We start from the raw sequence: 41,798 nt of genomic DNA on the forward strand, positions 1-41,798 counted from the left end.
GAGGCCGAAGGCCAGCGGGGTCCAGCCGGTCTGCGGACGCAGCTTCTCCTGGCCGACATAGTGGGCCCAGCCGCCGCCGCTCTGGCCGATGCAGCCGCACATGACCAGCATGTTGATCAGGCCGCGGTAGTTCATGTCCATGTGGTACCAGTGGTTCATCGCGGCACCGACGATGACCATGGAGCGGCCCCGGGTCTTGTCGGCGTTGTCGGCGAACTCACGGGCGATGCGGGCGACCTGCTCGGCGGGCACGCCGGTGATCTTCTCCTGCCAGGCCGGGGTGTAGGGGCGGACCTGATCGTAGGAGGTCGCACCGTCGTCTTCGCCCTCTTTACCGAAGCCACGGTCGATGCCGTAGTTGGCACACATCAGGTCGAACACGGTGACGGCCAGCACGCTGCTGCCGTCGGCCTTGGTGAGGCGCTTGGCGGGCAGGCTGTGGAACAGCAGCTCGTTGCCGGCCACGTGGTCGAAGTGCTCGTGGGCGATGCCTCCGAAGTAGGGGAAGGCGACCCGGGCCACATCATCGTGATGCTCGGCGAGCGTCAGCAGCGGCTTGATCTCGGCGCCCCCGGCATCACGCTCCTCGAGGTTCCACTTGCCCCGGTGCTCCTCCTTCTCGCCGCTCTCTTCACCGCTCTTTTCACCCCAACGGAAACCGATGGAGCCGTTGGGAACCACGAGGCGGTCGGACAATTCGTCCCACGCCACGGTCTTCCACTCGGGGTTGTTGTCCTGGCCCAGGTTGCCTTCGAAGTCGCTGGTGCGCAGCTGCTTGCCGGGCACGAAGCTGCCGTCCTCGCGCGCTTCCAGCTCGACCAGGAAGGGCATGTCGGAGTACTTGCGCACGTACTCGGTGAAGTAGGCGCTGGGCTTGTCGAGGTGGAACTCCTTGAGGATCACGTGGCCCATGGCCATGCCGAGCGCGGCGTCGGTGCCCTGCTTGACCGACAGCCACTCGTCGGTGAGCTTGGAGACCTCGGCGTAGTCCGGGGTGATGGAGACGGTCTTGGTGCCCTTGTAGCGCACCTCGGTGAAGAAGTGGGCGTCGGGGGTACGGGTCTGGGGCACGTTGGAGCCCCAGGCGATGATGTAGCCGGAGTTGTACCAGTCGGCCGACTCGGGCACGTCGGTCTGCTCGCCCCAGGTCTGGGGGCTCGCCGGCGGCAGGTCGCAGTACCAGTCGTAGAAGCTCATGCACACGCCGCCGATCAGCGACAGGTAGCGGCTGCCCGCGGCGTAGCTGACCATCGACATGGCGGGGATCGGCGAGAAGCCGATGATGCGGTCGGGGCCGTACTGCTTGGCGGTGTAGACGTTGGAGGCGGCAATCAGCTCGTTGAGCTCGTCCCAGTTGGCACGCACGAAGCCGCCCATGCCGCGGGCACGCTTGTACTGCTTGGTCTTGGCCGGGTCGGACACGATGGCGGCCCAGGCGTCGACCGGGTCGCCGTGCTCCTTGAGCGCCTCGCGCCACAGCTTGAGCAGCGGCTTGCGAATCAGCGGGTACTTGAGGCGGTTGGCGCTGTACATGTACCAGGAGTAGCTGGCGCCGCGCGGGCAGCCCCGCGGTTCATGGTTGGGCAGGTCCGGGCGAGTGCGCGGGTAGTCGGTCTGCTGGGTCTCCCAGGTGACCAGGCCGTTCTTGACGTAGATCTTCCAGCTGCACGAGCCGGTACAGTTCACGCCATGGGTGCTGCGCACGACCTTGTCGTGCTGCCAGCGTTGCCGGTAGCCGTCCTCCCAGCCACGGGACTCCTCGCGGCTCTCGCCATGCTCGTTGGCGAAAGGCTCGCGCGCCTTGCGGAAAAAATTCAGCCGATCTAAGAAGTGACTCATGGTCGATCTCCAGGCTCCTCGAAGAATGTGTGACCGCCCTGGGTCACCCGGCCTGCCGGAGTGGCGTCGGCGCCTGCCGGCAGGGCTCTTGAAGCGGATTCTGGGGGATCGAAACGCGGATTACTGCCCGGTTACCTCCATATACATCGCCTCTACCCCCAAGGGGATAGAGGGCCGGGCAGCGAGGGGATAGGCCGCCGTCAGGCGACCGCGCGGGGCGTCCTGGCATGATCGGCGAGCATCACCAGCATGCACACCACGAGCGAGCCGTAGAGGAACATGAAACCGGCGCTGCGGATGCCGATCCACTCGTTGCCGAGCACGAACACCATCGGCAGCAGCGCGGCGAAGAGCCCGCCCAGGGTCAGCGCCAGCCCGCCCACCAGCGCCATGTCGTCGCCGTGGTCGCGATGGATCAGCCGCATCAGGCTGCCCTTGCCGATGCCCATGACCAGGCCCATCGGCACCAGCAGGGTCATGAACCACCCCAGGGGGGCAGCGAAACGCAGGGTCAACTCGCCATGGACCCCCTGGATCTGCATGGTGAAGGGGGGATAGGAGAGCAGGAAGAGGCAGACCAGCACGAAGGCACTGACCCACCAGCGCAGGGCGCGGAAGTCGCGCCGGTCGGCGAGCGCCCCGCCGAGGATCTGCCCCAGCCCCACCGCCAGGGCGAACGGCAGCGCCCAGAGCGCGGCACTCTTGAGGGGCAACCCGTACTGGGCCACCAGATAGCTCGGCAGCCACAGGGCCAGCGCCACGAAGGCGCCGAAGAAGAAACTGTAGACGAAGGCGAGCCGCCATGGCCGCCAGCCGACCAGGCGCTCCCGCGCCCACCGCCAGCCACCGGCCACCGGTGCCGGTTCCGCGTCATCGAGGTCGAGCGCCGCGTCCCCCGACCGGTAGGCGATGCCGGTTCGGTCGTCGGCGAACAGCCACAGCAGCCCGGCCACCAGCAGTACCGGCAGCAGGTAGAGCTGCGGCGCCAGGCGCCAGCCGTAGGCCTGGCTGATCAGCGGCAGCAGCAGGTAACTCAGCCCGGCGCCGAGCATGCCGGCGCCGTAGAGCCCCAGGGCCAGGCCGGCGCGGTGCCGCGGCCCCTGGGTCGCCACGTAGACCAGGCCGGCGGCCAGCGACCCGGCCCCCAGCCCCAGGCCGGCACCGGCGAGCAGCAGCTCCAGGTAGTGGCTCGCCTGGCTGATCCACCACAGGAAGGGGCAGATCAGCAGCAGGCAGCCGAGCATCACCCGCCGCCCGCCGATCTTCACCGCCAGGCCCGCCATGGGCAGGCTGGCCAGGCCACCCACCAGCATCGGCACGGCCAGCAGGGCGGCGAAGGCGATCTCGCCGAAGCCGAGTGTGGCCTTGAGCTCCAGCCCGAGCACGGCGAACAGCGTCCAGCAAGCGAAGACCAGCGCGAAGGCCAGCGGCGACAGCAATACCACCACCAGCGAGCGGTAGCCGCCCTCGGCGTCGCGGACCGGGTCTTCCCGGAGGGGCATCATGGGATGGCAGGACTCCGCGGCTATGGATTGGGATCACTGGGGAAATTCTCGTGAGCCTCGCCCTGCCGGTCAAAAGGGCATGCGAGGTACACCTTTGAGGGGGGCAGGGACTACCTACTAGGGTATAATGGTGTTTTCACGACGCCTTCAGCCCGCCCCGATTCCGGAGGGCCCGCCTCACCGATGAAACTGCTGCAACGCTCCCTGGTGGCCCGCATCATCGCCTCGCTGCTGGCGATCAGCACCCTGGCCCTGATCAGCATCGTGGTCACCATGACCGTGGCCGGAGGCAGCCGCGGCGACGCTGCCGCCATCAACATGGCCGGCTCGCTGCGCATGAACACCTACCAGATCGTCGCCGCCCTGCAACGCTACCAACAGCAGCCGGACGCCGAGCATCGCGAGCAGGTGCGTGCCCTCGCGCAGCGCTTCAAGGCGCGCCTGACCAGCCCCCAGCTCACCGACGCCATGCCCGACGCGGACGACCATGCCCTGCAGGCTCAGTACCGGCTGCTGCTGGAGCGCTGGGACCGGGAGCTCGCGCCCCAGGTCGAGGCGGCGACCGCCGGGGCCCGGGTCGAGACCGACGAGCTCAGTGCCACCCTGGACGGCCTGGTGGGCGAGATCGACAGCCTGGTGACCCTGCTGGAGGAGAATACCGAGTCGAAGATCCGCCTGCTCAGCGTGCTGCAGATCCTCTTCCTGGGGCTGACCGCCGTGGTCGTGGCCATCGCCCTGTACGATATCCGCCACAACCTGGTGACGCCGCTGCGCCAGCTGATGGTGCTGGCCCGGGAGGCGGCACACCGCAACTTCGGTCATCGCACTCACCTCAAGGGCCACGACGAACTGGCGATGCTCGGGCGCACCCTCGACACCATGGCCGAGGAGCTCGGTGCCAGCTACGCCGAGCTGGAAGAGCGGGTCTCGCGCAAGAAGGCCGAGCTGGAGCGCAGCAACCGGGCCATGCAGGTCATGCACGACGGCAGCCGCCAGCTCTACGGCGGCGGCAACGACCTGTGCGCCAGCGCCGCCCCCATGCTGCGCCATCTCGAGCAACTGCTCGAGATCGGCCCGATCCGGCTGTCGCTCAACGACCCCGTCGACGACCGCCCCATCCCGATACTCGCCACCCACTCCGCCCGGCGGCCGGAGTACTGCCGCGACCACGACTGCCACGCCTGCCTGATCGACCCGCGGCCGCTGCGCCTGAGGGAAACCGAGCAGGGCGAGTGCCTGCTGCTGCCGGTGAGCGTCGGTGACGAGATGCTCGGCACCCTGGAGCTCTGGCACCCCAGGAACCAGCCGCTCTCGAGCAGCACCCGGCGCCTGCTGAACGCCCTCGCCGACCAGCTCGCCACCGCGATCTACCTGCAGCGGCGCATCGAGGAGCAGCAGCAGGTGTCGCTGATGAACGAGCGCACCATCATCGCCCGGGAGCTGCACGACTCCCTGGCCCAGTCGCTCTCCTACCTGAAGATGCAGGTGGCACGGCTCGAACGCATGCAGCAGAAGGCGATGCCCCGGGAGGCTCAGGCCTCGGTCTGCGACGAACTGCGCACCGGGCTCGACAGCGCCTACCGCCAGCTGCGTGAGCTGCTGACCACCTTCCGCCTCAAGCTCGAGGGCCCGGGCCTCCAGAGCGCCCTGCGCCAGACCACGACGGAGTTCGCCGAACGCATGCAGGCGCCCGTCGAGCTGGACTTCGACGTGCCGCCCCACCTGCTCAATCCCAACGAGGAGATCCACGTGCTGCAGGTGACACGCGAGGCCCTGGCCAACATCCACAAGCACGCCCAGGCCCACTGGGCGGGCGTCTCGGTACGCTTCGCGGAGGCCCGCCTCCGGGTGCGGATCGAGGACGACGGCATCGGCCTGGAGGATGACCGTTCGCCACCGATGCACTACGGCCTGGTAATCATGCGCGACCGGGCCGAGACCCTGGGCGGCGAGCTCAGGCTGCGCAATCGCCCCGCGGGGGGCACCCTCGTCGAGCTCGCCTTCACGCCCCAGACCGCCCGCCTGATCACCCAGCAGCCCGCCACGGACCTCGCCGCGACCGGCCCGGACGATCCGCTCCCGGCCACCGGCGATCGCGTCGCGCTCAAACCCACCGGCAACAGGGAATAAGTCACGATGCCTACGCCCGACCATGACACGCCCGCCAGCATCCTGATCATCGACGACCACCCGCTGCTGCGCCGGGGGGTCTCCCAGCTGCTCGAGCTCGAGGACGACCTCACGCTGGTCGGGGAGGCCGGCGAACCCGAGGAGGGTGTGCGCCTCGCCGCCGAGCTCGACCCCGACATGATCCTGCTCGATCTCAACATGCCGGGCATGAACGGCATCGAGACCTTGAAGCAGCTGCGCGAAAACGACTTTGCCGGGCGCATCGTGATGTTCACCGTCTCCGATCACGAGGAGGACGTGGTGGATGCCCTGCAGAGCGGCGCCGACGGCTACCTGCTCAAGGACATGGACCCCGACGAGATGGTCCGCCAGCTGCGCCAGGCCGCCCTGGGGCGCATGGTGATCAGCGAGAGCCTCACCGCCCTGCTCGCCGAGGCGCTGCGCAGCCAGCGCAACCGGCCGGCGGCACCGGACCTCCACAGCCTGACCCAGCGCGAGCGGGAGATCCTGCGCGAGCTCGCCGCCGGGCTCTCCAACAAGCTGATCGCCCGCAAGCTCGACATCACCGAAGGCACCGTCAAGGTCCACGTCAAGCACCTGCTGAAGAAGCTCAACCTGCGCTCGCGGGTGGAGGCGGCGGTATGGGCCGTGCAGGAGGGTATCGACCGTTAGGTAGGGGAGGTTCTGTGTGGATACCTCCAAAGACTTTCAGGCGCCGACCAGGCGCCTTTTTCTTGTTCCCCGCTTTTTCCAAACCACGAAAAAACAGAATCTTAGCGATATACCCCCGCTACCCCTCAAGAGGTATTCCACTGATTTTCAGGCATTTTTAGCCAGTTTCGCCCTCCCTGACCGCGGCGTATCTTGCGTCTCAAAGCCTCGCGCGTTGATCGGTGTCACGTCGTGGACCGCAAGCCGGGGCGCAACGGTAACCCAAGGGGGGAATCACCATGGCTAAATCGAGTGCCGATCTCGGCAAGTTCGATAGCGGTAGACCACGAAACGCCGATATCGACCACTGGGACGTCGAGAACGAGGAGTTCTGGGAGCGCGACGGCAAGAAGGTCGCCAACCGCAACCTGTGGATCTCCATCCCCAGCCTGCTGATGGGCTTCGCCGTCTGGCTGATGTGGGGCATGATCACCACCCAGATGCAGAATCTGGGCTTTCCGTTCTCGGTGAGCCAGCTGTTTACCCTGACCGCCCTGGCCGGCCTCTCCGGCGCGACCCTGCGGATTCCGGCCTCCTTCATGATCCGCATCGCCGGCGGACGCAACACCGTCTTCCTGACCACCGCCCTGTTGATGATACCGGCCTTCGGTACCGGTGTGGCGCTGATGAATCCCGAGACGCCGTTCTGGGTCTTCCAGGCCCTGGCGCTGCTCTCCGGCATCGGCGGCGGCAACTTCGCCGCCTCGATGAGCAACATCTCCACCTTCTTCCCCAGGAAGCAGCAGGGCTACGCCCTGGGCATGAACGCCGGGCTCGGCAACTTCGGCGTCACCACCATGCAGATCCTGATTCCGCTGGTGATGACGGTGGGCCTGTTCGGCGCCATCGCCGGCAGCCCCATGGAGCTCTCGAGCGCCAGCGGTACCCTGATCGGCCGCATCGAGGCGGGCACCGACACCTGGATCCAGAACGCCGGCTTCGTCTGGCTGCTGTTCCTGATCCCGCTGGCCTTCGCCAGCTGGTTCGGCATGAACAACCTGCGCCCCATTACCCCGGATCCCGGCACGCCCCTCCAGGCGTTCGGCAAGATCCTCGGCCTCTACGCCGTCGGCGCGGTGGCCAGTATCGTCGGCATGTTCGCCCTCGGCTTGCTCGGCATGTGGCTCGCCCTGCCGCTGACCATCGTGCTGACCCTGGTGCTGCTGCGCCTGATCCCCGGTGCCATCAAGCCCAACATCCAGAAGCAGTTCGCGATCTTCTCGAACAAGCACACCTGGTCGATGACGGTGCTCTACATCCTCACCTTCGGCTCCTTCATCGGCTTCTCCGCCGCCCTGCCGCTCTCCATCAACGTCATCTTCGGCAGCATGATGGAGGTGGCCGCCGACGGCAGCGTCTCTCGCATCGCCAACCCCGACGCCCCCAGCGCCCTGACCTGGGCCTGGATCGGCCCGTTCGTCGGCGCCCTGATCCGCCCCATCGGCGGCTGGATCTCCGACAAGGTCGGCGGCTCCATCGTCACCCAGATCATCTCGGTGGTGATGGTGGTAGCCTCGGCCGCCGCCGGCTGGGTAATGATGCAGGCCTACAACGCCACCGATCCGAACAGCTACTTCGCGCTCTTCATGATCCTCTTCGTGGTCCTGTTCGCCGCCAGCGGCATCGGTAACGGCTCCACCTTCCGCACCATCGGCGTGATCTTCGACCAGCACCAGAAGGGCCCGGTACTCGGCTGGACCTCGGCCGTGGCCGCCTACGGCGCCTTCATCGCCCCGCGGGTGATGGGCGAACAGATCCAGGCCGGTACCCCGGAACTCGCCATGTACGGCTTCGCGGTCTTCTACGCGCTCTGCCTGGTGATCAACTGGTGGTTCTACCTGCGCAAGAACGCCTACGTGAAGAATCCCTGATGCCGTCCCCCGTGCCCCGGAGAGGTCTCCGGGGCACGTCCCAACCTCACACAGCCTTCTCCAGAGGGATGTCATGAAGATCATGATCGCCTACGACGGCTCGCGTAACGCCAAGCTGGCCCTGGCGCAGACCGTCACCATGTTCCGCTGCAACGCCCCGACGCTGATCCTCGCCGGCGTGGCCGAGAACCCGCTGGACGCCACCGATGCCAACGAGACGCTGTTCCAGGAGGAGTACGACGAGCTCAGGGCGGCCCTCCAGGAGGGGCTCGACTTCGCCACCGGCGAGGGCTTCGACGCCGAACTGGTGATCGCCGAGGGTGACGCCCGCAAGATGCTGCTGCGTGCCACCCAGAAGCACCAGCCCGACCTGCTGGTGATCGCCCGCCACAGCCACAAGCCCGACGGCGGCATCATCGCCCAGTCACTGAGCTACTTCGTCGACGAACTCGACTACATGACCTTCGGCAGCGTCAGCTCCTTCCTGGCACGGCGCGTCGAGTGCCCACTGCTGATCTTCCCCAGCCCCTGAGACACCTACGCCACCACGGCCATCGGACACCTCGCTCGGGAACCAAGGATTACACGACCATGAAAGTCTCATCCGTCTTCAAGGTACGCAGCCCGGAGATCCGGGCCCTGCACCTGACCTGGATCGCCTTCTTCATCACCTTCTACGTCTGGTTCAACATGGCGCCGCTGGCGTCGAGCATGCTCAAGAGCGTCGACTGGCTGACCCGCGACGACATCCGCCTGTTCGCCATCACCAACGTGGCGCTGACCATTCCCGCGCGCATCATCGTCGGCATGGCGCTCGACCGCTTCGGCCCGCGCCGGGTGTTCGCGGTGCTGATGGTGACCATGTCGGTCCCGGCACTGGTGTTCGCCTTCGGCAACACCATGACCCAGCTACTGGTGTCGCGCCTGGTACTGAGCTCCATCGGCGCCAGCTTCGTGGTCGGCATTCACATGACCGCGCTGTGGTTCAAGCCCAAGGACATCGGCTTCGCCGAGGGCTTCTATGCTGGCTGGGGCAACTTCGGCTCCGCCGCCGCCGCCATGTCGCTGCCGACCATCGCCCTGACCATGTACGGCGGCGAGGACGGCTGGCGCTGGGCCATCGCCCAGAGCGCCATCGTGATGGCCGCCTACGGCGTCTACTACTGGTTCGCCATCACCGACGGCCCCGACGCCCGCGCACACCGCAAGCCGCGCAAGGCCGCCGCCATGGAGGTCAGTACCTGGGGCGACATGATCAAGCTGATCCTCTGGACCATCCCGCTGGTCGGCTGCCTGGGCATCCTGGTGTGGCGCATCGAGGACATGGGCTACCTCTCCACCACCGGGGCGCTGATCTGCTACCTGGTGATCGCCGCCATCGTGATCTACCAGGTCGTGCAGATCCTGCGGGTCAACGTGCCGATCCTGAAGAAGGGCGTGCCGGAGGACGACCGGTACCCGTTCAGCAGCGTCGCTGCCCTCAACAGCACCTACTTCGCCAACTTCGGAGCCGAGCTGGCGGTGGTCTCGATGCTGCCGATGTTCTTCGAGGAGACCTGGGGGCTGAACGCCGCCACCGCCGGCCTGATCGCCGCCTCGTTCGCCTTCGTCAACCTGGTGGCACGCCCCATGGGCGGCCTGGTCTCCGACCGCATGGGCAACCGCCGCTTCGTGATGCTCAGCTACATGTTCGGCATCGGCATCGGCTTCGTGCTGATGGGCATGCTCAACTCGAGCTGGCCGCTGGTGATCGCCATCGCCATCACCATCTTCACTTCCTTCTTCGTGCAGGGGGCGGAGGGGGCGACCTTCGGCATCATTCCCTCGATCAAGCGCCGCATCACCGGCCAGATCTCCGGCATGGCCGGCGCCTACGGCAACGTCGGGGCAGTGGTCTACCTGACCCTCTTCACCTTCGTCACCCCGACCCAGTTCTTCTACATCATCGCCTCCGGCGCCTTCCTCAGCTGGCTGATCTGTCTGGTCTGGCTGAAGGAGCCCGAGGGCGCCTTCGACGAGGAGTACCACATCTCCTCGGTGGACCGCATGATCGAGGAGCAGGAGGCGCTCAAGGTGCAGGCCGGCAACGCCTGATTGTCCGACCCGAAGGGCGATGGCCGGCTCACCGCCGGCCACCGGCCTTTGCTTCCCTCCACACTCCGACCACAGCGAGCTCGCCGAGACTTGATCCAGGCCAGGAAAATTCGCTGCATATCGCGCTATAGTAGCATCTTGAATACATCAATAGGCCGCCACCTCCGACGGAGATCGGCCGAGCGCCGGATGCGAGGTCACCATCATGTCCGCCACCCTTCCCCCTCCCGCCCCTGCCCTGGGCAGCAAGGCCGACCGCGGCCGCGGCGCGGCCATCGTCGTCTACATGCTCTTCCTGGGCAGCGTGCTGGCGGTAGTTACCGCGCCTATCGGCGTGCTGGTCGCCCATCTCAAGCGCCGCCATGCCGAGCCCTGGGTACAGAGCCACCTGCAATTCCAGATCCGCACCTTCTGGCTGGGCCTGCTGGGCGGCGGTCTGTTCGTCGTCACCTGGCAGCTGCTGGGGCTGGTGGGAGCTCCGGCCGTGGCGCCCTGGGCGCTGGGCTATGTCTACTTCACTGCCTGCCTGATCTGGATGGTGGCACGCTGTGGCGTGGGCATCAGCCGCCTGACGTCCAACCAGCCGGTGACCAACCCGCGTAGCCTGGCCTTCGGCGGCGCCCGGGTGACCCTGGCGGACAGATAAGCGAACGCGAATTGCCCAACCCCGGCTGGGGGCCGCTCTCGGCGCTCCCCGTCGATTCGCCCCTTATCGTTGCGCAAGAGGCAGCGAGAACGTGCCCCGCGCCGGGATGCCTGTTATAAGTGAAAGCGTAGGCAGCAATCATCATGCCATTCGGCAAGTGACTCACGCGGACATGGCGTCTGCGTCTGCTCAAAAGCGTCGCTGGGCGACGAACAGGTTATGGCTTCCCAACACCCCGTGGCACCTGGCCGCATCGTGGCCATCGGAGGAGCCGAGGACAGGACCTCCGATCTCGAGATCCTGAGACAGGTCTTTGCCCTGGCACCCGAGGGCTATGGCGAGGTCGCCGTCATCGCCACGGCAAGCAGCATCCCCAACGAGGTGCTGCCCGACTACGAAGCGGCCTTCTCTCGCCTGGGTGCCAGCCGCGTCCATTCCCTGGACATCCGCGACCGCCGCCAGGCGGCCGAGGCCGACACCGTGCGCCTGATCGAGCAGAGCGGCGTCATCTTCTTCACCGGCGGTGACCAGCTCCGCCTGACCAACGTGATGGGCGGCTCGGCGACCCTGAAGGCCATCCGCAACCGCTTGAAGGAGGGCGCGGTAGTGGCCGGGACCAGTGCCGGCGCGGCGGCCATGCCAGGCACCATGATCTACAACGGCGCTGCCGCCGATGCCCTGCGCAAGGGCGCCGTCAACATGACCTTCGGCCTCGGACTCGTCGAAGGCTTGATCATCGACAGCCACTTTCTCGAGCGCGGACGGTTCACGCGCCTGATGGAGGTCGGGGCGACCAACCCGGAGTACCTGGGGGTGGGGCTGGGCGAGGATGCCGCGGTGATCATTCATGCGAACCGGGTTCTCGAAGCCATCGGCCCGGGCCATGTCATCCTCATCGACAGCCGCGACCTGGCGAACTCGAACATTGCCGACCTGTCGATGGGGGAGGCGGTGGCCATCGAGCACCTGATTCTGCATGCGCTGGTCAGCGGTCACGGCTTCGATATCGAGGCGCGTCGCTATCTCGTCGCCGACGCGCTCGTCACCACGCTGGCAGATCTCCGATGACTATCCTCGAGCACCGGGCCCTGCGGGGCCCGAACTACTACAGCCGCTACCTGGCCATCTTCATGCGCCTGGACATCGGCGAACTCGAGGAACGGCCCAGCGATACCGTCCCCGGCATCGTCGAACGCCTCCTCGGGTTACTGCCCACCCTGCAGGAGCACCGTTGCTCGGTCGGCCGACCCGGCGGCTTCGTGGAGCGTCTGGAGCGAGGCACCTGGGCCGGTCACGTCGTCGAGCATGTGGCGATCGAGCTCCAGAACCTGATCGGCTTCTCGGTCGGCTACGGCAAGACCATCGACAGCTACGAGCCCGGGATCTACAACGTCGTCTACCGCTACCGGGACGAAGCCTGCGGCCTGGCGGCCGGGGTCGAGGCCGTCGAGCTGGTCACCCGGCTGTTCCAGGGAGACGATATCGACATGCCGGCGATCATCGCCCGCCTCAAGACAGTCCGCGACGCGCACATGCTGGGCCCCTCCACGGCCTCGATCGTGGCGGCCGCCGAGCGGCGTGGCATTCCCCACCTCCGCTTGAGTGACGAGAACAGCTACATCCAGTTGGGTCAAGGCCACCGCCAGCAGCGGATCCAGGCCACGGTGACCGGCCATACGGATCTGATCGGCTACGGCATCGCCGACGACAAGGCCTGGACGAAGCAGGTACTCGGCGATGCCGGCATTCCGGTTCCCCACGGCCGGGTCTGCGCCTCCGTCGATGAAGCCCTCGACGCCGCGCGCGACATCGGCTATCCCGTCGTGGTGAAACCGCTGATCGGCAACCACGGCCGCGGCGTGAGCACCAACATCGATGATGGCCAGGCCCTGCGCGAGGCCTTCGGCATCGCCTCCCACCGCAACCCCTCGGTGATCGTCGAGCAATACATCGAGGGCGAGGACCATCGTCTGCTGGTCATCGGCAGCAAGCTGGTAGCCGCCGCCAGGCGGCGACCGGCCCATGTGATCGGCGATGGGGTCGCCACGCTGCAGGCCCTGGTCGACAGGGAAAACCAGGACCCGCGTCGCGGCGTCGGGCACGAGAACCTGCTCACGCAGATACAGCTGGACGAGCAGTCGCAGCGGCTGATCGACCAGCAGAACCTGACCCTGCGCAGCGTGATTCCGAAGAACGAGATCGTCTATCTGAAGTCCACGGCGAATTTGAGCACCGGGGGCACGGCCACGGACGTGACCGACGACGTCCATCCGGAGGTACGCTACGCGGCGGAGCGAATCGCGCGCCTGATCGGGCTCGACATCATCGGCATCGACCTGCTGGCCGAGACCCTGACCCGGCCACTGGAGGAACAGTCCGCCGCGGTGGTCGAGGTCAATGCCGGGCCCGGTTTTCGCATGCACCTGTCGCCCACCCACGGCAACGGCCGCGATGTCGGCCAGCATGTGATCGACATGCTGTTCCCGGACAGCGAGACCGACGCCCGCATTCCCATCACTGCGGTGACCGGGACCAACGGCAAGACGACCACGGTGCGCCTGCTCTCGCATCTGCTGCGCCAGGCGGGACGCAACGTCGGCATGGCCTGTACCGGCGCCATCGAGATCGACAACCATGTCATCATGCGCGGCGACTACAGTGGCCCCCAGGCAGCGGCCATCGTGCTGCGCGAACCCACGGTCGAATACGCCGTGCTCGAAGTGGCCCGCGGCGGCATCATGCGCCGCGGCCTCGGGTTCGACGAGTGCGACGTGGGTGTGCTGCTCAATATCGCCAGCGACCACCTGGGTGAGCATGACATCCACACCCTCGACGAGCTGGCGCGCTGCAAGACCGTGGTGATCGACGCCGTGCGCCGTGGCGGTACGGCCGTGCTCAATGCCGATGACCCACGGGTGCTGGCCGGCCAGGAGTGGGCCCGGGGCGATATCATCTTCTTCACCCTGGACCCGGAGTCCCGCCCCATCCGCCGACATGTTCGCGATCACGGGGTGGCCTTCACGGTCCACGATGGGCGTATCGTGATGCGTCAGGGCCATGTCGAGGCCGAGGTGATCCCGGTGGTGGACGTGCCGATCACCTTCGAGGGGCACGCCCGCTTCAATGTCGCCAATGCCCTGGCCGCCAGCGCCGCGGCCTATGCCCTGGGGCTCTCCATCGCCGATATCCAGATGGGCCTGCGGACCTTCCATCCCACCCCCGGACAGAATCCCGGCCGCACCAACCTCATTGACGCCAACGGCATGAAGGTGCTGATCGACTACGGGCACAACGTGCCGGCGCTCGAAGCCCTCAGCGAGCTGGTGGGCTGTATCCCGGCGCGACGACGCCTCAGTGTGGCCAGCGCGCCCGGCAATCGCCGCGACGAGGACCTGTTCAGCCTGGGCACGCTGCTCGCCCGGATGCACGATGTCGTCTTCATCTACGAGACCGACGCCCGCGACCGTGCCATCGGCGAAGCCGCCGGCCTGTTGCGCGACGGTGCCGAGTCGATGGGGGCCTGCCGGGTCGAGATCGTCCTGGAGGAGCACCAGGCCGTCGACCGGGCCTTCGAGGAGGCCGGCGAAGGTGACCTGCTGGTGTTGCTGATCGACGATGTCGAGGGCACCATCGAGCGCCTGAAGGGCCGCCGCTTCTCGCCGCCGGCGTCGACTGACCCCACCGGCGAGCCGCCATGATGCCCCTCGATGCTCGGGACGCCCCCCTGCTGACCCTGCTGCGCGTCGGACGCATCTTCGCACCGGCGCCCCTCGAGGCCACCGATCTGCTGATCGCGGACGGCCGGATCGCGGCCCTGGGGCGCGACCTCGCCGTACCGGAAGGGTGGCCCGTGCGCCTGGTGGAGGCGCGCGACCTCACCGCCGTTCCCGCCTTTATCGACCAGCACGTGCATGTGACCGGTGGCGGCGGCGAAGGCGGCTGCGGTACCCGCTGCCCGGCGATCACCGCCCGGGAGATCGCCGCCATGGGTATCGGCACCGTGGTGGGGGTGCTGGGCACCGACGGCATCAGCCGCTCGCCGGCGGACCTGCTGGCCAAGGTGCGTGGGCTCAAGGCCGAGGGCATCGCGGCCTATATGTACACGGGGTCGTATCGCGTGCCGCCACCGACCCTCACCGGCGACGTGCAGCGCGACCTGGCCTGGATTCCCGAGGTCATCGGTCTGGGCGAGCTGGCGATCTCGGATCATCGCTCCAGCCAACCACGCCAGGACGAGATCGCGCGGCTGGTCAGCGAGGCACGCGTCGGTGGCATGCTGGCCGGCAAGCGCGGCATCTGCCACTTTCATGTCGGCGACGGACAGCGGGGGCTCGAGCCGCTGCGCCGGCTGCTCGGGGAGACCGAGATTCCCGCCGAGCAGGTGATCCCCACCCACGTGAACCGCCACCGCGCCCTGCTCGAGGAGGCCGCCGACTATGCGCTGGCCTTCGCCGCCAGCGTGGATGTGACCGCCTTCGACGACCCCGGGGAGGAGGGCCTCTCCGGCTTCGATGCAGTAACGCGGCTGCTCGCGCGCGGCGTGCCGGTAACCCGCATCACCATGAGCTCCGACTGCAACGGCAGCCTGCCCGAGTTCGATGCCCAGGGCGACTACATCGGCATGCGGGTGGCGCGCAACACCGCCCTGATCGCGGACTGGCAGCGCCTGGTACGCGAGGAGGTGCTGCCACTCGACCAGGCCCTGGGCCTGATCTCGGGCCATGTGGCCCGAGTGCTGGGGCTGCATGACCGCAAGGGCCGCCTGGCCGTCGGCCATGACGCCGACGTGACCCTGCTCGACGGCGACCTCCAGCCGCAACAAACCTTCGTGGCAGGGAGGTGTATCTACGCCAGGGACGTCCCGGCGTAGTACCGTGGATGCCTCAGTCTCGAGAGCCCTCATGGCCCGGCGGCAGGGTCGCCCGGGCCCAGCCTTCCAGGGCACGCCCCAGGCGCAGCAGCCCGTAGACCGCGAAGGGCACCAGCAGCATCAGCGCCACGCCCCAGTCGCGGTTGTTGATCAGCCACACCAGCGGCAGCACCACCGCCACGGCGGCCAGGCACCAGGCCATCAAGGCCAGCAGGAGTCGTGAACGGGGGGACATGGTGGGATACCTCCTCGACGGGCAATGGCTCAGGTGGCGATGATCTGGCGATAGATCCCCGGCAGCGCCAGGGAGAGGTGTTCGGGACGCTGCACGATGGCATAGCCGCCGCGGCCGAACAGGTGCGGGATGTAGCGCCCCGCCTGGCGGTCGATGGTCACCCCGAACACCCGCACCTCCTGGCGGCGCGCCTCGAGCACCGCCTTGCGGGTGTCCTCGATGCCGTAGCGTCCCTCGTAGTAGTCGTTGTCGTTGGGCTTGCCGTCGGTCAACAGCAGCAGCAGCCGGTGCCGGTTGGGGCGCTCGGCGAGCCGGCCGGCCAGGTGGCGGATCGCCGGCCCCATGCGGGTATAGGAGCCCGGCTTGAGCGCGGCGATGCGCCGCGCGACCCGGTCACCCATGGGTTCGTCGAAGTCCTTGAGGGTATTGACCCACACCTTGTGGCGACGCTGGGAGGTGAAGCTGTGGATGGCGTAGTCGTCGCCGCAACCCGCCAGGCCGTGGCCCAGCACCAGCAGCGCCTCCTTGGCCACGTCGAGCACCCGGCGATCCTCCAGCCAGGCCTCGGTGGAGAGCGAGACGTCCACCAGGATCGACACCGCCAGATCGCGGGCCTGGGTGCGGCTGTCCAGGTAGAGCCGGTCGCTGGCCTCGCCGGTGGCGACAAGGTCGCAGCGCGAGCGGATCACCGCATCCATGTCGAGCTCGCTACCGTCCAGCTGGCCGCGCAGGATCTCGCGACGCGGGCGCAGCGCCTCGAACTCGCGTCGCACCCGGCGGATACGACGCCGGGTGGCCTCGTCGGGCTCCCACGCCTCGCCCTCCTCGCTCTGCAGGTCGGTGTGCACCAGGCAGTGGTCGGGCAGATAGGCCTGCCTGCGGTGGTTCCACTCGGGATAGGTATGGCGCCCCTTCAGTCGGCCGCCGGCGACCTCGTCCGGGGCCAGGTCGAGGTCGAGCTTGAGCCGGGAGGCCGCCTTCTGGCGGTTGGGGCTGAGCACGATCTCGTCGATCTGGTCGGCGGCCTTCCTGGCCTCCTCGTCCTCCTCGTCGTCCACATGGCGGTTGAGGTTCACCATCTCGGCCCAGGAGAGCATCTTCTCCATGTTGTTGAGCATCAGCGGATCATCGCGGTCGGCCTGATCCTGCTCGCGGCGGTCGGCCTTGCGCTTGCCCTGGTCGTCCTCGGGCGAGTCGCCGGCACGCGCCATGTCTTCATCGTCGTCGACGGTGGCCTCGCGAGCCCCGTCGCGGGTCCCCAGGGCCACGGCCTGGCCCCACAGCGGCACCGGCAGCGGTGGGCGATAGCCGCGCGGGGCGCGGAACGCCTCGAGCGGAAAGTCCGACTCGCGGATAGCGCGCTGCATGGCCAGGGCCCAGTCTCCCTCGGGGTCGGGGGCGCCCAGCTCCGCGCACAGGGCGGTTTCCAGGGCCGCTTCGCGGGGCGGCAGCCGCTTGCGCCTCGGGCGGATCGCCAGCAGTTCACCGCACAGGCGCACATAGCGCTCGGTGAGCCCGGGGAAGCGCGCCAGCGCCGCGCGGGTGGCACGCCGCGCCTCGCGCAGCCGCAACAGGTCGGCCTGCAACGGGTCGACGGCCGGCTCGACCGGCCGAGCCTCGGCCAGGAAGGCCGTGAGCCAGAGGTAGAGGTCGCGGTTGAGCGCGGCCTCGGGAAACAGCGCGATGCGCGGCGGCAGCAGCAGGTGCTCCTCGTCGCGGCGGGCCTGGTCGAGGTCCTCCTCGTCGAGGCCCAGGCGCTGGCGCAGGCTCAGCCGGTGGGCGGAGCTGCGCCGGGCGATGGCGGCCACCTCGACCCCCGCCTCGCCGCCGCCGGCGCGGAAGAAGACCCCCAGCATCGGGCGCAGCGACTCCAGCGTCACCGCCGCCTCGGGGTGGTCCGGATAGCTCGCCGCGCCGGAGGCCCAGCGGTGCCAGTGGCGGCCGACGAACTCCTCGACCTCGAGGAAATCGAGCATCTATACCCTCCTGGGAAAGCTGACTTTACAGATCATTTCACCACCTTGCCGGTGAGCGGGGCTTTCCCGAGGGCAGGCCTTCGCGAAGGCGCTGTGAACCCCTCCCTGGGCGCTACTTTTGCCATCCCTGGCAAAAGACCTTCGCTGCGACCTGCCCCCTGGCGCCCCGGCTTGGCTTGGTGCGCTTATCCAAAAGTGGCGTGAATGGCTTCCATCAGTCCCTCCTGGACGTCGGCATCGTCCGAGAGCGGCTCCACCAGGGTGGCGCGGGCGGCCTCCAGGATCGGCATGCCGGCCTGGATCAGGGTCGCGCAGTAGACCAGCAGGCGCGTGGAGACGCCCTCCTCCAGGTCCTGGCCCTTCATGGCGCGCAGGCTGGCCGCCAGGTTGACCAGGGCCGCACACTGCTCGGCGGGCAGGCCGCTCTCGCGGGCCACGATGTCGCGCTCCACCCAGGGCGGCGGGAAATCGAAGGACATCGCCACGAAGCGCTGGCGGGTGCTCGGCTTCAGGGACTTGAGGATATGCTGGTAGCCGGGATTGTAGGAGACCACCAGCATGAAGTCGTCCGGTGCCTCGAGCAGCTCGCCGGTGCGCTCGAGTGGCAGCAGGCGGCGGTCGTCGGTCAGCGGGTGCAGCACCACGGTGACGTCCTTGCGTGCCTCGACGACTTCATCGAGATAGCAGATGCCGCCCTCACGCACCGCGCGAGTCAGCGGGCCGTCGACCCAGCGGGTCTCACCGCCCTGCAGCAGGTAGCGTCCGGTGAGGTCGGCGGCGGTCAGGTCATCGTGGCAGGAAACGGTGAACAGCGGCTTGCCCAGCTTGGCCGCCATATGGCTGACGAAGCGGGTCTTGCCGCAGCCGGTCGGCCCCTTGAGCAGCAGCGGCAGGCGCTGCTGGAACGCCTGCTCGAACATGGCGCACTCGCTGCCGACGCTCTGGTAGTAGGGAATCTCTTGCTCGCTGGCGTTGGCGGCCACGGAGGAAAGGGGCATGGGAGTCACTCCCGTCAGGGTGAACGTAAAGAGGGCCCCGACCGGGGCCCTCGGATGGTCAGGCGCTCTCCGGGCCCGCGGTCAGCTGGGTGCCGCCACCCGGCACCTGCTCACGGGCCGGCCCGAAGAAGGCGTAGATCAGCATCACCGCCCCCACGGCCACGGCGATACCGGCACCCAGGCGCATCATGTAGAAGAGGCCGAGCTGGCTCTGCACCTCCATGAAGTTCATGCCCAGCACACGCTGCAGGTGGGTCTGGACGACACCGGCGAAGGTCAGGGTGAAGGTCATGAAGCACATGGCCGAGGTCATGATCCAGAAGCCCCACATGTTCAGTACCTGGTTGTAGGGCTGGACGCGGCGCAGCTGCGGCATGGCGAAGGTGATGATGCCCAGCATCAGCATCACGTAGGCCCCATAGAAGGCCAGGTGACCGTGAGCCGCGGTGACCTGGGTACCGTGGCTGTAGTAGTTGATCCAGTGCAGGGTGTGCATGAAGCCCCACACGCCGGCGCCGAAGAAGGCGATGGTCGGGCACCCCAGGGACCACAGCATGGCGGCCTTGTTGGGGTGGTTACGGCTACCCTTCCAGAACATGGTGAAGGCGAACACCACCATGGCGAAGAAGGGGATCACCTCCAGGGTGGAGAAGATGCTGCCGATGGGCTGCCAGTAGCTCGGCGCGCCGATCCAGTAGTAGTGGTGGCCAGTGCCCAGCAGGCCGGAGAACAGCGCCAGGCCGACGATGACGTAGAGCCACTTCTCGATCACCTCGCGGTCGACGCCGGTCATCTTGATCAGCAGATAGGCGAGCAGGGAGGCCATGATCAGCTCCCACACGCCCTCGACCCAGAGGTGCACCACCCACCACCAGTAGAGCTTGTCCACGGCGAGGTTGGTGGGGTTATAGAAGGCGAACAGCCAGAACACCGCGGCCAGCCACAGGCCCAGCATCAGCACCAGGTTGATGGCGGTCCGGCGGCCCTTGAGCAGGGTCATGCTGGTGTTGAACAGGAACATCAGGAAGGAGATGGTGATCAGCACCTTGACCCAGAACGGCTGCTCCAGGAACTCGCGGCCCTCGTGGATCCCGAACTGGTAGCCGACCAGCGCCGCGGCCCCGGCGAAGGCGAAGATCGCCAACTGGATATAGGCGATAGTGGGACTGTGGATCTCGCGCTCGGCCTCTTCCGGCATCAGGTAGTAGGTGGCGCCCATGAAGCCGATCAGCAGCCAGACGATCAGCAGGTTGGTATGGCTGACCCGCATGATGTGGAAGGGCATGACCTCGGCCATGAAGTTGGGCGCGACATAGACGGTGGCGGCCAGCAGCCCGAAGACGACCTGCAGCGCGAAGAGCGCCATCGCCACCATGAAGAAGGGCAGGGCCACCTTCTGGGTTTCGTATTTCATCGGTGTCGTTCTCCTTGATTCATCGGACGGCTCAACCGGCGGGGTGCGGCGGCCAGTCCTGGGCGTCGATGCCGTCGGTCCACTCCAGGAAGTCGATCAGCGACTGCATCTCCTCCTCGCTGAAGTCGTAGGCCGGCATCTGACGACGCCCTTCGGCACCCAATGGTTGGGCACGGATCCAGGCGGCGAGGCCCGCACGGGCTGCCTCGGGGTTCTCGTGGCCACCGTAACGCTCCCAGACGTTGCCCAGCTCCGGCGCAAAGTAGGCGCCCTCGCCCATGATGCTGTGGCAGTTGATGCACATGTTCTTTTCCCACACTTCCTTGCCGTGCTTGACAGACTCGGTGAGTCCCTCTCTGTCGGTGGATGTGTTGACCATGTACCAGTGGCTGTGGGCCGTCAGCGCGGCGAACAGCAGAAAGAAGAACAGCGACCCGCCATAGAAGATATTGCGGGCCGCCGATCGAGTGAGCCCCTCGGCCATGAATCATTCCCCCCTTGCTGGTGTGATGTTCCCTCGGGACAGGATCGCCTCGGTTGCCTGCCCTCACTAAACATGCATAACACATACATCTTAAAGGATAGCAGCTCGCCCGGCTCCTTGACTTTGACACCGGTCAAGTTGCGATGGACGGAATGTCGCAGCAGGGGTTGCCAATCGCAGAAAATAGCGGCGGACAACAGCAGAGGGCGCCGCCGGCGACGATGCGCCGACGGCAGGCCCTCACCCCTTGTCGGTGATGTCCTCGATCCAGGTCAGGGCGGCCACCCCGGCGGGGAGTCCGATGGTGGGGATGGCCAGCATGGCCACCTGCTTGAGGGCTTCGGGCTCGACGCCTTCGCGCAGGGCACGGCGCATATGGGAGTGCACCGCCCCTTCGGAACCGGCGCCCACCGCCAGTGCCAGCTTGACCAGGCGACGGGTGCGCGCATCGAGCGGCCCGCTCTCGGAGCAGGCCTTGCCGAGCCGGGAAAAGGCCTCCCACACCTCGGGGTACTGGGTCGCCACCTTGCCGGCGCCGGAGGGAAGATCCTGTGGGCTCATGGTCGGGCTCCTCGTCATGGTAGGGCTATGGAGAGACGTGATGAAAGCCGTGGTGGAGTGAAGGCTCGCCGCCTCAGTATAGGAGACGCACGGGGGCCTAGGAGCCTGTCGGATTTGACCGATCGTCGCGAGGAACACGGATTTCGAGACAAGTTTATCGATCTGATTCGTTAAATAGCGCGCTATTTAACGAATCAGATCGAATGAAATTGGCCGAAAGCCCGGGTTTCGTAGCAGATCAGCGTTAAGTCCGACAGGCTCCTAGAGGCCGGCCAGCCAGGAGAGCGGGCTATGGCGGATCGCCGCCCCGGCCATGTAGAGAAACACCGCCACCGCGGCCAGGCCGGCCAGGCCACGCGCCGCCGGCGAGCGCCCGCGCTTGATGGCCAGGGTGCCCAGGCCGATATAGGCCAGCAGGGCGATCAGCTTGGCGGCCAGCCAGGGATGCTGCTGGGGCCACATGGCGAGCATCACCATCAGGGTGATGCCCAGCCCCAGCAGGGCGGTGTCGACCAGGTGCGGCACCACCCGCACCCATCGCTGCTGGAGGATCGGCGCCTGGCGCACCGACCACCAGGCGCGCAGCGCGAACAGCGCCAGGCTGAGCCCGGCCGCCGTCATGTGCAGATGCTTGATCAGGGCATAGTGTTCCAGCAACTTCCTCTCCTTTGCCGCGGGCTGCGGGCTGCGGGCTGCGGGCTGCGGGCTGCGGGCTGCGGGCAGAGTTGTAGCTCGTGGCTCGTAGCCCGCAGCTGGCGCGAAGCGCCGGCTAGCCGTCCTTGCCATCCGGACGAGGCATGCACAGGGGGACAGTGTAGTGGAACAGGAAGATCAGGAAGGCGAGGCACCAGAACAGGATGCTGAGGTTGTAGGTCCAGTGGGTGATCTGGGGAAACAGCGCCAGCACCGGCGAGCGCAGCAGGGCGCCGGCCAGCATCAGGGCGAGGCCGACGCCGATGCCCGGCAGGGTGCGGATCTCGCGCCCGGTGTGGCCCAGCGAGACCCGCGACATCATCGCCAGCATCATGGTGCCCATGCCGCCGATGGTCAGGGCGTGCACCGCCAGTTCGACGCGCAAGCTGCCCAGCAGCGCCACCCCCCACATGGCCAGGCCCACGGGGATGAAGGCGTAGCTGGCATGCAGCCCCCAGAGCAGCGGCTCGCGCCAGCTGTAAAGGCCCCCCCAGCGTGACAGGCGCACGGCGTTGGCCAGGGCCGCCAGGCCCATCAGGGCCGCCAGCAGGGACCCGGGCAGCGGCACGCCGAGCATCACCAGCAGCTGGGCCACCACCACTACCAGGGTACTGCCCAGGGACAGGATCTCGAGGGCGGGGATCGGCGCCGGCTTAGCACGCCCCAGGCGGTTGGCGGTGAACATGGCGATCACCCGGCCGCCCACGACCACCATCAGCAGGGCAATCAGCAACACCGCCAGATAGGCGCCCTGGCGGATCAGCTCGGCGTCGCCGGTCATCACCCCCAGGTGCATGGCCAGGTTGGCGAGGGTCAGGAGCGCCAGGGCGGGCAGGAAGATCAGGTTGCGCCAGCGCTTCGCGGCGATCACCAGCCGGGCCATCACGCCCGCCACCACCGGCAGGAACGCCAGGTCGACCAGCGCCAGCCACCAGGCCGGCAGCCCCATGGGGAAGGCCATCATCACCCGGGCCACCCCCCACAGCGCCACCAGCGCCAGCAGCGCGCCCCCTCTGAGGCTCGGCAGGCCGGTCCAGTTCTGGACCGCGGTGAGCAGGAACCCCGCCACCACGGCGACCGCGAAGCCGAACAGCATCTCGTGCTGATGCCAGAACATCAGCCCGCCGTGAGGCCGCAGCAGGATGTCACCGTGCCAGAAGGCAAACCACACCCCCATGGCCAACACGCCGAACAGCGCCGCCAGCAGGAAGAAGGGGCGGAAGGCCAGGCGCGCCACCGGCAGACGCGACAGCGACGATGGACGCAGTGATGATGTGGATGTCCGCATGAGGCGATACCCGACCGAAACGCTTGGATATGGCCATTGTGCGTCAGCCGCATCACGGAAACCATGACTGGCATCAAGAATGCTTCTTATCGGCGCCCCCGGCGTCAGTGACTCGTCCCTTCCTCGTAGCGCGTCTTGTTCCAGACGTTGTACTTGCCGGAGGGCTTGCTCATGGGAATGCGCTTCTCCTCTTCCAGGGTATCGCCGTCATAGACGATCACCGCGCCGTCGTCCTCCCACAGGCTCAGCAGCAGCTTCTTGCCGTCGCGGTCGAACTCCACGTGGGCGGCGGTCTTGCCCGGCTCGGGGATCAACGTCTCGACGATCTCCAGGCGGGCCTTGTCGATGACGTGGACCCGGTCGCGGTTGGGGCCGAAGAAGACGTCCACCCAGGCATAGGGCGAGTTGGCATGGCTGCGCATGAAGAAGCCGGGACCGTCGGTCTCGAGGGTCTTGATCACCGTCCAGTCCGTCATGTCGATGATCGACACCGCAGCCCGGGTCAGATGGGGCGTCGCCATGACGCGGCGCCCCTCGTGCTCCCAGGTGATGCCCGAGCCGAGGTGGGGCATCCCCTCCAGGGGCAGGTCGGCCACCTTCTCGGTGCTGTCCAGGTTGATCACCATGCCGCCCTGACCACCCCGCGAGGCACCGATCACGTGTTCATACTCGAGGTCGAAGAAGAAGTCGTCCAGGTAGTCCGGCACCGGGATCCGCCGCACCTGGAAGTTGGCGGTGTCATGCCCGCGGCGCGGCGTGAGCGGGGTGACCATATGGCCGGTAGCGACCACCGGCTCGGCGGGCAGCGGCCAGGGAATCTCCCACACCTCCTCGAGGTCCTTGAGGGCGGCGATGAAGCTGCCCCGCGGCGGCGCGGCATAGACGGCGCTGACCCGCGAGCTCTCGCCGTCCTCGCCCACCACCGGGTAGACCTTCATCAGGTCGAGGTTGTGGGCATCGAACAGCACCAGGCTGTGGGGCAGGGTGTTGGCGGCCATCACGTAACGACCGTCGCCGGAGACGGCGATGTTGCGCATGTTGATACCCGCGCGCACCTCGGCCACCACCGCCAGGTTGTAGATGTCGTACTTGGTGATCCAGCCGTCCCGGGAGCCGAAGACGACATGGCGCCCGTCGGGGGTGTACTTGGGCCCGCCGTGCAGGGCGTAGCGGGTCTCGAAGCGGTGGATCCGTTCGAAGGTGTCGCCGTCGAGCAGGCTGGCATGGTGATCGCCGGTCTCCACCACGATGAAGAGATTGAGCGGGTCGGCATCGAAGCGCGGCTCATCCGGCAGCGACCCGTCCGGATGAGTGACCTTGTGACTGGCGAGGATCTCGTCACGCCCCCAGGTGGGGTCGACCTCGGGGTCGCGGTAGATCCACTCGGCCAGGGAACGGATCTGGCTGTCGTCGAGCTGCTCGCCGAAGGCCGGCATCTGGCTGGCCGGTCGCCCGTCGCGAATCACCGCCTCGGCGGCCTCCGGCTCGAGCCGCGAGAGGCTGCCGGGCAGCAGCGCCGGGCCGGTGCCGCCCAGGCGCTGCTCGCCGTGACACGCGGCGCAGTGGGTCTGGTAGAGCGTCTCGGTATCGTCGTCGGCCATCGACGAGAGCGGCAGCAGGACCGCGCCGGCGGCCAGCAGCAAGGGCAGGAGTCGCGGGATCATGATGGCACTCGCGTTCACAGGGCGACGCGCTCCAGGACGGCGCCCTCGGCGAAGCTCGCCTCCTGCGGGGCCGGCTGGGCCAGGGTGTCGGCCAGGCGCACTACCTCGCCCACCACGATCAGGGTGGGGGGCTTCAGCCCCTCGCGCGCGATGGTCTCGGCCAGTTCGCCCAGGCAGGTGATCACCCGGCGCTGCTCGGGAGTGGTGCCCCGCTCGACCAGGGCCACCGGATGGTGCGCGGGCAGGCCGTGGTCCTGCAGCTGCCGGCTGATCAGCTCGGCGTTGGCCAGCCCCATGTAGAAGACCGCCGTGTGATGGGGTACCGCCAGGGAGGACCAGTCCAGGGCCAGGTCGCCGTCGCCCTTGCAGTGCCCGGTGACGAAGGTGACGCTCTGGGCATGGTCGCGGTGGGTCAGCGGGAAGCCGGCGTAGGCGGCACAGCCCTGGGCGGAGGTGATCCCCGGTACCACACGGAAATGGATGCCATGATCGATCAGCACCTCGGCCTCCTCGCCGCCGCGACCGAAGATGTAGGGGTCGCCGCCCTTGAGCCGCACGACCCGCCTGTCCTCCCCGGCCAGACGCACCAGCAGCGCATTGGTCTCGTCCTGGGTCAGGGCATGGCAGCGCGAAGCCTTGCCCACGTAGAAACGCCGGGCCCCGGGGCTGGCCAGGGCCAGCACCTCCCGGGAGACCAGGCGGTCGAAGACCAGGCAGTCGGCCTGCTCGAGCAGCGACAGGGCCCGCAGGGTCAGCAGGCCGGGGTCGCCGGGCCCGGCGCCGACGATGGCCACCTCGCCGGGGGCCAGGGGCGCCTCGGCGAGATCATAGGAAACGCGACGTGACGGCATGGCGGAATTCCTCGTCAGCCTTACTGGATTTCGACGGCCTGGATGGCCTCATAGGGGGCACAGATACGGCGCTCGCCCTCGTCGGCGACGCCGATCTCCCGATTGGTCAGGTAGCAGCCGGGATCCTCCTCCCAGGGGTCGCCGGTCACCTTCCAGGCACGCACCCGGGTATTGCCGTTGCAGATCGGCAGGAAACCACATTCGGCACAGCGCCCCTTGAGCGGCCGCGGGCGCTGACGGAAGCCGACCATCAGCGGATCGCGGGTATCGCGCCAGATCGCGGAGAAGGGCCGCTCGCGGACGTTGCCCAGGTCGTGGTCCCACCAGAAGGTGTCGGGGTGGACGTTGCCCAGGTTGTCGATGTTGGCGATGTGCTCGCCGGAGGCATTCCCCCCCCAGTTGATCAGCCGCCGCTCCAGGGCCTCGGCCCGCTCGGGGAAGTGCTCGCGTGCCCACATCAGCAGGAAGGGGCCGTCGGCGTCGTTGTTGCCGGTGACGTACTCCCGCTCCAGGCCCCGCGAAAGCTCCTCGCGGCAGTGGTCGAACAGGCGGGTCATGGCGTCGCGGGTCATGCGATACCAGGCGTCCTGCTTGCTGTGGCGCCGACCGCGGCCGCCGTAGTTGAGGTGCGAGAGGTAGAACTTGTCGACGTCGTGCGCGTCGAGCAGCGCCAGGATGTCGCCGAGCTGCTCGACGTTCTCGCGGGTCAGGGTGAAGCGCAGGCCCACCTTGATGCCGCGCGCCTTGCACAGCTTCACCGCATGCATCGACTCGCGGAAGGCGCCCTGGCGCTGGCGGATGACGTCGTGGGTGGCCTCGAGGCCGTCGATGCTGATGCCCACGTAGTCGTAGCCGACCGCGGCGATCCGATCGATGTTCGCCTCGGTGATCAGGGTGCCGTTGGTGGAGAGGCCTGTGTAGATGCCCAGCTCCCGGGCGCGATGCGAGAGCTCGAAGATATCGGGGCGCATCAGCGGCTCACCGCCGGAGAGGATCAGCGCCGGCACCCGGAAGGCGTGCAGGTCGTCGAGCACCGCCCAGGCCTCGGCGGTGGAGAGCTCACCGGCAAAGTCGATATCCGCCGAGGTGGTGTAGCAGTGCTTGCAGGTCAGGTTGCAGCGACGGATCAGGTTCCAGATCACCACCGGGCCGGACGGCTTGCCGGCGCGGCCTCTGGTTGCCAGACCCGAGGGACCCGGCTCGAGCAGCGACTTGATGTAGCGGGTGACGCGGAACATGGCGTTCTCCTGCTGAGGTTTGCTGAGCCGAGCCGCACCAGCGGACGTGATTCAGCCCCGCCGTTCGATGTCCGGGGAGGCCTCTCTCGGCCGGCTACCGGTCAGGCGCAGCCCGCTTTTCTTGAGGATGCGCGAGCTGTAGAGGATGCGGTGGTCGCGACACGCCTCGCCCAGGCGTTCGCGCAGCACCGCCGCCTGACGCTCGACCTCATCGAAGCTGCGGCCATGCAGCATGGCGAACAGGTTGTAGGGCCAGTGGGGCAGGTGCCGCGGGCGGCGATAACAGTGGCTGACGCCCTCGATGGCGGCCACCTCGCGGCCCAGGCGGTCGACATGGACATCGTCCACGTCCCATACCGTCATGCCGTTGGCCACGTAGCCGAGCCGATAGTGATTGGGCACTGCCGCGACCCGGCGGATCACCCCCCGCGCCTGCATCGCCCGCATGCGCTCGAGCACCTCCTCGCCGCTCATGTCCACCTCGCGACCCACCGCACCCCAGGGATCGGGGACCAACGGCAGACCGGCCTGGGTGGCGAGCACGATGGCGCGGTCGCGCTCGTCCAGGCCACCTGCCGCCTCGCTGCCGACTGCCTCGTCCTGACGGGCCTTAGACGGGCAGATGGAGACGGACATGGAACTCCTCCTCCTTGGGCATGTTGTAGACGGGCAGGCCCGTCGCGGCCTCGATGTCGGCGATCGTCTCGGTGATGCGCTCGGGGGTCTCGGTGGCCAACACGAACCACATGTTGAGTTCGTGCTCGCGGCGGTAGTTGTGGGCCACCTCGGGGAAGGCGTTGACCGCCTCGGTGACCCGCCCGTAGTCGGCCTCGGGCACGGCCAGCGCCGCCAGCGTCAGGCCACCGCCCAGCCGCTCGGCGTGGTACATGGGGCCGAAGCGACTCAACACCCCGCCCTCGCGCAGGCGCTCCAGGCGGTAGAGCAGGTCGCCCTCGGCGATACCCAGTTCAACGGCCACCACCGCATAGGGGCGCGCCACCAGCGGCAGGCCGTCCTGCAGGCGATCGATCAGGCGACGATCGACGCCGTCCAGGTCGTCGAGGGTCATGCCGTCCCCTCCCGCACATAGCGGCCGCCGCACTGGCGATAGGCGTGGGCGCTGAACAGCACCCGGTGCTCGAGCTCGCCCAGGCCCAGGCGCTCGACGATGGCCGCGAGCTCCGCCAGCACCCGCTCACGGCGGACGCCATGGATCATGCAGAAGAGGTTATAGGGCCAGGCGGGCAGGCGCCGCGGGCGACGGTAGCAGAGCGTCACCGCGGTCTCCCGGGCGAGCCGGCGGCCCACCAGGGCGACCCGCTCGTCCGGCACGTCCCATACCACCATGGCATTGGCCTGGATCCCCAGGCGGCGATGGCGCACCACCAGTCCCAGGCGCTTGATCAGCCCCTCGGCCTGCCAGCGGCGCACGCAGGCCATCACCTCCTCCTCGGCGAGGCCGGCCTGCTCGGCCAGGGCCTGCCAGGGCCTGGGGGTGAGCGGCAGCCCCTGCTCGAGCAGGGCACGCAGGCGGCGGTGGGCGTGCGACTCGCCTGGCGGGTGGACGGCATCGAGGGACAGCGGGGTCGCGGTGCTCATGTGCGCTCCAGTTCGGCCCAGGGAATGGGGAACGACAGGTCGATATGGAAGCCCTCCAGCATCGGCAGGCGCAGGATCGGCACACCCAGGCGCGCCTCCAGGGCCCCGAGCCGCGCCTCGAGCTCGGGCTCGTCCGGCGCGGTCATCACGAACCACAGGTTGTAGTCATGCTCCCGGGCCAGATCTTCACGCGCATAGTTGTGATTGACGCCGGGGGCGGCATTGATGAGCGCTGCGTAGGCATCGCGCTCGACCTCGGGCACGGCCACGGCGGCGAGCAGGCTGGCGCCGGCCCGGGCATGGTCGAAGACCGGCCCCACGCGGCTGAGCACGCCCAGCGACTGCAGCCGCCCCAGGCGCGCGATCACCTCGGCCTCGGTGGTGCCCAGGCGCTCGGCCACGGTATGGAAGGGACGGGTACAGACCGGCAGGCCGCGCTGGTAGCTGTCGATCAGGCGGCGATCCAGGGTATCGAGCTCGTGAACTTGGCAGAATGGGGCTTGGCAAGGCATCGGCACAGCTCACTCCTCCCGCGGAAAGGGCGGTCGGGCCGGGGCCCGCCGCCTGTTTCTCGATCAGTAGATATCGTGCTGGGTATTGATCACGTTGAACTTTCCGGTCGGGGTGACCAGGCGCTCGTCCTTGATCACGTGCTTCAGCGTGCGGGTCTTGTCATCCACGATCACCAGCGCAGAGGTCTCGTCCATGGTGTTCCACACCGAGAACCACACCTCGTCGCCGGCCTTGTTGTACTCCGGCTGCACGACGCGCTTGGGTCCCTCGCCCACGTCGGCCCACTCGGCGATCGGCAGCACCTCGTAGCCGGCCTCCAGGTCGTTGACATCGAAGACCGCCACGCTCTGGCTGATCGCCTCGTTGGGGTTGAGGGCGGTGTCGACATAGAGGTTGTCGGACTCCGGATGGGTCTTGATGAACAGCGAGCCGCCGCCCTGACCCTCCAGGGTTCGCACTACCTGCCAGGCGCTGTCGGCGTGACCTTCCGGGTCGGTGCCGATCAGCCGGATGCTGGCGTCGCCCAGGTGGCTGGTGGCCCACACCGGCCCGAACTCTGGGTCGACGAAGTTGGCGCCGCGGCCCGGATGCGGGATCTTGCCCACGTCGATGATGGCCTCGAGCTCACGCTCCTGGGCGTCGATGACCACGATCTGGTTCGACTCGTTGGCCGCGGTGAGGAAATAGCGGCCCGAAGCGTCCCAGCCGCCATCGTGCAGAAAGCGGGAGGTGTCGATCTCCACGGTGGAGATGGCGTCCAGATTCTCGTAGTTCACCAGGCGGACCTTACCGGTCTCCTTGATGTTGACGATGAACTCCGGGTGCTGGTGGGAGGCGACGATGGCCGCCACGCGGGGCTCCGGGTGGTACTCCTGGGTATCCACGGTCATGCCGCGGGTGCCGACGATCTTCTTCGGCTCCAGCGTCTCGCCGTCCATGATCACATACTGGGGCGGCCAGTAGGCGCCGGCGATAGCCAGGTCGTCCTCATAGCCCTCGAACTTGGAGGTCTCGACAGAGCGCGCCTCCATGCCGATCTTGATGGTGGCGACGATCTCGGGCTCTTCCATCCACAGGTCGATCATGTCGACCTTGGCATCACGGCCGATGACGAACAGGTAGCGGCCGGAGGCGGACATGCGCGAGATGTGCACCGCATAGCCGGTGTCGAGGATCTTGACGATCTTCTTGGACTCACCGTCGATCAGGGCGATCTGGCCGGCATCACGCAGGGTGACCGAGAACAGGTTCTCGATGTCCAGGTCGTTCATCTGCTCGGTGGGGCGGTCCTCGGGAGCAACCCGCACCTCCCAGGTGTCCATCATCTCGGGCATGCCGAATTCCGGCGGCTGCGGTGGCTCGTGCATGATGTACTTGGCCATCAGCTCGACCTCACCCTCGGTGAGGTCGCCCGAGGTGCCCCAGTTGGGCATGCCGGCTGGCGAGCCGTAGTTGATGAATACCTTGAGATACTCCAGGCCGCGCTCCTGGGTGATATCGGTGGTCAGCGGCTTGCCGGTTGCCCCCTTGCGCAGCACGCCATGGCAACCGGCGCAGCGCTGGAAGTAGATCTCCTTGGCCTTCTCGAACTCCTCGTCGGAGAGGTCCGGAGCGCCGGGAGTACGCACCACCCTGGCCGAGCCGGGATCCACGGAGGAGGCCGCGCCCTGGTAGGCGGTCTGGGACTCGTCGAGGTCCTTGTGATCCTGGGCGTGAGCCGTGGTGATGCCCAGGGCGACGGTGGTGACCGCCACAGCCAGGGGCTTGAGATACCAGCCAGTCTTCATCATCGTTCCACCTCTGTCGTGATCCACGAAAGCAGCATCGCCAGGCGGTGACATTGTTGTTGCGGGCGGGGGTGACCGGGGATCGGGCGCTGCACTCCCGGAGAAAGGTTGGGCCAGGGAAGACCATTTTTCATGCATCTTTTGCGTCTCCCACCCAGCTTTCGCCCTCCCTATTGACGTACGTCAACGCAAGCTCGACCTACCTCCAAAGAGAAGTTGCCAGACGCCGGAATGCTTGATTCTCTCGACACAAGGCCGCTCCATTGACGCCGGTCAAGGCAGGCTGGCGCTACGGCCCCGACACTGAGTCCCGACGACACCGGTCGCTGCCGACCCGAGGGCCCCCCATGCGTCGCCTCCATCGTCTCGCCCTGCTCTGCGCCTGCTGGCCGCTCGCCGGCCCGGCCACCGCGGCGGAACATACTGCCATCGCCCCGGCCCGGGAGGCGGAACTGGAGATCCTGCTCTATCAGGACTGCGGCTCCTGCCACGGCATGACGCTGCGCGGCGGCCTGGGGCCGGCACTGCCCCGCGATCGCATGCAGGCACTCGGTGCGGAGGCGCTCGCCCATATCATCCTGCACGGCATCCCCGGCAGCGCCATGCCCGGCTGGAAGACGCTGCTCAGCGAGGCGGACGCCCGCTGGCTGGCTGACCACCTGCAGACCGACAACCGGCTGGACACACTGGAAAAAGACTGATCTCTCGGCACAGGAGACCCGCCATGCCCCCTTCGCCTCCGTTCAAGACACTGCTCGCCGGCGTTGCCCTGGCCCTGCTGGTCGCCGGCGAGAGCCTGGCCGAACCGGCCCCGAGGGGGATCGAGTTGCGGGGCACCGGGGACCTCGGCGTGGTGATCGAGCGCGCCACCGGCAGCGTGGCCTTGGTCGATACCACCCGCAAGGCGGTGCTGGGCCACGTCGAGGGCTTCGGCGACCTCTCCCACGCCTCGGTGAAGTTCACCCGCGACGCCCGCCACGCCTTCGTGTTCGGCCGCGACGGCGGCCTGACCCGGCTCGACCTGCTCACCGGCGAGATCGACGGGCGCATCATCCAGTCGGGCAACAGCATCGGCGGCGCCATCTCCCAGGATGGCCGCTTCGTGGCGGTGGGCAACTACGAGCCGGGGGGCGTGAAGGTCTTCGACACCGAGACCCTGGAACTGGTCATCGACGTGCCGGCCACCTTCGAGAAGCCCGACGGCACCACCGACCGGGCCAAGGTGGTGGGCGTGGTGGACGCGCCGGGCAACCTGTTCGTGTTCAGCCTGTTCGAGGCCGGCGAGATCTGGGTGCTGGACATGTCGGGCGACGAACCGCGAGTGGAGAAGCACCATGACGTCGGTAGCCTGCCCTACGACGCCCTGATCACCCCCAACGGCCGCTACTACATCGCCGGACTGTTCGGCGAGGATGGCATGGCCCTGCTGGATCTCTGGCACCCGGAGCAGGGCGTGCGGCGCATCCTGCCCGACTACGGCCGAGGCGAGGAGCGCCTGCCGGTCTACAAGATGCCCCACCTGGAGGGTTGGGCCATGGCCGGCGACAGGGCCTTCTTCCCCGCCGTAGGCCGCCACGAGGTGCTGGTCGCCGATACCCGCGACTGGACGCTGAGCGACCGCATCGCGGTCCAGGGCCAGCCGATCTTCGTGATGAGTCGACCCGACGAGCGACAGGTATGGGTCACCTTCGCTCACCCACACAATGACGTGGTTCAGGTCATCGACACCCGCCGCCACGAGGTGATCGAGACCCTGTCACCGGGCGCTTCGATCCTGCACAAGGAATTCACCCCCCGCGGCGAGCACATCTGGATCTCGGCCCGCGACAGCGGTCACGTCAAGGTCTACGACACCCGCACCTTCGAGGAGCTGGCGACCCTGCCGGCCGAATCGCCCAGCGGCATCTTCTTCACCCACCGGGCCCACCGCATCGGCCTGTGAGGGGCATGGTGATGGCCCCGGCGGGTGTCCGGGTCACTGGAAGCCGACCACCTCGCCCGTCCGGTCGAAGGCCAGGAACTGGTCGATACTGCCCATCTTCAGCGACTCCACCATGCGCTGCAGGTGCCGCTCGGCGAGCTCCGAGCCTCCCTGGTCGGCCAGGGCCGCCACGAAGACGATGTCCCAGTCGACGCCGGTCGCCTGGGACTCCGCCACCAGCGCCGCCATGTCGCTGAGCTCGTCGGTGGCCTTGTCGACGCAGAGTACCGGGGTCAGCACCCCGCCCTCGCCCTGCTCGAAGCGGCGGCGCTGCGCCTCGCTGGGGTGGTCGGGCAGTTCGGCACGGGTACAGACGAACAGCAGGCGCTGCGGCTCGGGCTGGCGGCGCGCCTCGTCGAGCAGGTCGGCAAAGTGGGAAATGGCCACGGGGCCTCCTTCGGCATGATGGCGTTGGTCACAACCGCAGCGTAACGGGCGATTGCCCCGGCGGGAAGGGCACGGTCCCAGTCGTCGCACCGCCCTGGCGGCCGCCTTGACAGGCGGCGGCCCGGGGGCTAGTGATGAGACATGAAACATCACAGCGTGATATGTCTGCGCTCGCAGGATCCCCAGTCCCCCCCTAGAGAGGGTCACGCCATGAACCTCGTCACCATCATCCGCCTGCCCTTCACCCGCACCGCGGGCTGGGAAGAGCTCCGGCAGCGCCAGCCATCGATCCCCCTGCTGGCCTGGGCCATCGTGCTGCCCATGTCGTTGCTGCCGCCGGTCATGCTCTACTACGCGGGTACCCACTACGGCGACGACTTCGTGGCGGGCTTCGCCGACCGGGAGTGGCGCTTCATCACCACCATCCTCTTCCTTGCCGAGCTGCTGACCTTCTTCGTGATGGGCTGGCTGATCCATGCGGTGGTCAACACGACCCGCGAGCTGTCGATCGGCTACCACGACGCCTACCTGCTGGCCGCCCTCGCCCCGCTGCCGTTGTGGTCCTCCGCGCTCGTGCTGCTGGTTCCCAGCCTGCTGCTCAATGCCCTGGCGGTGCTGGTGGCGCTGGGGATCTCCTGCAGCCTGATCTACCACGGCCTGCAGGCGCTCTGCGAGCGGCGCGACAACGACGTAACCACCATGTCGGTCACCTACACGATCATGGCCGCCGGGGTGCTGGCCTGGGGGGTGCTGATGGCCATCGTCTGGGCGTATTGATCCCCGCGACGATTTTCCCTTTCGTCATGGGTGGCGCTCCGGGTCTTTAAGATGTATTTTTCCTGCATCTTAAAAATCACCCCCGCAGACGATGGAGCCACACCCCCATGCTGACCCATGAACAGGAACGCCTGATCGAAGCCACCGCCCCGGTCGTGGCCGAGCACCTCGAGGCCATCACCCAGCGCTTCTACCCGCTGATGTTCGCCCGCTACCCCGAGGTCAAACCGCTGTTCAACGAGGCGCACCAGGCCGATGGCGGCCAGCCCCGGGTACTCGCCGCGGCGGTGCTCGCCTATGTGCGGCTGCGCCACGACCGCGAAAAGGTGCGCGAGACCCTGGCCACCGTGGTCAGCAAGCACGTCTCCCTGGACATCCGCCCCGAGCAGTACCCCATCGTTGGCGAATGCCTGATGGCGGCCATCGGCGAGGTGCTGGGCGATGCCGTGACCCCCGAGGTCGCCGCCGCCTGGCAGGGCGTCTACGAGGAGCTGGCCGGCCTGCTGATCGAGCTGGAGGAGCACCACTATCGGGCGTTCGAACGACGCTCCGGCGGCTGGCGCGGCCCCCGCGAGTTCCGCATCGCCGCCGTGCGCCAGGAGAGCGCGGTGATCCGCTCCTTCGTGCTGGAGCCCGTGGACGGCGGCCCGGTGGCCGATCACCGGCCCGGCCAGTACATCGGCGTGAAGCTGGCCGTCGACGGCGAGCTCGTGCATCGCCACTACAGTCTGTCGGACCTGCCCAATGGCCGGACCTACCGGATCTCGGTCAAGCGCGAGCCGGAGGGCCGGGTCAGTCGGCACCTGCATGACGCCATGGGTGTCGGCGATACCCTGGAACTGCTGCCGCCGGCCGGCGACCTGACCCTGGCCGAGGGCAAGGAGCCGCTGCTGCTGGCCAGCGGCGGTGTCGGCCAGACGCCGATGCTGCCGATCGCCCGCCAGGCCCTGGCCCAGGGGCGCCGGGTGGTCTACCTGCATGCCGCCCTGGACGCCGAGCACCACGCCTTCCGCGACGAAGTGGCGGCGCTGGCCGCCGAGCATCCGGAGCGGCTCCAGGCAGTGAGCGTGCACGAGCGCGGCAACGACGCCGACCATATCGGGCGGGTCGACCGCGAGCTGCTGGCGCGCCTGCTGCCCACAGGCGCCCGCTGCTACTACGTGGGCCCCCAGGGCTTCATGACGGCCCTGGATGGCGCCCTGGCCGAGCTCGGCGTGCCCGCCGAGCGCCGCCACTACGAGCACTTCGGACCGTCGCGCCCCCTCGACGCGGCCTGATCGCCCCCCGGCGCTGCCGTCCACCCCCAGTCGACGAACAGCACGTAGAGCGCCGGGATCACCAGCAGCACCAGCACCGTGGAACTGAGCAGGCCGAACACCACCGAGATCACCAGCGGCTTGATGGCTGCCGCCTGGGTGCTGGTCTCGGCCAGCAGCGGCAGCAGGCCGGCGATGGTGGTGGTCGACGAGATCAGAATGGCACGCAGCCGGTCGCGGCTGGCCCGGCCGGCGGCGGCCACCGCCGAGAGCCCCGCCTCGCGGTGGCCCTTGATGAAGTGGATCAGCAGGATGGCGTTGTTGACCACGATGCCGGCCAGCGACACGGCACCGACCAGCGAGGGCATCGACAGATAGTAGCCCATGAGCACATGGCCCCAGATCGCACCGATGAAGGCCAGCGGGATCGCGACCATCACGATCAGCGGTTCGACGTAGCTGCGGAACTGGAAGGAGAGGATCACGAAGATACCGACCAGCCCGATCAGCAGGCCGCGCCCGATGGAACCGCCGGTCTCGGCCGAACTGGCCACCTGTCCCTCGAAGCGCACCTCGACGGCGGGGTGGCGATCGCGGAAGTTCGCCAGCCAGCCGCCCCGCAGATCGTCGACGATGGCCTGGCCGCTGGCCCGGCGGGCGTCCACGTTGGCCTCCACGGTCACCGTGCGCCGCCCGTCGATACGGGTGATGCGGCCCCAGTCATGTCGCTCGCCCAGGGTCGCTACCACCTCCAGGGGCACGCGGCCACCATCGGGCAGGGTGATGGTCTGGTCGCTCAGGTCGTCGAGGCTGTCGCGGTCGCCCCCGGCCTGGCGCACCAGGATCTCGACGTCCCGGTCGCCGATGCGCTGGGTGTCGGCGATCTCGCCGAGCAGCGCCGCGCGCAGCTGGGTCGCGACCTCCTCGGCGGTCAGCCCCAGGCCGTGCGCCCCCTCGGCCAGGGCGTAGGTCCGCTGCGGCTTGCCGGGACGCAGGTCATCGATGACATTGTAGACCGCGGCGTAGCCCTCGAGATGCTCGCCCAGTTCCCGCGCCGCGGCCTTGAGCGCGGCCAGGTCCTCGCCCTGCAGGCGCACCTCCACCGGCACGCCGGCAGGGCCGAAGCCCGGCTCCTGGATGATCAGGCTGTGGAGGCCGGTGATCTCGCCGATCTCCTCGCGCCACGCCGCGGTCAGCTCGTCGAGGGTGACCCGCCGGCGCTCGGCGGTGAGCAGGTCGACCATCACCGTGGCCACATGGGCGCCCGACTCCCGGGCGCTGGCGTTGTGGTTGAAGCGTACCTGGATCGCCTCGACCAGCGGCGCGCCGCCGGGCTGGTCGGGAGTGAGCCGCGCGTCGAGACGCCGCATCGCGGCCTCGACCCGCTCGGTCACCGCCTCGGTGCGCGCCAGGGGGGTGCCCTGGGGCATCAGGATCCGTGCCTCCAGCACATCGCCGTCGATATCGGGCATCGCCTCACTGCCGATATGGCCGCCGGCCATGAAGCCGGCGGAGGCCAGCAGGATCGCCAGCACCGCCCCCAGCACCGCATGGCGAAAGCGAATCGCCCCGTCGGCCAGCCTTCCCACGCCCTCGCGGAAGGCCTCGAAGCGCCGCTCGAAGGCAGCGCGGAAGCGCGAGTCGTGCCCCTCGTGCAGCTTCACCACGCTGCCCTTGAGATGGTGGGGCAGGATCCAGAAGGCCTCGACCAGGCTGGCCGCCAGGGCGGCGATCAGCACCACCGGCAGCACCTCGAGCACCGCCCCCAGCTCGCCGGCGAGGAAAGAGAGCGGGGCGAACACCGCCACCGTGGTGAGAAACGACGACAGCACCCCGGGCAGCACCTGGCGGGTACCCGCCACCACCGCCTCGAGCGGCGAGGCGCTCTCCCGGGCATGGGCCGCGATGTTGTCGGTGATCATGATGGCATCGTCCATGACGATGCCGATGGCCATCAGCAGCGCCACCAGGGTGATCATGTTGAGCGACAGACCGGTCAGGGCCATCACCAGGAAGGCCCCCATGAAGGCGGCCGGCAGCCCCAGCACCGCCCACAGCGCCAGCCGCGGCCGGAAGAACAGGCTCATCACCAGCACCACCAGCGCCAGCCCCAGCAGGCCGTTGCCCACCAGCATCTGCAGCCGGTCGCGCACGATGCCGGTCATGTCCTGGGTCACGGTCAGCGCGACCCGACCGTCCAGCCGCCGGCGCTCCGCCTCGAGCAGGGCCTCGAGGGCGTCCTTCACGTCCAGGGCGTCGTCGCGCAGTGTCTTGCTGACCTCGAGCACCAGGGCGGGCTCGCCGTCGAAGCGGATCTGCTCCTCGGGTCGCTCGCCGACCTCCCGGAGCGTGGCGATCTCGCCCAGGGTCAGCTCGCCGCCCGCCGCGTCGGAGACCACCACCAGACGCTCCAGCTCGCGCAGCGAGCGGCGCTGGTCGGTGAAGCGCAGCAGGATGTCGCGGTCGCGGGTTTCCAGGGTCCCCAGCGGCATATCGAGGCTCTGGCGTGCCACACGGACCGCCAGCTCGCGGGCCGAGAGCCCATGCTGGCCGAGCACGTCGCGGGGCGCCTCGACCTGCCACTGGCGCTGCGACATGCCCCGGATGGTCACGGCCGCCACCCCGGGCAGGGTCATCAGGCGCTCCTCGAGGACCAGGGCATAGTCCTCCAGCTGGCTCAAGGGCATGTCACCACTCACCGCCACCGCCGCCACCAGGTCGCTGCGGTGCAGTTCGCGCACCACGGGGCGTTCGGCGCGGGTCGGCAGGTCGGTCAGGGCGTTGACCTCGGTATCCAGGTCATTGAGGAAGCGGATCGCGTCGCCGCCAGCCTCCATGGTCGCCGTGGCACTGGCCAGGTTGTCCTGGGCCACGCAGGCGAATTCGTCGAGGAAGTCGATCCCCTTGACCGCGTCGAACAGGCGCCGGCAGACGGCGTCCTCGACGTCGGCGGCGCTGGCCCCCCGATAGATCACCTCGATGCTCGCCTCGACGGGACGGTAGTCGGGAAAGGTCTCGCGCTTGAGGCCGGGGGCGGCGAACAACCCCGCCGCGATCAGCAGGAGCAGCAGCAGGTTGGCCGCGGTCGGGTGCCCGGCGAACCAGCGGATCATGGCCGCTCTCCCGCTGCCAGCGCCCGCAGTCGCCGCTCCAGGTCCTCGTCGCGCCGGGGGGCCAGCGCCATGCCGTTGATTGCCGGCTGCAGGTCGTCGACGATCACCCGCTCCCCGGGGGCGAGCCCGGCGGCGATCACCGCCAGGTCGTGCTGTTCGAAGGCGACCTCGACCGGGCGGCGCGCCAGGCGATCGTCCTCGTCGGCCAGGTAGAGCTCCCCCTGGTGCACCGCCGCGGCCGGCACCACCAGCCGGGGCACCGTATCGGCGGCGGACAGCGTCACCCGGGTGTACATGTCGCGCAGCAGCGGTGGTCGGTCCGGCGGCCGCGCCTCGCGATAGGGGTGGTCGACCCGGACCACCACCCGGACGGTGCGGGTGGCCGGGTCGAGGCCGCTGGCCACCCGGACCACACGCCCCGCCCAGCCCACGTCCGCGGCCCCGACCAGTGCCACCTCGGCACGGATCCCGGAGAGGTCCAGCCGCTCGGCGCGATCGAGGACGTCCTCGGGCAGCTCCGCCGGGGTCACGCCTCCCAGCAGCCGCCGCATCATGGCGAAGGGCACATGGGCCTCGACCTCGGCGGCCGCCAGGCTATCGGCCTGGAACAGCCGCTGACCGACCCCCACGAACTGGTGCATTTCCACCTCCACCTCGCCCAGGCGCAGGTCGTAGGGCGCCGTGAAGCGGGTGTCCTCGAGGTCGCGGCGGGCCTGGGCCAGCCGCGTGCCGGCCTGCTCGATCCGGGCCTCGAGGACCTGGCGACGGGCGGGCAGCAGCGCCAGGGTGTTTTCCAGCGACGCCACCGCCTGGCGCTGACTCAGCGTGCTGCGGCGCTGCTCGTCGAGCCGGGAGCGCGACACGGCATCGCCGGCCGCCAGCCGCTCGATGCGCGCCAGCTCCTGTTCGGCCAGGGCGAGGCGCTCCCGTTCGAGCGCCAGCAGGCGACCGGTGTTCTGCTCCTCGGTATCGAGCAGGGCCCGCTCGGCGACCAGGCTGGCCAGTTCGGCCTCGGCCTCGGCAATGGCCAGCGCGTAGCGGGAGGGGTCCAGCGCCAGCAGCAGGGTGCCCGCGCGCAGCAGGGCACCGCCCTCCAGGTCCGGATGACGCTCCACCACCCGGCCCGCCACATTGGCCACCGCCTGCCAGGTCTCGGTGGGACGGGCCACGCCGTGGCCGCGAGCCTCCAGGCGAAGATCCAGTGGTTGCGCCTCGACCACCGTGACGCTCGGCGGCGGTGCTGCCGTCTCGCCATGCAGTGGTGTCTGGCGATTCGCCACGAACAGCACCAAGAGCGCAACACCGGCCACCAGGCCGACCAGCACCATGGCCAGCCGCCCCAGTTGCCTGAGCAGGGGGATCATGGACGCCCCTCCCCCTCGGCGGCGATGCCGTGGCGGTAGATCGCGAAGACCCCCGGCGCCTGGTCGAGGATGCGCGCCACCTCGCCGGCCATCAGCGACTGAATCACCAGCCCCTGGATGGTACCGATGAACTGCATCGCCGCCGCCTCGAGATCCAGCCCCTCGCGCAGCTCGCCCGCCGTCCGGGCCTGCTCGAGCAGGCCGGTGATCCGCTCGCGGTAGCGAAACAGCAGCGAGCGCACCATGCGCCGGGCAGGCGTCGGCCGGGCATGCTGCAGCTGGCCCAGCAGCAGGCGCGGCACCCCGGGGTGCTCGGCGATGAAGGCGACGTGGGCCATGAACATGGCCTCGAGCGCCGCGAGGGGGGCATCGGCCCGGGCCGCCGCGTCGTCCACGCGCTGCATCACCCGCTGGCCGACCCAGTCCACCACGGCCTCCCAGATGGCGTCCTTGCTGGGAAAGTGGCGGAACAGCGCCCCCTGGGTGACGCCCATCTGCCTGGCGATCGCCCCGGTGGTGATCGTCGCCGGCTCCTCCTGGCCGCACAGCTCGATGACCGTCTCCACGGTGCGCGCCCGACGCTGCTCGGCGGTGAGGTGGCGCTTGACTGGCATGGTCGCCCTCGCTGAAAGATAGTAATTGATTACTATCTTATGCCACGGCGCCCTCCCCCGCCAGTGGTCAAGACCTGACGCGGACGATCAGCAACACCAGCACCCACCTCATCCGCTCATCCCGCTACTGGTTGACCAGGCACGTGTCCTGGACGAACAGCCGATCATGGATCGAGCAGATCGTTCACCTGACGAAAGGCCATCTCGCACCTCCTGCGGTGGGTATCGCAACATGGCGGTCAGCTGCCGCGCGCCAGCAGCATCGCCTTGATCCGGCCGATGGCACGCATGGGGTTGAGCCCCTTGGGGCAGACCCGAATGGCACTTACTTAAGCTTTTTCGGATGTCCGTAGCGTTGGATTTCCTCACGCGCTTGGTGGCGATGCGTTTTCAATAACCGGTGGGGCCGGGGGCGCCGTTTGATGGCCCTTGGCTCCAGCCGATCCGGCCGCAGGCCCACGCGAATCGCGGTGATGTGCCCCATGACGCTCTGGCGCTCCTCGTCCGTTAGCGGCGAACGTGTCGCTATCTGTCGGAAAATCTGCAACGTATGCTTGAAACTGACGTGCTGGGGTAGCCGGTCCGCCCACTCACTGGAATGCGCCATCACTCGGCGGATCAGGTTGTACGCCAACAGATACATCCAGACTTCCTTCTCCACCATGGCGGGCGTCTTGCAGCGCAGCACCTCCATGCCCAGTGTCGTCTTGATATCCCGGAAGCTCAGCTCGATCTGCCAGCGCTCCTTGTAGAGCGCCTGGATCTGTTGGCGTGGCGCCTGCTTGGAGGAGCACAGTGTCGTGACGATGACCATGTTCCCGGCGGCCAGCTCCCGGACCGGCAAGGTGTCGGGCAAGGCGTCAAAGGCTGCCTGGCTCCTCCACTCGTGCCGCTTCTTCGGTTTCTGCCAGGTGGCAATGTGGTCCTTGTTACCCAGCCTCTTCCCTGTCTGAAAGTTGGTCTGGCGGCCGACATGTTGGCGCATGACCACATCGACACCGCGGGCTTTCAGCGCCGCGATGAGCGCATAGGAGGGGTAGTAGCGGTCGGCGATGACGATGTCGCCCGACTCAAAGGTGTCGAGCATCTCCCGCAGCAAGGCATGCTCTCCCGTGCCTTTACCTTTCACGGGCCCCATCGCCGCATTGAGGATCGCCCCGCTGCTCAAGTCCAGGATGGCCACCAGCCGGGCGGTCGGGAACCCGAGACCGGGTTTCTGGCTGGTTTGCTGAGGAAAGCGCTGCTGGTTCTCGGGCGTGTCCGGCATCGACACCGTGGTACCGTCGATCAGCTTGATCGGCCGGCCCTGCCAGGTCCAGGCAGAGGGCACTTCCTCCGC

General features: G+C 68.1%; 36 protein-coding genes (1 of these 36 running past the window's edge). 13 read left to right on the plus strand and 23 right to left on the minus strand.

The window, feature by feature from the left end; all coding sequences use genetic code 11:
* On the minus strand, positions 1–1,839 hold the 5' end (the start) of the coding sequence (locus AC5W54_RS14000) for a nitrate reductase subunit alpha (RefSeq protein WP_495962697.1). It extends 1,950 nt beyond the left edge of the window; the window shows 1,839 of its 3,789 coding nt (coding positions 1–1,839); its start codon is at positions 1,837–1,839; its stop codon lies beyond the left edge, outside the window.
* Positions 1,840–2,039: 200 nt separating this feature from the next.
* Positions 2,040–3,344 carry an MFS transporter gene (locus AC5W54_RS14005; RefSeq protein ID WP_495962698.1) on the minus strand — a complete coding sequence of 435 codons (1,305 nt, stop codon included), beginning with the start codon at positions 3,342–3,344 and terminating at the stop codon, positions 2,040–2,042.
* Positions 3,345–3,527: 183 nt separating this feature from the next.
* Here AC5W54_RS14005 and AC5W54_RS14010 point away from each other — a divergent pair, with 183 nt between their 5' ends.
* The 9 genes from AC5W54_RS14010 (at position 3,528) to iadA (ending at position 15,666) form a co-directional block, all read left to right on the plus strand.
* A complete protein-coding gene (locus AC5W54_RS14010) occupies positions 3,528–5,474 on the plus strand; it encodes a type IV pili methyl-accepting chemotaxis transducer N-terminal domain-containing protein (protein ID WP_495962699.1) in 1,947 nt (648 codons plus the stop codon).
* A gap of 6 nt (positions 5,475–5,480) precedes the next feature.
* Positions 5,481–6,146, plus strand: coding sequence for a two-component system response regulator NarL (narL, locus tag AC5W54_RS14015; RefSeq protein WP_495962700.1), 666 nt, complete (start codon positions 5,481–5,483; stop codon positions 6,144–6,146).
* 278 nt (positions 6,147–6,424) lie between these two features.
* Positions 6,425–8,056 carry an MFS transporter gene (locus AC5W54_RS14020; RefSeq protein WP_495962701.1) on the plus strand — a complete coding sequence of 544 codons (1,632 nt, stop codon included), beginning with the start codon at positions 6,425–6,427 and terminating at the stop codon, positions 8,054–8,056.
* Positions 8,057–8,129: 73 nt separating this feature from the next.
* Complete coding sequence (locus tag AC5W54_RS14025) at positions 8,130–8,588, plus strand: universal stress protein (RefSeq protein WP_495962702.1); 459 nt, start codon at positions 8,130–8,132, stop codon at positions 8,586–8,588.
* Positions 8,589–8,647: 59 nt separating this feature from the next.
* A complete protein-coding gene (locus AC5W54_RS14030; protein WP_495962703.1) occupies positions 8,648–10,150 on the plus strand; it encodes an MFS transporter in 1,503 nt (500 codons plus the stop codon).
* A 205-nt stretch (positions 10,151–10,355) separates the two neighbouring features.
* On the plus strand, positions 10,356–10,796 hold the full coding sequence (locus AC5W54_RS14035; RefSeq protein WP_495962704.1) for a DUF4870 family protein: 441 nt from the start codon (positions 10,356–10,358) through the stop codon (positions 10,794–10,796).
* Between the two features lie 219 nt (positions 10,797–11,015).
* Positions 11,016–11,864 carry a cyanophycinase gene (locus AC5W54_RS14040; RefSeq protein ID WP_495962705.1) on the plus strand — a complete coding sequence of 283 codons (849 nt, stop codon included), beginning with the start codon at positions 11,016–11,018 and terminating at the stop codon, positions 11,862–11,864.
* The gene (gene cphA, locus AC5W54_RS14045) at positions 11,861–14,494 is read left to right on the plus strand and encodes a cyanophycin synthetase (protein ID WP_495962706.1); all 2,634 of its coding nucleotides are present in this window, start codon (positions 11,861–11,863) and stop codon (positions 14,492–14,494) included. The genes AC5W54_RS14040 and cphA overlap by 4 nt, the downstream gene beginning before the upstream one ends.
* Complete coding sequence (iadA, locus tag AC5W54_RS14050) at positions 14,491–15,666, plus strand: beta-aspartyl-peptidase (protein WP_495962707.1); 1,176 nt, start codon at positions 14,491–14,493, stop codon at positions 15,664–15,666. The genes cphA and iadA overlap by 4 nt, the downstream gene beginning before the upstream one ends.
* 13 nt (positions 15,667–15,679) lie before the next feature.
* Here the strand turns inward: iadA and AC5W54_RS14055 are convergent, their stop codons facing one another.
* The 16 genes from AC5W54_RS14055 to AC5W54_RS14130 form a co-directional block, all read right to left on the minus strand.
* Positions 15,680–15,901: a hypothetical protein gene (locus tag AC5W54_RS14055; protein ID WP_495962708.1), complete on the minus strand. Its 222-nt coding sequence runs from the start codon at positions 15,899–15,901 to the stop codon at positions 15,680–15,682.
* Between the two features lie 29 nt (positions 15,902–15,930).
* Positions 15,931–17,877: a nitric oxide reductase activation protein NorD gene (locus tag AC5W54_RS14060; protein ID WP_495962709.1), complete on the minus strand. Its 1,947-nt coding sequence runs from the start codon at positions 17,875–17,877 to the stop codon at positions 15,931–15,933.
* Positions 17,878–18,062: 185 nt separating this feature from the next.
* Positions 18,063–18,875, minus strand: coding sequence for a CbbQ/NirQ/NorQ/GpvN family protein (locus AC5W54_RS14065; RefSeq protein WP_495962710.1), 813 nt, complete (start codon positions 18,873–18,875; stop codon positions 18,063–18,065).
* A gap of 58 nt (positions 18,876–18,933) precedes the next feature.
* A complete protein-coding gene (locus tag AC5W54_RS14070; protein WP_495962711.1) occupies positions 18,934–20,289 on the minus strand; it encodes a cbb3-type cytochrome c oxidase subunit I in 1,356 nt (451 codons plus the stop codon).
* 31 nt (positions 20,290–20,320) lie between these two features.
* The gene (locus tag AC5W54_RS14075) at positions 20,321–20,773 is read right to left on the minus strand and encodes a c-type cytochrome (RefSeq protein ID WP_495962712.1); all 453 of its coding nucleotides are present in this window, start codon (positions 20,771–20,773) and stop codon (positions 20,321–20,323) included.
* A 240-nt stretch (positions 20,774–21,013) separates the two neighbouring features.
* Entirely contained in the window at positions 21,014–21,334 is a 321-nt protein-coding gene (locus tag AC5W54_RS14080) for a carboxymuconolactone decarboxylase family protein (RefSeq protein WP_495962713.1), read from the minus strand.
* A gap of 261 nt (positions 21,335–21,595) precedes the next feature.
* The gene (locus AC5W54_RS14085) at positions 21,596–21,988 is read right to left on the minus strand and encodes a SirB2 family protein (protein WP_495962732.1); all 393 of its coding nucleotides are present in this window, start codon (positions 21,986–21,988) and stop codon (positions 21,596–21,598) included.
* A gap of 115 nt (positions 21,989–22,103) precedes the next feature.
* Positions 22,104–23,315, minus strand: a complete 1,212-nt coding sequence (locus tag AC5W54_RS14090) for an NnrS family protein (RefSeq protein WP_495962714.1) — start codon at positions 23,313–23,315, stop codon at positions 22,104–22,106.
* Positions 23,316–23,419: 104 nt separating this feature from the next.
* Positions 23,420–24,979, minus strand: a complete 1,560-nt coding sequence (locus AC5W54_RS14095) for a cytochrome D1 domain-containing protein (protein WP_495962715.1) — start codon at positions 24,977–24,979, stop codon at positions 23,420–23,422.
* Positions 24,980–24,993: 14 nt separating this feature from the next.
* Positions 24,994–25,830 (minus strand): uroporphyrinogen-III C-methyltransferase, encoded by an 837-nt coding sequence (gene cobA / locus AC5W54_RS14100; RefSeq protein ID WP_495962716.1) that lies wholly within the window; start codon positions 25,828–25,830, stop codon positions 24,994–24,996.
* 20 nt (positions 25,831–25,850) lie between these two features.
* The gene (gene nirJ, locus AC5W54_RS14105) at positions 25,851–27,068 is read right to left on the minus strand and encodes a heme d1 biosynthesis radical SAM protein NirJ (RefSeq protein ID WP_495962717.1); all 1,218 of its coding nucleotides are present in this window, start codon (positions 27,066–27,068) and stop codon (positions 25,851–25,853) included.
* A 51-nt stretch (positions 27,069–27,119) separates the two neighbouring features.
* Positions 27,120–27,704, minus strand: coding sequence for a siroheme decarboxylase subunit beta (gene ahbB, locus AC5W54_RS14110; RefSeq protein ID WP_495962718.1), 585 nt, complete (start codon positions 27,702–27,704; stop codon positions 27,120–27,122).
* A complete protein-coding gene (locus tag AC5W54_RS14115) occupies positions 27,679–28,137 on the minus strand; it encodes an Lrp/AsnC family transcriptional regulator (RefSeq protein ID WP_495962719.1) in 459 nt (152 codons plus the stop codon). Before AC5W54_RS14115 ends, ahbB (AC5W54_RS14110) begins: the two co-directional genes overlap by 26 nt.
* Positions 28,134–28,667, minus strand: coding sequence for a siroheme decarboxylase subunit beta (gene ahbB / locus AC5W54_RS14120; protein WP_495962720.1), 534 nt, complete (start codon positions 28,665–28,667; stop codon positions 28,134–28,136). The genes AC5W54_RS14115 and ahbB (AC5W54_RS14120) overlap by 4 nt, the downstream gene beginning before the upstream one ends.
* Positions 28,664–29,179 (minus strand): Lrp/AsnC family transcriptional regulator, encoded by a 516-nt coding sequence (locus AC5W54_RS14125; protein ID WP_495962721.1) that lies wholly within the window; start codon positions 29,177–29,179, stop codon positions 28,664–28,666. Before AC5W54_RS14125 ends, ahbB (AC5W54_RS14120) begins: the two co-directional genes overlap by 4 nt.
* Before the next feature lie 63 nt (positions 29,180–29,242).
* Positions 29,243–30,970: a cytochrome D1 domain-containing protein gene (locus AC5W54_RS14130; RefSeq protein ID WP_495962722.1), complete on the minus strand. Its 1,728-nt coding sequence runs from the start codon at positions 30,968–30,970 to the stop codon at positions 29,243–29,245.
* 344 nt (positions 30,971–31,314) lie between these two features.
* Here AC5W54_RS14130 and AC5W54_RS14135 point away from each other — a divergent pair, with 344 nt between their 5' ends.
* Entirely contained in the window at positions 31,315–31,668 is a 354-nt protein-coding gene (locus tag AC5W54_RS14135; protein ID WP_495962723.1) for a c-type cytochrome, read from the plus strand.
* Between the two features lie 23 nt (positions 31,669–31,691).
* Positions 31,692–32,909 carry a cytochrome D1 domain-containing protein gene (locus AC5W54_RS14140; protein ID WP_495962724.1) on the plus strand — a complete coding sequence of 406 codons (1,218 nt, stop codon included), beginning with the start codon at positions 31,692–31,694 and terminating at the stop codon, positions 32,907–32,909.
* A 33-nt stretch (positions 32,910–32,942) separates the two neighbouring features.
* Here the strand turns inward: AC5W54_RS14140 and AC5W54_RS14145 are convergent, their stop codons facing one another.
* Positions 32,943–33,335, minus strand: coding sequence for a ribonucleotide reductase subunit alpha (locus AC5W54_RS14145; RefSeq protein ID WP_495962725.1), 393 nt, complete (start codon positions 33,333–33,335; stop codon positions 32,943–32,945).
* A 210-nt stretch (positions 33,336–33,545) separates the two neighbouring features.
* On the opposite strand from AC5W54_RS14145, the gene AC5W54_RS14150 reads away from it, so the two are divergent.
* Together AC5W54_RS14150 and hmpA are read left to right on the plus strand one after the other, a co-directional pair.
* Positions 33,546–34,112, plus strand: a complete 567-nt coding sequence (locus AC5W54_RS14150; protein ID WP_495962726.1) for a YIP1 family protein — start codon at positions 33,546–33,548, stop codon at positions 34,110–34,112.
* Between the two features lie 107 nt (positions 34,113–34,219).
* On the plus strand, positions 34,220–35,389 hold the full coding sequence (hmpA, locus tag AC5W54_RS14155) for an NO-inducible flavohemoprotein (RefSeq protein WP_495962727.1): 1,170 nt from the start codon (positions 34,220–34,222) through the stop codon (positions 35,387–35,389).
* Here hmpA and AC5W54_RS14160 read toward each other — a convergent pair.
* From AC5W54_RS14160 to AC5W54_RS14175, 4 genes are all read right to left on the minus strand, one after another.
* Positions 35,347–38,481 carry an efflux RND transporter permease subunit gene (locus AC5W54_RS14160; protein ID WP_495962728.1) on the minus strand — a complete coding sequence of 1,045 codons (3,135 nt, stop codon included), beginning with the start codon at positions 38,479–38,481 and terminating at the stop codon, positions 35,347–35,349. The two genes, hmpA and AC5W54_RS14160, sit on opposite strands and share 43 nt — an antisense overlap.
* Entirely contained in the window at positions 38,478–39,845 is a 1,368-nt protein-coding gene (locus tag AC5W54_RS14165; RefSeq protein ID WP_495962729.1) for an efflux RND transporter periplasmic adaptor subunit, read from the minus strand. Before AC5W54_RS14165 ends, AC5W54_RS14160 begins: the two co-directional genes overlap by 4 nt.
* On the minus strand, positions 39,842–40,459 hold the full coding sequence (locus AC5W54_RS14170; protein ID WP_495962730.1) for a TetR/AcrR family transcriptional regulator: 618 nt from the start codon (positions 40,457–40,459) through the stop codon (positions 39,842–39,844). Before AC5W54_RS14170 ends, AC5W54_RS14165 begins: the two co-directional genes overlap by 4 nt.
* A gap of 325 nt (positions 40,460–40,784) precedes the next feature.
* On the minus strand, positions 40,785–41,798 hold a 1,014-nt coding region (locus AC5W54_RS14175; RefSeq protein WP_495962731.1), incomplete at its 5' end, for an IS4 family transposase.

Source organism: Halomonas sp. LMYGS-3 (assembly GCF_059509875.1).

What these genes read in the sequence shown, in the direction of transcription:
- AC5W54_RS14005 (WP_495962698.1), bottom strand. Translation starts at nt 3,344, where the DNA reads ATGATGCCCCTCCGGGAAGACCCGGTCCGCGACGCCGAGGGCGGCTAC.
- AC5W54_RS14010 (WP_495962699.1), top strand. Translation starts at nt 3,528, where the DNA reads ATGAAACTGCTGCAACGCTCCCTGGTGGCCCGCATCATCGCCTCGCTG.
- narL (WP_495962700.1), top strand. Translation starts at nt 5,481, where the DNA reads ATGCCTACGCCCGACCATGACACGCCCGCCAGCATCCTGATCATCGAC.
- AC5W54_RS14020 (WP_495962701.1), top strand. Translation starts at nt 6,425, where the DNA reads ATGGCTAAATCGAGTGCCGATCTCGGCAAGTTCGATAGCGGTAGACCA.
- AC5W54_RS14025 (WP_495962702.1), top strand. Translation starts at nt 8,130, where the DNA reads ATGAAGATCATGATCGCCTACGACGGCTCGCGTAACGCCAAGCTGGCC.
- AC5W54_RS14030 (WP_495962703.1), top strand. Translation starts at nt 8,648, where the DNA reads ATGAAAGTCTCATCCGTCTTCAAGGTACGCAGCCCGGAGATCCGGGCC.
- AC5W54_RS14035 (WP_495962704.1), top strand. Translation starts at nt 10,356, where the DNA reads ATGTCCGCCACCCTTCCCCCTCCCGCCCCTGCCCTGGGCAGCAAGGCC.
- AC5W54_RS14040 (WP_495962705.1), top strand. Translation starts at nt 11,016, where the DNA reads ATGGCTTCCCAACACCCCGTGGCACCTGGCCGCATCGTGGCCATCGGA.
- cphA (WP_495962706.1), top strand. Translation starts at nt 11,861, where the DNA reads ATGACTATCCTCGAGCACCGGGCCCTGCGGGGCCCGAACTACTACAGC.
- iadA (WP_495962707.1), top strand. Translation starts at nt 14,491, where the DNA reads ATGATGCCCCTCGATGCTCGGGACGCCCCCCTGCTGACCCTGCTGCGC.
- AC5W54_RS14055 (WP_495962708.1), bottom strand. Translation starts at nt 15,901, where the DNA reads ATGTCCCCCCGTTCACGACTCCTGCTGGCCTTGATGGCCTGGTGCCTG.
- AC5W54_RS14060 (WP_495962709.1), bottom strand. Translation starts at nt 17,877, where the DNA reads ATGCTCGATTTCCTCGAGGTCGAGGAGTTCGTCGGCCGCCACTGGCAC.
- AC5W54_RS14065 (WP_495962710.1), bottom strand. Translation starts at nt 18,875, where the DNA reads ATGCCCCTTTCCTCCGTGGCCGCCAACGCCAGCGAGCAAGAGATTCCC.
- AC5W54_RS14070 (WP_495962711.1), bottom strand. Translation starts at nt 20,289, where the DNA reads ATGAAATACGAAACCCAGAAGGTGGCCCTGCCCTTCTTCATGGTGGCG.
- AC5W54_RS14075 (WP_495962712.1), bottom strand. Translation starts at nt 20,773, where the DNA reads ATGGCCGAGGGGCTCACTCGATCGGCGGCCCGCAATATCTTCTATGGC.
- AC5W54_RS14080 (WP_495962713.1), bottom strand. Translation starts at nt 21,334, where the DNA reads ATGAGCCCACAGGATCTTCCCTCCGGCGCCGGCAAGGTGGCGACCCAG.
- AC5W54_RS14090 (WP_495962714.1), bottom strand. Translation starts at nt 23,315, where the DNA reads ATGCGGACATCCACATCATCACTGCGTCCATCGTCGCTGTCGCGTCTG.
- AC5W54_RS14095 (WP_495962715.1), bottom strand. Translation starts at nt 24,979, where the DNA reads ATGATCCCGCGACTCCTGCCCTTGCTGCTGGCCGCCGGCGCGGTCCTG.
- cobA (WP_495962716.1), bottom strand. Translation starts at nt 25,830, where the DNA reads ATGCCGTCACGTCGCGTTTCCTATGATCTCGCCGAGGCGCCCCTGGCC.
- nirJ (WP_495962717.1), bottom strand. Translation starts at nt 27,068, where the DNA reads ATGTTCCGCGTCACCCGCTACATCAAGTCGCTGCTCGAGCCGGGTCCC.
- ahbB (WP_495962718.1), bottom strand. Translation starts at nt 27,704, where the DNA reads ATGTCCGTCTCCATCTGCCCGTCTAAGGCCCGTCAGGACGAGGCAGTC.
- AC5W54_RS14115 (WP_495962719.1), bottom strand. Translation starts at nt 28,137, where the DNA reads ATGACCCTCGACGACCTGGACGGCGTCGATCGTCGCCTGATCGATCGC.
- ahbB (WP_495962720.1), bottom strand. Translation starts at nt 28,667, where the DNA reads ATGAGCACCGCGACCCCGCTGTCCCTCGATGCCGTCCACCCGCCAGGC.
- AC5W54_RS14125 (WP_495962721.1), bottom strand. Translation starts at nt 29,179, where the DNA reads ATGCCTTGCCAAGCCCCATTCTGCCAAGTTCACGAGCTCGATACCCTG.
- AC5W54_RS14130 (WP_495962722.1), bottom strand. Translation starts at nt 30,970, where the DNA reads ATGATGAAGACTGGCTGGTATCTCAAGCCCCTGGCTGTGGCGGTCACC.
- AC5W54_RS14135 (WP_495962723.1), top strand. Translation starts at nt 31,315, where the DNA reads ATGCGTCGCCTCCATCGTCTCGCCCTGCTCTGCGCCTGCTGGCCGCTC.
- AC5W54_RS14140 (WP_495962724.1), top strand. Translation starts at nt 31,692, where the DNA reads ATGCCCCCTTCGCCTCCGTTCAAGACACTGCTCGCCGGCGTTGCCCTG.
- AC5W54_RS14150 (WP_495962726.1), top strand. Translation starts at nt 33,546, where the DNA reads ATGAACCTCGTCACCATCATCCGCCTGCCCTTCACCCGCACCGCGGGC.
- hmpA (WP_495962727.1), top strand. Translation starts at nt 34,220, where the DNA reads ATGCTGACCCATGAACAGGAACGCCTGATCGAAGCCACCGCCCCGGTC.
- AC5W54_RS14160 (WP_495962728.1), bottom strand. Translation starts at nt 38,481, where the DNA reads ATGATCCGCTGGTTCGCCGGGCACCCGACCGCGGCCAACCTGCTGCTG.
- AC5W54_RS14165 (WP_495962729.1), bottom strand. Translation starts at nt 39,845, where the DNA reads ATGATCCCCCTGCTCAGGCAACTGGGGCGGCTGGCCATGGTGCTGGTC.
- AC5W54_RS14170 (WP_495962730.1), bottom strand. Translation starts at nt 40,459, where the DNA reads ATGCCAGTCAAGCGCCACCTCACCGCCGAGCAGCGTCGGGCGCGCACC.